The following is a 56572-nucleotide window of genomic DNA, read 5'->3' on the forward strand; positions in this document are numbered from 1 at the left end:
TCCGGTGTCGCTGGGGGCCGGGCTGCTGGCAACCGGCATTGTCTTTGCCATTGCCCTGCCCTGGGGACTGGCGGCGGGGCTTTCCGGCGGGCGGGTGGATGCGCTGATGATGCGCTTTGCCGATATCATCATGGCCTTTCCCACACTCATTTTGACCCTCGGCGTTATCGGTTTCATGGGCGCTTCGCTTGAGGCGGCCGTGGCCGGTGTTGCGGCGGCCTGGTGGCCAGCCAATGCCCGGCTAGTCCGGGCGCTGGTTCTGTCTGCCCGGGAAAAAGACTATGTGAAAGCAGCCCGGTTGTGCGGGGCCTCACGGGTGCAGGTGGTGCTGCGCCACATACTGCCGCAGATCCTGCCGCCGCTGGTTGTTGTGGTGTCGCTGGAAATGGCGTCGGTGCTGCTGGCCCTTTCAAGCCTGAGCTTTCTGGGTATCGGCGCCCAGCCCCCCATGGCCGAGTGGGGCGCGATGCTGGACGAGGCACGGCCGTTTTTTGCCAGTGCGCCGCATATGCTGCTGGTCCCGGGCGCGGCGGTCACGCTAGCGGTCCTGGCGTTCAACCTCATCGGCGAAGGGCTGCGCGATCTTCTGGATAAACGGGAGCCCTATCAATGGTAACCCCGGTTCTTGAGGTGAAGGATCTGACCGTCACGACATCGGCCGGACAGGCTCTGCTGGACCGGATCGGCTTTCAGTTGGCGCCGGGCGGACGCCTGGGCCTGATCGGGGCGAGCGGCAGCGGCAAATCCATGACGGCTGCGGCACTTTGCGGCGTGTTGCGGCCGCCACTTCAGGTCCAGTCAGGACAGGTTCTCCTGAACGGCCGTGATATTATGGCGCTTGACGCAAAAGCGTGGCGGGCGGTGCGGGGCCAGTCGGTGTTCCAGATTTTCCAGTCGCCGGGAACGGCTCTGTCGCCCGGGCTGCGCATTGCCCGCCAGCTGGAGGAGGCCGCCCGGCAGGCGGGCCGGGACAGTCTGGCGCCTGTGGGTCAGGCCCTGGAGGCGGTTCGGTTGCCGGAGGATGTGCTGCGCACCTATCCTTATCAGCTCAGCGGCGGCATGAAACAGCGGGTGCTGATCGCCATGGCGCTGATCCTGCGGCCCAAGGTTCTGATTGCCGATGAACCGACAACCGGGCTCGATGTCCTGACTGAGCGCGACGTGCTCAAGGCGCTGAAGGTCATGCTGGACGAAACCGGCGCGGCATTGCTTTATATCAGCCACGATCTGCGCGCAGTCCGCCAGGTAGCGGCAGACAGCCTGGTCCTGTCCAAAGGGCAGGTGGTGGAAACCCTGGCGCTGGATCAGATGGACCGGGCCGTCTCGCAGGAGGGGCAGGCGCTGGCCGCTGCGGCGCGCGAATTGGAATTTGGAAGCACGGTTTTGGACAGGCCTGGCAGGATGCGGGGGGCGCCATGCTGACGGTCACCGGGCTTTGCAAGGCGTTCCGGGGCAGCGTGGTCCTGAGGAATATTGATCTGGAGCTGCGCCAGGGCGACGTGATGGGGCTCATCGGCCGTTCGGGCAGCGGCAAATCGACCCTGGCCCGGTGTCTTGTCGGTCTGGAGCGGGCCGACAGCGGATCGGTGGCCCTTGGGGGGCGCAAGATCGCACCTGGACAGGGTGATGCCCGGCGGCGGATCCAGTATCTGTGGCAGGATCCGGTTCAGGCCCTCAGCCCGTTTTTGAGTGCCCGGGGCACGGTCCTGGAAACGCTGAACGGGTTCCGCATCGGGGCGGCACGCGGGCGCAAGCAGCGGGCGGAGCAGCTGTTGCAGGATCTTGGCATCGGGGGCGCGCTGCAGACCCAGCGTCCGCATATGCTGTCCGGCGGCCAGTGCCAGCGGGTTGCGCTGGCCCGCGCCCTTGCGGCAGAGCCGGATGCGCTCATTCTGGATGAACCGTTTTCGTCGCTTGATCTGGCAACCCAGGTCACCACCATGGAGCTTCTGGAAACACTCCTGCAGGACCGTGCCCTCGCCGTCTTGATCATCAGCCACGACCTTGCGCCTCTGCTACGGTTAAGCCACCGTATCGCAGTGCTGGAGGCGGGCAGTCTAGCGGAAGATCTGCCAACGGCCCGCTTCCTGGACAGGGCAAGCCACCCCCTGTCACGGGCCTATGCGGCACAAGCAGGGCGGGCGCTGGCGGCAGTGGCTGCCCCTGGTGTGGGCTGAGACGGACTGTCATCCGCCTCCAGCAGCTTTCAATCCGGGCTTCTGATCAGAGCTTCGGCCTCGATTTCAACCCGGTGATCCCCAATCAGGCCGGCCACAACAACCAGCGTGTTGGCGGGTTTGATATCCGCAAACACGCGGCCATGGGCGCGGGAGATCTCCAGGACATCGTCGTCATCGACAATATAGATGCGGGTGCGGATCACATCTTCCGCTGCGCCCCCGAGGGCGGCCACCGCAGCCAGGATCTTGTCGAGAATAAAGGTTGTCTGGGCGGCCGCATCGTCCGGTGCAACGGCCCGCGCCGCGCCGGCCACGGCGGTTGTTCCGGAAACGAGAATCCGGTTGCCGATCCGGTGCGCCCGGCAATAGCCCGCAATCTCTTCCCAATCCGATCCAGTGAGCACCTGCTGCGCGTCGGTGCGGTGCGGTGCCTGGGCCGCGCCATGCGCCCGGGGCATTTCGGCCAGGTGGTGGCTCAGATCGCCCGATGCGGTCAGGAAAGGCGGGCGCCGGTATTCATCGCCGCAATCGCCCGGCACCATCTGCGTTCTTGCAAAGGCGCGATCGAGACGGTTCAGGTCTTCATCGTCCAGCATGAAGGAAAACAGTTTGGTGTTGTCGGCAATATGCTCGCTCTCGCCCAGCCGCGCGCCCACGATCACCCCGGCAACGGCTGGCTGTTGCAGCACCCAGCGGGTGGCGACATTGGCCAGGGAGACACCATGCTTCTGGGCAATGGTACTTGCGGCTTGCAGGATTTCCTGGAAACCGTCCCAGCCGCCGGCCGCGTCTATGAAGCGCTTGTATTTCATTTTCGACCAGTCGGAAATCCCGCTGGGGTCCGGCGTACCTAGCCAGCGCTGGGACAGGAAGCCGCCGCACAATGTGCCATAGGCGAGCAGCTTCACATCTTGTTGCGTGCACAGCTCCGACAAGGGTCCAAGGGCGCGCCGGTCAACCATGGAAAAGGACACCTGGTTGGTGACCAGCGGGATGCCATCGGCAAGCGCCAGGCGCAAATGGGCGGCGTCGAAATTGGTGACCCCGAGGGCCTTGATCATGCCTTCATCCCTCAGTTTCCTGAGTTCGTGCAGTGCGTCCAGCCAGGCCGGATGCTCAAAGCTCCACCAGTGGAACTGAAGCAGGTCGATGCAGCTGGTGCCCAGCCGGTCGAGGCGCTCCTCGACACCGGCCCGGACCACTTCCGCCGTCATCGGGCCCGGTTCCGGGCACCATTTGGTGCAGATCTGCGGTTTTGCGGGATGCCCGTCCCGAGCCAGCAAACGGCCGCAGATGACTTCCGCGCTGCCATAGTGGTCGGCCATGTCGAAGGTGGAAAATCCGGCTTTCAGATATGGCTCCAGATGATCGGCGCCCCGGTCCGGGTCGATCGGTCCGCGATCCTTTTCAATGTCGGCGACTTGCCAGAGGCCGGTCAGAACGCGGCTGATCTCCAAACCGTCTGCGAGGCTGTGGCGCTGCGGGGCGGCGGTCATGCAAATGTCCTTCAGGTTTCAGGAAGCAGCAGCTTGAAGCTGCGTTCAATGTCGAGGGTGAGCGCCTCTTGGGCAGCAGCCCGGTCTTTGCCGCGCAGGGCGGCGATGATCTGCTCGTGGTGAATATGTTCTGGCATCCTGACGGCGGCCTGCTCCTTGACCACCAGATTCAGGAACGCGCCATATTGCAGCCAGAGCGCTTCCACCAGCGGCAGGATCACTTTGGAACGCGCTTGCCTGTAGAGGCTGAAATGAAAGGCGTAATTCAGGGTCAGGTCAGGTGTGCTGTCCTTCGCGCGCGGGGTGGCGATGATGGCCGCAAGCGCATCGATCCCGGCCGGATCGATATGGTCCATGGCCTCATCCAGCAACAGGCATTCCAGGGCCAGGCGAGCCCTCTTGAGTTCGCGCATCCGCTCCGCATCAAAGGCGGGCACGGCAAGCGTCCGGCTGGGCGTATCGATCAGCGCACCTTCCGCCACCAGGCGGCGCACGGCTTCGCGCACAGGGGTCATGGAGGTGCCGAGCTGGTCGGCCAGCGCGCGCAGGCTCACGGTTTCGCCCGGTGCAAAGGCGCCGCGTGTAAAGGCCTCCCTCAAGGCGTTGTAAACGCTCTCCCTCAGTTTGGACTGGTCTATCGGGGCGATTTTCGGCTCATTCATCGCTCTGCCCTCTGTTTGGCGTCCGCTTCTTGTCTTGACATTGAAATTTTGAGACATAGTATAAAATATCACAGATCACAATCAAGGCGCCAAGACAAAAAACCGGGGAGCGCAGTGGCTGACAACAGTGAGGAGAAATCCGGAACGCCTCCAGCGGGGGTGGATGACGGGTTCTGGCTATATGACCTGAAGGTCGAGACCGTGCTGGACGGCCGCACGCCGATCTGCCGCCATGTGGAAGGCGAAAGCTTTGCCGTGGAGGGCGAGGCGCTTGTGTTTTCCGCCGGGCAGCGCGTGTCCATGTATGCGCTTGCGGCGGTCCTGCCGCTTTTGCCCGCAAAGCAGCGGGACACACACCCGGCCGACTGGATGACCACCGACGCCGAGGTCGCCTGTCCCGATCCCCATTGCGGCGGCCGCTTCAAAATCACCCGGACGAAGAAGCGCTGGTTCTCTCACGCGGAAACCACCGGCCTGCCCGGGGCGCGCAGCACCCCTTACTGGCAGAAGGATGAGGCCGAATGAGCGCAGAAACCGCAGAGCTGCGGCCCGGCCATGCAATTTCCCGTGTCATCAAGGGTGGCTGGCAGCTGGCCGGAGACCATGGTCCGGTGGACCCTGCCTCGGCCATTGCCGACATGGAAGCCTTTGTGGATGCTGGGATCACAGCCTTTGATTGCGCCGACATTTATACGGGCGTGGAAGAGATGATCGGCACCTTTATTGCCGATCTGCGCCGCAGGCGCGGAGGAGAGATTGCCAGCCGGGTTCAGGTGCACACGAAGCTGGTGCCGGATCTGGAAAGGCTGGCGGATCTTCAGGATCATGAGGTGGAGGCGATTGTCGACCGGTCGTTGAAGCGGCTGCGCATCGACCGGCTTCATCTGGTGCAATTCTACTGGTGGGACACTGGGATCGGCGCGCCTGTCAAGGCCATGGAGGCTTTGAAGCGCTGCCAGGACACGGGCAAGATCGCCCATCTCGGGGTCACCAACTGGGATGTTGCCGACACAAGGCCGTTTCTGGACGCGGGCATCGATCTGGTGTCGACCCAGGTGCAATATTCCCTGCTCGACCGGCGCCCGGCGCACACCCTGGTGCCTTGGTGTGCGGAAAATGATCTGCAGCTTCTGTGTTACGGCACATTGGCCGGGGGGTTCCTGACAGAAACCTGGCTCGGCCAGCCGGACCCGGGCTTTGTCTTTGACAACCGGTCTTTGGTGAAATACCGGCTGATCATTGATGAATTCGGTCCCTGGTCCGCTTTTCAGGAGCTTCTTGAACTGTTGCAGGACATCGGCGCGCGCCACGGCGTGACGCTCAGTTCCGTTGCAACCCGCTGGGTGCTGCAGCAGCCCCGGGTCGCCGCTGCCATTGTAGGGGCGCGCTATGCCCGGCATCTGCCGAAGACCCTTGAGGTGTTCCGCTTCCAGCTCGATGACAGGGACCTGGGCCAGATTGCAGCTCTTCTGGCCCGGGCTCCCGGCCCCCAGGGGCCTGTCTTCGGGCTGGAAGGGGACCGGGCCGGGCGCCATGGCCGGATCATGAAATACAATCTCAACACCCGGCCGGATGACAAGGTACTGGGGGCCGCTGATGGCTGAACCGATCCTGCAGCTTGACGGCATCAGCCGGTCTTTCGGAGACTTCCAGGCGGTTGACGGGGTCACGCTCAGCATTCGGACAGGCTCGATCACCGGCCTGATCGGCCCGAACGGAGCCGGAAAATCAACGCTTTTCAATGTGCTGGCCGGGGATCTGGCGCCAACCGGCGGCCGGATCGCTTATTTCGGCACGGATATTTCGTCCTTGCCGCCGGACCGCCGATTCGCGCAAAGGCTGGGCCGCACGTTCCAGATCCCCCGGCCTTTCAAGCGCATGAGCGTTCTTGAAAATGTCATGCTGGCGCCCTTGAACCAGAGCGGGGAAACCCTGTGGGGGGCGGTGTTCGGACGGGGCCGGATGCGCATCCAGGAACAGGAGATCCGCCGCCGGGCGCTGGAGGTTCTGGATTTCGTGACCCTGCTACCCCTTGCGGATCAGCCCGCGGGCAAGATTTCCGGGGGCCAGATGAAACTTCTGGAACTGGCCCGGGTGCTGATGGGCGATCCCAAACTCGTCCTTCTGGATGAACCGGCGGCCGGCGTCAATCCGGCGCTGACCGAGATCCTGATCGGGAAGATCGAGGAATTGAACCGGACCGGCAAAACCTTCCTGATCATCGAGCACGACATGGATTTTGTTATGCGCCATTGCGATCCGGTGATTGCACTGGCGGAAGGCAAGGTGGTCTTTGAAGGCAGTGCCAAGGACGCCCAGTCCAATCCACTGCTGCTGGATGCCTATCTGGGGGCACCCGCCGATGTCTGACGCCGTGCTGACCATCGACCGGGTCACGGCAGGCTATGTGCCGGATCTTCCCATCTTGAGCGATGTGTCCCTGACCGCGCAAAGGGGCAAGATGACCGCCATCATCGGGCCGAACGGGGCGGGCAAATCCACATTGATCAAGACCGTTTTCGGCCTGCTGCCGGTCAGCAGCGGCGCGATCCGTATTGAGAGCCGCGACATCACGCAGGAGACGCCGGACCGGATGACCGGGGTTGGCGTTGCCTATGTACCCCAGACGGACAATGTGTTCCGGACCCTGACCATCCAGCAAAATCTGGATCTAGTCCTGAAAGGACAAGCTGACCCGCCCGCCAGATTGGCAGAGCTTTTCCAGCGCTTCCCGGTGCTGGCAGACAAGCGGGTGCAAAAGGCCGGCTCCCTTTCCGGAGGCCAGCGGCAGTTTCTGGCCGTCGCCATGGCTTTGGCGGCCGTGCCCCGAGTGATCCTGATGGACGAGCCTTCCGCAGGCCTGTCGCCCAAGGCGGCCGAAGAGGTGCTGGATCACGCCAAGGCGCTCACGGATCAGGGGGTAACGATCCTGCTGGTCGAACAGAATGTGAAACAGGCCCTGCGCCGCGCCGATCATTGTTATGTGCTGGCTGAAGGCCGCAACCAGCTTGACGGACCGTCCAGGAGCCTGTTGGAAGACCCGGCTCTGGGCCGCATTTATCTCGGCGGTGAAAGGCGGGGCGTGGCATGATACAGCATCTTGTTGACGGGGTCCTGGTCGGCTCCTACCTGTCCCTTGGCGCCATCGGCCTCACACTTGTGATGCATATCTTGCGTTTCGCCAATTTCTCCCATGCCGAACTGCTGTCCGTTGGGGCCTATTGCGCGCTTGTCTTTGACAGGTTGTTCGCCGCGCTCACTCCGGTCCTGTCTGAAAAACTCGGCGGCCTCTCGCTCACCGGTGCGCTGCTACTGGCCATGCTGGCCTCCATGGTCCTGACCGGGCTGACGGCGGTGTTGATTGACAAGTTCATATTCAAAAGGGTTCGGGAGAAGGGCGGGGAACTCTCCATGGTGTTTGCGTCGTTCGGCATGTCTCTTGTCATCCGCAATGTCATCGGCCTGATCTTTGGCCTGTCAGGGGAGCTTTATTCCCGCGACATTGCCTTTGCCATGGTCCTGTCCCGTGATCCGCTGCTGCTGGTCAAGCCCGACCAGCTGTTTGTGCTAGCGGCAGCGCTTGTTCTGATGCTGCTGCTTTATCTTGTGCTGTCGCGCACCACATTCGGCTTTGCCCTGCGCGCGGTTGCGGAAAATCCGGGGCTGGCCCAGGTGCACGGGGTCAGTCTGAAACGCATGGTGATGGTGGTCTGGCTCATTGGCGGCGGGCTCGGCGCGGTTGCCGGGGTGTTTTACGGCCTCAGCTATCAGATCACGCCGGTTATGGGCCGGGATCTGGTCCTGCCGATCTTTGCCGCCACCATTGTCGGCGGCATCGGCAGCATCTACGGGGCAGTTCTGGGCGGTTTTATTGTGGGCATTGCCTCAAACCTGGCCTTGCTCCTTTTGCCCTCCGGCTACAGCCCGTCGGTGCCGTTCCTGATGATCCTCGCTGTGCTGTTGATCCGCCCCAACGGGCTCTTCGGGGAGGCCCGGGCATGATCGGCATTGCTTCCTATCTGATTTTCTTTCTCACCGTTGCCGCCATTTTGGGGATCGCCGTTCTGGGTCTGAACCTCCAATGGGGCAATACCGGCCTGTTCAATGGCGGGGTCGTCGCCTCCTTCGGGGCCGGGGCCTATGGCACGCTGATCCTGGGCGGGGCCCCGCAGGCCGGCCAGCTGGGCGGGTTCGGCCTCTTTTATCCGCTCGCGCTTTTGGGCGGCATGGCCTTTGCCGGGGGGCTGGCCTGGATTGTGGGCAAGCTGACCTTGCGCCTGCGCCACGATTACTTGGCCATTGCCACTTTCGGTGTGGCGGTCGCCTTTGAAAATGTAGTGCGCAACGCCACTGCGCTCACCGGCGGGGCTCAGGGCATTCGGGGGTTCGAGCGCCCTTTCCAGGCGCTGCTCGGGGATGGGTTTAGCTACAATCTGGCCTTTCTGATCTGCGTTCTGGGAATTCTGGCACTGGTTTTCCAGTTTCTGGAGCGCTTGACCGTGTCTCCGTTCGGTCGGCTACTGCGCGCCATCCGCGAGGACGAGACCGCAGCACAGTCTCTGGGCAAGGCGCCGGACCGCATTCGCCTCCTGTCTTTCGTCACAGGCTCGGTCATCATTGGCCTTGCAGGCGGGCTGTACGGCACCTTCTATGCTTTTGTCAGTCCACAGGACGTTCTTCCCATCCTGACCTTCCAGATCTGGGCCATGCTGATTGTCGGCGGGGCCGGAAACACGAAGGGCGCCCTGGCCGGGACCTGCCTCATATGGGGCGCCTGGACCTTTTCGGGATGGGGGCTGTCACGCTTCGCGCCTGTCGAAGCCCAGCTCTACACCGGATCGATCCAGTTCATCCTGATCGGCCTGGTGATTGTCGGCATGCTGCTTTGGAGGCCGCAGGGCCTTTTTCCCGAGCAGCTGGTCGTTTCCCAACCCGGCCAGAACCGGGAGAAGTCAAAAGTAGAGGGGTTCACATGAAGAAGTCACTTATCTTTGCCGCTTTTTCGGCAGGGGTCTCCGCGTTGAGCACCGGTGCCCAGGCCCAGGACTGCACCACCAAAATAGGCGCCACCCTGCCGACCTCCGTCGATTGGGGCCGCCCGATTGCCGAAGTCGCCCAGTTTGCGGTCGATCAGGTCAACGAGGCCGGTGGCGCGGCCGGCTGCAAGATCGAGATGGTCCTGCGCGATACCCAGGTTGATCCCAAGGTCGGCGTGGATGCTGCCAAGGCACTGGTCGATCTGGAAGGGGTCAAGCTGCTGCTTGGGGCCGTTTCCTCCGGCGTGTCCATGCCGATCCTGACCTCGGTCACCGGTCCGTCAGGCGTCATGCAGATGTCCTGCTGCTCCTCTTCCACCGCCTTCACCAAGCTGGCCGAGGACGGCAAGACCAAGGGTCTTTGGTTCCGAACCTTTGCCACCACCGCCGTACAGGCGGCCATGGGGGCCAAGGTGGCGGCGGATAACGGCTATAAGAAGATCGCCATTTTGTACAAGAATGACGACTGGGGCCAGGATATGGCCCGGCTGATTGCCGCCGATTTCGCCGCCGACGGCATTGAGGTGACCGCGTCCGTGGCCATCAACGACGCTCAGCCCTCTTACCGGGCCGAGGTGACCAAGGCCCTCACCGGCCAGCCGGATGCGCTCTATCTGGCGCTTTATCCCAATGAGGGCACGTCGGCCGTGCGCGAATGGCTGTCCCTTGGCGGCACGCAGAACATGATCCTTGCCAACTCGCTGAAATCCGACGAGTTCCGGGACAATGTCGGCCTGCAATATCTGGGCAAGGCCCTGGGAACGGACACGGCCTCGCCGCGGGTTGCCAGCGCCGATGCGTTCAAGGCTGCCTATGAAAAGAAATTCGGCTCCGAGCCGAACGGACCGGGCCTTGCCAACAGCTTTGATGCGGCCATGATCTCGCTTCTGGCCATGGAAGCGGCCGGCAAAGAGGCGTCCGGCGCCGAGATCGCTGCCGCCGTTGCCAAGGTCACGGACCCGGACGGAACACCGGTGACGGCGGATGTAGCCGGGTTCAAGGCAGCCAAGGCGGCCCTCGCGGAAGGTGGCACGGTCAAATATCAGGGCGCGACAGGCGATGTGCGGTTTGACGCCAATGGCGATGTCTCGGCTCCGGCCGTTGTCTGGAAGTTCTCCGAAAGCGGCACGGAGGAGGTGGAATATCTCTCCCTGGCCGAGGTGGATGGCTATATCGCCACGCTGAAGAAGTAAGACCGCCGCCCTTGAAAAACCTTCAGAGCTGCCCGGCGCCGAGCGCCGGGCGGTTGTTCATAGGGTTTGACCGGCTTCTAGTCCACTTCCACCAGCTCGACCTTGTAGCCCCACAGCCGTTCCACATATTTCAGCGTTGCCGCCCGGCTGGAGGCTTCCAGAGGCACGGCGTTGCGCTGGACGGATTGAAGATGCAGACACCGGTCACCGAGAAGGTCGGCGTCGGCCACCTGAATGTCCGGCTCCATCGCCGCAAGGTCATGATCCTGGGCCAGCACATCGCGCAAATGCCGGTAGCCATGGGTGTTGTGAATGCCGGTGACCGTGCAGAAGCGCGAATGGGACTCATCGGAAATCGCAAACATGCGGAACCGGCGCATGACCGTGGGCGACAGGAATTGCTGGATGAAGCTCTCATCCCTGTAATTGGCCCAGGCATGTTTCAGCACCGTGCGCCAGTCTCCTGATCCGGCAATTTCGGGGAACCACTCCCGGTCCTCTTCTGTCGGGTCCGTGCAGACCCGTTTGATGTCCTCCATCATGGCAAAGCCGAGCGCATATGGGTTGATACCGGAAAACCGGGGATCATCGAAGCCGGGCTGGGTCAGAACATTGGTGTGACTGTGCAGGATTTCAAGCATGGCTCCATCGGAGAGGCGTCCATCGGCATGCAACTTGTTCAAGATGTAGTAATGAACAAAACAGGCGCAGCCCTCGTTCATCACCTTGGTCTGTTTCTGCGGGTAAAAATACTGGCTGATATTGCGCACGATCCTTAAGGCTTCGCGCTGCCAGGGGGCCAGTATGGGGCTGTAAAGCTCCAGGAAATACAAGAGGTTTTCTTCCGGCAGCTGCATATCCCGCTTGCGGCCCAAGAGGCCGGTGTCCTTCAGGCGCTTGGCGTCGCTCTGGTTGGGCAGTGTGTTCCAGAGATAATAGACATTCTGCTGGGCGGCGGCGATGCGCTGCTGACGCTGCTCTTCCGCTTCGCGCAGGGACAACTGGCGCGGGCGCCGGTGGCGGAACACTCCGTGGGGCATCAGGGCGTGAGCTGCGTCCAGGGTGGCCTCCACCTCGCTGCCCCCGTGTTTTTCCTCGCACTCGGCCAGAAAGCGGCGGGCGTATTCCAGATAGTCCAGAATCCCGTCCGCATCGGTCCATTGTTCAAACAGGTGGTTGGATTTGAAGAAGTGGTTGTGCCCGAAGGCCGCATGGGCCATCACCAGCGCCTGCAGCGGCATGGTGTTTTCTTCCAGGCAGTAGCTGATACAGGGATTGGAGTTGATCACGATCTCATAGGCAAGGCCCCGGGCGCCCTTCCGGTAGAGCCGCTCATGCCCGAGAAAATGCTTGCCGAAGGACCAGTGGTGATACATCAGCGGCATCCCCACGGACGAGTAGGCATCCAGCATCTGTTCTGAGGAGATGATCTCGATCTGGTTGGGATAAAAATCCAGCTCCAGATCGTCCCTCGCCACCTCTTCAATGGCATCAAGGGTGCGCCGGAGCGTGTCGAAGTCCCAGTCGGTCTGATCGAACAGGAGCTCCGGTTTGGAGCGGGCGGTTCGTCTAGCCATGGCTTTTTCCTGCGGGCTCACGGGCAAACAGCTCGCGGAAGACAGGATAGATATCCGCGATCCTGGAGACCCGCTTGCGGGCGAAATTGGGCCAGCGCTCGGCCACCGAGCCATAGGATTCCCAAAGCTCCATGCCCGTTGCTTCGCTGTTGATCAGCTGCGCCTCGTCCTCGCCTACAATCTCCACATAGGCGAAATACTGGCAGACCGGCATCAGTTCCTGGGTGAGCAGCGCCACACAGCGCTCTGAATCGCCGCTGAAATTCTCGCCGTCCGAGGCCTGGGCCGCATAGATGTTCCATTCGGAGGGCGGATAGCGCTCCCGGATCACCTCATTCATGACCACCAGGGCGGAGCTGACCATGGTGCCGCCGGTTTGCGGGGAATAGAAAAACGTGTCCTCATCAACTTCCGATGCGTCATGGGTATGGCGGATGAAGACGATTTCGGTTTTCTCGTAGCGCCGGTTCAAAAACAGGTGCAGCAGCATGAAAAAGCGCTTGGCAAGGTCCTTTTCCCGCTCGCCCATGGAGGCCGAGACATCCATGAGGCAGAACATCACCGCATTGGAGTTCGGTTCCGGCTGCTGGACAAAATAATTGTAGCGCACATCCAGCGGGTCGATATAGGCGATCACCTTGCGCCGCTTCTGCAGCTTTTCATATTCGGTGCGCAGGGCCTTCAGATCCGCGCGCTGTTTCGCCGTCGGCTTGGAAACGGCCTCCAGCGTCAAGATGCGCTTCAAAAGCTCCTGGGCGTCTTTGTCCCGGGGGCGCTTCAGCCCGATGCGCCGTCCTAGCGCATTGCGCATGGTGCGGGCGACATTGATATTGGCCGGGGCGCCCGAGGTGGAATAGCCCGCCCTGTGCGGATGGGTCTTTGTGATTTCCTTCAGGCTCTCCTTCACCAGATCCGGCAGCTCCAGATCGTCAAAGAAGAAATCGAGGAATTCTTCCCGCGACAGGGCGAACAGGAAATCATCCTGCCCCTCGCCATCAGGGGCTCCCTGCTTACCGGCGCCGCCGCCGCCGGTGCGGGGTGGTTTTTCAATCCGGTCGCCGGCCTGAAAGGTCTTGTTGCCGGTAAAGACACGCTCGCGGCGGCCGCCATCTGCGGCCTTGCGGAAGGTCGGCTCGGCGACGCCCTCTGTGGGGACCGACACGTTTTTCGCCCGGCCTACATCGGCAATGCTGCGCTCGCGCACGGCTTCTTCCACGGCTTTCTTGATCTGCGTGCGCACCCGTTTCAAGAACCTGCGCCGGTTGCTCAGGCTCTTGTCTTTCGGGTTCAGCCGCCGGTCGATGAAATGCGCCATTGTTCAATGCGCCCCCATCCGCCTACCCGGCCTTGTTCACGCGCATATACCACTCCACCAAGCGGCGGACCTGCCGTTTCGTGTAGCCGTGCCCGGTCATGCGCTCGACGAATTCATGGTGCTTTTCGTCGGTTTTCTTGTCCCGCTTGGCCCCGAAGCTGATGACGGGCAGCAGCTCCTCGACCTTGCCGAACATGCGCTTTTCAATGACCTGGCGCAGTTTTTCATAGCGGCGCCAATCCGGGTTCTGGCCCTGGTTTTCCGCGCGGGCACGCAGCACGAATTTCACGACCTCGTTGCGGAAGTCCTTCGGGTTGGCGACACCTGCGGGCTGCTCGATCTTCTCCAGTTCCTTTTCCAGAACCTCCCGGTCGAAGATCTGGCCCGTGTCCGGGTCCTTGTAGTCCTGTTCCTCGATCCAGGCATCCGCATAGGCGATGTAGCGGTCGAACAGGTTCTGACCGTAGTCGGTGTAGGATTCCAGATAGGCTTTCTGGATTTCGTTGCCGATGAATTCCGCGTAGTGCGGGGCCAGTTCCGTCTTCAGGAAGTCCAGATAGCGGCTTTCGGTTTCCGCATCGAACTGTTCCCGCCGCACGGCCTGTTCCAGTACATACATTAGGTGCACCGGATCGGCGGAGATTTCCTCCGTGTCATGATTGAAGGTTTCCGACAGAACCTTGAAGGCAAACCGGGTGGAAATGCCGTTCATGCCCTCGTCGACGCCGGCTGCGTCCCGGTATTCCTGCAAGGATTTCGCCTTGGGATCGGAATCCTTCAGCATGTCGCCGTCATAGACCCGGAGCTTGGAATAGAGCGTCGAATTTTCATGTTCATGCAGGCGGGTGAGCACGCTGAACCGGGCCAGAAGCGGCAGGGTCTCAGGAGCGCAGGGGGCATCTACCAGAGCGCTCTGGCTCAGCAGCTTTTCATAGATATCCGCCTCGGCAGAGGCCCTGAGGCAGTAGGGCACCTTGACCACGCTGATCCGATCCAGAAACGCTTCATTGTTCTTGTTGTTCTTGAACTGGCTCCATTCGGATTCGTTGGAATGGGCCAGGATCAGCCCCTGGAACGGCAAGGCGCCGATATTTTCGGTGCCCACATAGGACCCTTCCTGGGTCGCTGTCAGCAAGGGGTGCAGCACCTTGATCGGGGCCTTGAACATCTCCACGAATTCCATCAGGCCTTGAGTGGTCCGGTTCAAGGCGCCGGAATAGCTGTAGGCGTCCGGGTCATCCTGGCTGAATTCCTCCAGCTTGCGGATGTCCAGCTTGCCGACCAGGGCAGAGACATCCTGATTGTTCTCATCTCCCGGTTCGGTCTTGGTAACGCCAATCTGACGCAAGCGCGAGGGATAAAGCTTGACGATGGAAAATTTGGAAATGTCGCCTTCGAACTCGTCGAGACGCTTGGTGGCCCAGGGGGAGATCAGCCCGGTCAGCAGGCGCCGGGGAATATTGTATTTGTCTTCCAGGAGGTCGCCGACCCGGTTGGCGCTGAAAAGGCCAAGGGGGGATTCATAGACAGGGCTGATCTGATCGCCCGCCTTAAGCACATAGATTGGCTCCTGCTCCATGAGCTTTTTCAGGATTTCGGCCATGCTGGATTTGCCGCCGCCGACCGGTCCGAGCAGGTAAAGGATCTGCTTGCGCTCTTCCAGACCCTGGCTGGCATGGCGGAAGAAACCGACGATCCGCTCGATCGTGGCCTCCATGCCGAACAGGTTTTTGAAAGGGGCGTAGCGCTTGATCGTCCGGTTCATGAAAATCCGGCCCAGCCGCTGATCCTGGCTGGTGTCGATAATCTCCGGCTCGCCAATGGCGGCCATCATGCGCTCGGCCGCCGTCGCGCGCATCAAAGGGTCGTCCCTGCATCCCAGCAGGTAATCCTGGATGGAAAGTTCCTCCAGGTTCCTATTTCGGTAATCTTCCGCGAAACGCGTGTAAATCTCCATGTTCCAACTTCCAGCTAGGCGATCCCAAACAGCCTGCCCCCATATAAATTAGATGGGACAAACGCATGTTCTGGCAACTTAATCTTTGGGGTTTGTCATAAAATTTGATTGCGAAAATTATTCAATCCAGCAGCGTCAACTTTCTATCCGCATTGATAACGCTACGTTATGAATTGCCAGTCCGCAGACCCGACAGCCGGGTCAACAGAACGGCCACCGACTTGACCTTGAATTTCCTCAAGAGCCGGGCCCGCACATCTTCCACCGTGCGCGGCGAAAGACCCAGCAGACGGGCCATTTCCTTGCTGGTCAGCCCTTTTGAAAGCAGCAGCAAAACGTCCCGTTCACGTGGGGTGAGTTTCGGCCCGCTGCGGGTGTCGTCAATCAGCGCAAAGCTCAGAACCGTGCGGGCGAGCGGCTGATCCGGTGTCAAGGTTCTGGCCCGGAAGCGGCACCAGATCCGCGAGCCGTCGGCCCTGCGCATCAGCCGCTCATCCGTATAGGGCAGCGACTGGCTGAGCGGCTTCAGGCCGATGTCCCGAACTTGATGAAATTCCTCGTCCGAGCCGTAGAGCAACCGGAAACTGCGCCCCAGGAGCTGGTCTTTTTCATATCCGAACATATCGGCAAAAGTCTGGTTGCAGGTTCTGATGACACGATGCTCGGTCAGCGCCAGGCCCATGGGCGCATAGTCGAATGCAAGGCTGTTGATATCCTGCATGGCTCACCGTGATCCTACGGTATTGGCACCGTAGGTGGATGGTAGCATAGTTCCTGTAAATTTTGCCAGATCAGGACTGGGCCGCATGGATTTGACCGATCAACTGATTCGAGAAATCGAGGCAAGACGCGAGGATCTGATCGCGCTGACCCAGGATCTGTTGCAAATCCCGACCCTCAATCCGCCGGGCGAAAACTACCGGGAGATCTGCGACTATCTCGCCGGGCGCCTCAAGGCCTCCGGCTTTGACATCGAGTTGGTGCGCGCCCATGGCGCGCCTGGGGACAGCGAAAAATATCCGCGCTGGAATGTGGTTGCACGGCGCGAAGGCCCCCGGCCGGGAGAGTGTGTTCATTTCAACAGCCATATCGATGTGGTCGATGTCGGGCTCGGCTGGACGCGGGACCCATTTGGCGGGGAGCTTCACGACGGCAAGATCTACGGGCGCGGGGCCTGTGACATGAAGGGCGGTCTTGCGGCCAGCATCGTTGCGGCCGAGGCGTTTCTGGCGGTGTGCCCCGGCTTCTCCGGGGCGGTGGAGATCAGCGGCACGGCGGATGAGGAATCCGGCGGTTTTGGTGGGGTCGCCTATCTGGCTGGCAAAGGCTATTTCGCACCGGAGCGCGTGCAGCATGTCATTATTCCCGAACCTCTCAACAAGGACCGGATCTGCCTTGGCCATCGGGGGGTTTGGTGGGCGGAGGTGGAAACTTTCGGGGAAATCGCCCACGGCTCCATGCCGTTCCTTGGCGATTGTGCGGTCCGGCATATGGGCGCGGTTCTGGAAGAGATGGAAGACAGCCTCTTTCCCGCCCTTGCGGAAAAACGGACCGAAATGCCCGTGGTGCCGGAAGGGGCGCGTCAGTCGACCCTCAACATCAACTCGATCCATGGCGGCCAGTCGGAAGGCGATGCTGACTTTACCGGTCTGCCGAGCCCCTGTGTTCCCGACAGTTGCCGCATGATCATCGACCGCCGCTTTCTGCTTGAAGAGACCATTGAGGATGTGCAGGCTGAAATCACCGGGATCCTGGAAACGGTTGCGGACAAGAGGAACACTTTCAAATACGAGATGCGGGAATTGCACCGGGTCCTCCCGACCATGACGGACAAGGAGGCGCCGGTGGTGCAAACGGTGGCAAAAGCCATTCAGGAAACCATGGGCAAACAGGCCGAATATGTCGTCAGCCCGGGAACCTATGACCAGAAACATATCGACCGGATCGGAAAACTGAAAAACTGCATCGCCTACGGTCCCGGCATTCTGGATCTTGCACATAAACCGGACGAATATGTGGGTGTGGAGGATATGCTGGATTCAGCAAAGGTGATGGGCCGGGCGCTGATCGATCTGCTTGCGGGGCGGTGAAGACGCGGGACAAGAAACATAAGGGGACAGACATGGCTTTGAACTGGGGTGTGAACAGGATAAGAACGGGTCTGATCGGCGCATTGGCGCTGATGGCCAGCGTCGGCATGGCTGAGGCCAAGAGTGATATTGTGGTGGCCATGCAGCTTGAACCGCCTCATCTTGACCCGACCAGCGCGGCGGCCGGGGCCATCGATTCTGTGCTTTACGCCAATGTGTTTGAAGGGCTGACCCGCTTCGGGCCGGACGGGTCCGTCAATCCGGGCCTTGCCGAAAGCTGGACGGTGTCTGACGACGGCAAGACCTATGTGTTCAAGCTCCATGACGGGGTGACGTTCCACGACGGCACGAAGATGACGGCCGAGGATGTGAAATTCAGCCTGGACCGGGCCCGGGCTGATGACAGCGCGAATGCCCAAAAGGCGCTGTTTTCCGGAATCGATACGGTTGAGGTGGTGGATCCGCTGACGGTGAAGGTCACGCTGAAAGCGGCCAACAGCAATTTTCTGTTCAACATGGCCTGGGGCGATGCGGTGATCGTTGCGCCGGAAAGCATTGGCAGCATCAAGACCAGCCCCATTGGCACCGGCGCCTTCAAGTTCTCTGACTGGGTCCAGGGTGACAAGATTGATCTGGTCAAGAACCCGGACTATTGGGGCCCCCCGGCCAAGCTCGAAAAGGTCAGCTTCAAGTTCATTTCTGATCCGACTGCTGCTTTTGCCGCGATGATGGCCGAGGATGTCAATGTCTTCGTCAACTATCCCGCCCCGGAAAACCTGCCCCAATTCGAGGCCGATCCGCGGTTCCAGGTGATTGTCGGCACGACGGAAGGCGAAACAATCCTCGCCATGAACAACAAGCAGCCGCCGTTCGACAATCTCAAGGTGCGTGAAGCGGTGGCCCATGCCATTGACCGGCAGGCGGTCATTGACGGCGCCATGTTCGGCTATGGCACGCCAATCGGTACCCATTTCGCGCCCCACAATCCCGACTATGTCGATCTAACCGGTCTCAGCGCCTATGATCCGGCGCTGTCGAAAAAGCTTCTGGCGGAAGCCGGATATCCGGACGGGTTCACCACCAGCCTGAAACTGCCGCCGCCCTCCTATGCGCGCCGGGGCGGCGAAATCATCGCTTCCCAACTGCGGGCCGTCGGTATTCAGACCGAGATCACCAATCTGGAATGGGCCCAGTGGCTGGAACAGGTGTTTCGGGGCAAGGATTTCGGCCTGACCATTGTCAGCCACACGGAGCCGATGGATATCGGCATCTATGCGCGGCCGGACTATTATTTCCAGTATGACAGCCCGGCCTTCCAGAAACTCTATGCGCAAATCACGGCACAAACCGATCCGGAAAAGCGTTCTGCGCTGCTGAAAGACGCCGAAACAATGATCGCCAAGGACTATGTGAATGCCTATCTGTTCCAGCTGGCGTTCCCAACGGTGGCGGATGCGGGCGTTAGCGGGCTCTGGAAGAACCAGCCGACCCAGGCCACGGATCTGACGGCCGTCTATTGGGACAAATGACGCCCTTCGGGCGGGGGAACCTGCGTGACAGGCGCCCGCCCTTTCCGGTACGGCCAGACACTCAAAATACAGCCGGGACCAAACGGCTGGCAGGACCATGCTGACGTATTTTCTCAAACGCCTTGTCTCCCTTGTCCTCAGCCTCGCGGTGGCGTCGGGGGTGATTTTCCTGGCGCTGGAAGTCGTTCCTGGAGACCCGGCCAGCTACATGCTCGGGATCAATGCCCAGGAAGACACGCTCAACGCCCTGCGGGAGCAGCTGGGTCTCAACGGGACGGTGCTGCAGCGCTATCTCGCCTGGGCCGGGGGGCTCCTCACCGGGGATTTCGGCATCTCCTACACCTACCGCACGCCGGTGGCGGAGCTGATTTCCGACCGGCTTCAAGTGTCTTTGCCTCTGGCCCTTTATGCTCTTGTCCTCAGCACGCTGATCGCCTTTCCCGCCGGGATCTGGGCCGCGTCACGGCGCGGGTCCTATGGGGACGCAGGCGTGATGGGTGTGACCCAGCTCGGCCTTGCCATTCCGAATTTCTGGTTCGCCATGCTCATGGTGCTGGTGTTTGCCATCAATCTGCGCTGGTTTTCTGCCGGCGGGTTTCCCGGCTGGGAAGCGGGGCTGTGGGCGGGCCTGAAAGCGCTGACCCTGCCTGCCATCGCCCTGGCGCTGCCACAGGCCAGCATTCTCACGCGGGTGATGCGCTCCAGCCTCTTGGACACGCTGGGGGAAGATTTCATCCGGTCTGCGCGCGCCAAGGGGCTGACCCGGGGCCAGGCCCTGTGGCGCCATGCGCTGCGCAATGCCCTGATTCCGGTTCTGACGATCCTCGGGTTGCAGTTTTCCTTTCTGCTGGCTGGAGCGATCATCATCGAAAATGTGTTTTATCTGCCAGGCCTTGGCCGCCTGGTGTTTCAGGCGATCAGTGCCCGGGATCTGATCGTGGTTGAGAGCGTGGTGATGCTGCTGGTCTGCGCGGTCATTGTGATAAATTTCGCCGTCGACATGGCCTATGCCCTGGTTGACCCGCGCCTGAGGCGGCCGCGATGAGGGCGCTGGTGCAGAACAGGGCCCTGCTGCCCGGGCTTGTCCTGACATTGCTCTTTACCGGGGCCGCGCTGGTCAGTCTTGTCTGGGTGCCCTACGACACCACGGTTCTGGCGATTTCTGACCGGCTGAAGCCGCCGGGTCTGGCCCACCCCTTTGGCACGGACCAGTTCGGCCGGGATATCCTGAGCATGATCATGGTGGGCGCGCGCACCTCCATTGCCGTTGCGCTGGTGGCGGTCGGCATTGGTATGCTGGCCGGGGTGCCGCTCGGGCTGGCCGCTGCCGCGCGCAAGGGCAGCCTGCTGGATGAGGGGATCATGCGGCTGAACGATCTGGTCTTTGCTTTTCCGAGCCTGCTGATCGCGGTGATGATCACGGCGGTCTTCGGCGCCTCCGCGCTCAATGCAATCATTGCCATCGGCATCTTCAACATTCCGGTCTTTGCGCGGCTGACCCGGGGCGCTGCGCTCAGCCTGTGGAGCCGGGACTATATTCTGGCGGCCCGGGTCGCAGGCAAGGGCGCAGCGCGGATTTCCGTGGAACATGTGCTGCCCAATGTCACCAACCTCCTGATCGTTCAGGGTACGATCCAGTTTTCACTCGGCATTCTGGCCGAAGCCGGCCTCAGCTATGTGGGGCTGGGCGCGCAGCCGCCAACGGCCAGCTGGGGCCGGATGCTGGCCGACAGTCAGACGATGATTTCCCTTGCCCCTAATCTGGCTCTGTTTCCGGGGCTTGCCATCCTCTTGACGGTGCTGGGCCTGAACCTGCTGGGCGACGGCCTGCGCGATCTTCTGGATCCGAAACTGCGGAGGGCGCGCGGATGAGCCTGTTGCAGATTGAGGATCTCAGCCTGTCCATCCACGGCGCGCAGGTCCTGAACAAGGTGTCCATGCGGATCGTGCCGGGCCGCATTCTGGGGGTGATCGGCGAAAGCGGGTCGGGAAAATCCATGACCGCGCTCAGCGTTTTGCAGCTTTTGCCTCATGGCGCGGCATCTTCCGGGACCATCACCCTGGATGGCCAGAACATTCTCTTAGCCTCGGAAAAAGACCTGTGCAGCCTGCGCGGCCGGGTGGCCGGAATGGTGTTTCAGGAGCCAATGACGGCGCTCAATCCCCTGATGACCATCGGCGCCCAGGTGGCCGAAACGATCCGGGTGCACGAAAACGTGTCAAAGGGCGAGGCAATGGCGCGGGCCGCAGATACCTTGCGCCGGGTGGAGCTGCCCCAGGACCGGTTTCCGCTGACCCGCTACCCACATGAGCTGTCCGGTGGCCAGCGCCAGCGGGTGGTGATCGCCATGGCGATCGCCCTGAAGCCGAAGCTTTTAATCGCGGATGAGCCGACCACCGCCCTTGATGTCACCACCCAGGCGCAGATCCTGACGCTGTTGAAACGGTTAGTGGCCGAAGATGGCATGGGGCTGATGCTGATCAGCCACGATCTGGCCGTTGTCGCCGATCTGGCGGATGATCTGGTGATCATGCGCCAGGGAGAGGTGGTGGAAAGCGGTTCGGCGGACACCCTGTTCAGAACCATGCAACATCCATATTCCCGCGCGCTGCTGGCAGCGTCTGCCCATGTGCCCGAGCGGACGGCCGGGGCGGGAGAGGCGTCTCTTCTGTCAGTGCGCGCGGTGGTGCGGGACTATGCAGACCGGACGTCCGGCTTCTGGGGCTCAGCCAACAAGGTCCGTGCGGTGGATGCTGTCAGCTTTGAACTGCGCAAGGGGGAGAGCCTTGGTCTGGTGGGCGAATCCGGATGTGGCAAATCCACCCTGACCCGCGCGATCCTGGGGCTGGAAGAGGTGCAGGGTGGCACAATCCTGTTTGACGGGGAGCCTGTCTTTACCGGGCACAAGGCGAACCGGGCCGTGCGCCGGCGCATGCAGGTGGTGTTTCAGGACCCTTATGGCAGCTTCAATCCGCGCTGGCGGGTGGACAGGCTCGTGGCCGAACCTTTTCACCTGCTGGACGCCCCGCCCAGGGGTAAGGCCCGGCAGGAGGCGGTTGTCGAGGCTTTGGAAAGCGTCGGGCTGACGGCGGAAGACCGTCTCAAATACAGCCATGAATTCAGCGGCGGCCAGCGCCAGCGGATCGCCATTGCCAGGGCGCTGATCATCCGCCCGGACCTGATCATTCTGGACGAGGCGGTCTCGGCTCTGGACGTCTCCGTCCGGGCCCAGGTGCTGGATCTTCTGGCGGATCTCGGCAGCCGCTATGCGCTCAGCTATCTCTTCATTTCCCACGACCTTGGCGTCGTGCGGTCCATCACGGAGCGGGTGCTGGTCATGAAGGCTGGCCGGATCGTGGAAGAAGGGCCGACCGGCACCGTTTTCGACAGTCCGCGCGATGCCTATACACGCCAGCTTGTCGCCGCCGCGCCGGTTCTCCGGGCTGTCGCCCCTCAATCTGCCACCGCTTAAAGGAGCTCCCATGACTGACAGGCCTGATCTTTGGTTTGATCCGGCAAAATGCCTGATCGGCGGCCGGTGGGTGCCCCCGGTGGAGGGCCAGACCCTGCCATTGCAAAACCCGTCGACGGGTGCCGGAATCGGATCTATTGCCCGTGGCACGCGGCAGGATATCAATGCGGCTGTGACAGCGGCCCGGTCGGCCTGGCAGGGCGCATGGGGCGCCACGAGCGCGGTTGAGCGTGGCCGCGTTCTGACCCGGCTCGGCAGACTGGTGGGAGAGAAGGTGGACGCGCTTGCCCGGATCGAGGCGCTGGATGTGGGCAAGCCTTTGAAACAGGCCCGGGCCGATGCGCTGGCGCTGGCCCGCTATCTGGAATTTTACGGCGGCGCGGCGGACAAGCTCCACGGGGACACCATTCCCTATCTGGAAGGGTACACCGTCTATACCTTGCGCGAGCCGCATGGGGTCACCGGGCATATCGTGCCGTGGAACTATCCGATGCAGATCATCGGCCGGTCGGTGGGCGCGGCGCTTGCCACCGGCAATGCCTGTGTTTTGAAACCGGCTGAAGATGCCTGTCTCACCGCGCTGGCCTTCGCGGATCTCGCCTGTCAGGCGGGCCTGCCGGACGGGGCGCTCAACGTGGTGCCGGGGCTTGGTGCGGAGGCTGGTGCCGCGCTTGCCGGGCATGCGGGCATTCATCATATCAGTTTCACCGGATCGGTGACGACCGGCGCCGAGGTTCAACGGCTGGCGGCTGAAAACGTGGTGCCGGTGACCCTGGAACTTGGCGGCAAGTCGCCCCAGCTGGTTTTCGGGGATGCGGATCTGGAGGCCGCCCTGCCCTTTCTGGTGAATGCGGGCATCCAGAATGCGGGCCAGACCTGTTCCGCGTCCTCGCGCATATTGGTGCACCGGTCCGTAAAGGATCAACTGGTGGAGCAGATGGCGGCGCGCTACCGGGCACTGAAAGTGGGGCCAGCCCTGTCGGACCTTGATGTGGGACCGCTCATTTCGGCAAAACAGAAAGACATCGTCACCGGGTTTCTGGAACGGGGAACCGGCCTTGAGAAAGCTGCGGAAGGCGAGCTTTGCGACACGCCGGACGGGGGGCATTATGTTCAGCCGACCCTGTTTGCCGATGTTCCTGCTGCGAACAGCCTGGCCCGGGACGAGATTTTCGGGCCGGTGCAGGTCATCATTCCCTTTGACGATGAGGACGAGGCCGTGGCGGTTGCCAATGGCACGGATTACGGGCTGGTGGCCAGCGTCTGGTCCCGGGACGGCGCACGGCAGATGCGCTTGGCCCGCAAGCTCCGCTCCGGCCAGATCTTTCTCAACAATTATGGCGCGGGCGGCGGTGTTGAACTGCCCTTTGGCGGCATCGGCAAGTCCGGCCATGGCCGGGAAAAGGGATTTGAAGCGCTTTACGGCTTCACGGTGCTGAAGACAGTGGCCGCCTATCACGGCTGAGGCCGTGGCGTTGCGGGCGCAGGCACATGCGACAGGAAATGGAAAACGGGAGGAACGGATGAGACTTCAGGGAAAAACCGCCATCGTGACCGGCGGTGCCTCCGGGTTTGGCGCCGGGATTGTACGAAAATTCTGTGCGGAAGGCGCAAAGGTACTGATTGCCGATTTGAATGGCGGGCTCGCCGAGAAAACCGCAGCAGAAACCGGCGCGAAGGCGGCCGAGGTCGATGTGGCCAGCAACGCAAGCGTTGCGGCTTTGGCTGAAACAGCGGCCGCTTTGCTCGGCCCGGTCGACATTCTGGTCAACAATGCCGGGATCACCCATTTGCCCATGCCGCTGCAGGAGGTGAGCGAAGAGGAGTTTGACCGGGTGTTTGCGGTCAATTGCAAGTCCGTCTATCTGACCGCCCGCCATTTTGTGCCTGCCATGAGCGAAGCGGGGCGGGGGGCCATCCTGAATGTGGCCTCCACCGCCGGGCTCAGTCCCCGGCCCCGGCTCAACTGGTACAATGCATCCAAGGGCTGGATGGTGACGGCCACCAAGGCCATGGCCGTGGAACTGGCCCCGTCTGGTGTGCGCGTCAATGCGATCTGCCCGGTGGCGGGGGAAACCCCCTTGCTGAAGAGTTTCATGGGCGAGGACACGCCGGAAATCCGGCAGAAATTCCTTTCCACCATCCCGCTTGGCCGGTTTTCAACACCCGAAGATATGGGCAATGCGGCCGCCTTCCTGTGTTCCGACGAGGCGGCCATGATCACCGGGGCCGCCATGGAGGTCGATGGCGGACGTTGTATCTGAGCGTCCGCCAAACCGGGGCTCAGAATACCCCGGCAAAAGGATAGGGGCCGTCAAAGGCGCCAACAGGCAGGAGGTGGCTTAAGAACCGGCCGCCGCGCCATTCATGCAGCATCAGGCCGCCCGGCTCCACCGTCAGGCTGTTTTCGGCAGCGTGCCGCTGGTCCAGCGTGACGGCGTGGGAGGGACCCGGCGCGACCTGACACAGCCTGCCGCCAAAGAGCCCGGAGATCGTCCGGTGAAGGTGGCCGCAGACAAGCTGAACCTCGCCTTCATAGTCGCAGATTGCCTCGGCAAGCACATTGGCGTTGGTCAGGTTCTGACGGTCCATCGCCTCAATGCCAACTGTGAAGGGGGGATGGTGGAAGCCGATCAGCACGGGCTTTCCGCCAAGGGCGGCGAGCTGCCGTTTTAAAAATTCGGCGGTAGCCGGAGCAATCTCGCCATGGGCGCTCCCGCTCACAAGCGTATCGAGGCCAATTACGGCAAAGGCCTCCAGATCCCTGATCCAGTTGATGGGCCCCTCCGCTGGTATCCAGTCGTTCTGAGCAAAGGCCTTGCGGAAAGCGTCCCGGTTGTCGTGGTTGCCCGGCACGGCCAGCAGCGGCAGCTCCAGCCCGGCCAGAATGTGCTTGAAACGGGTATATTCGGCGTGCTGGCCATGTTCGGTCAGGTCCCCGGTCACGAGCACCAGATCGACAGGACCGATCTCGGGTAGGCGCTGGGTCAAGGTTGCGGCGGTTTCGGCCAGAGCCGCAGCGGTATCGACTTTGCCATAGCAAAGCCCGCCGTCCGGAACGATATGGGTGTCGGTTATCTGGATTATCTTGGTCATGGAGCCGGCTGGGTGTCAGAGAGAAGAAGGAGATCGTCCGGATCGATGGCAACGCGCATACGCGTGCCCTTTCCCGGGGCGGTTTTTCTGGTCAGGTGAAGGGGGAGGAGACCTGGCTCCGGGCAGATGCCGCTCAGGGTGAGCCGGTAGTGGCCTCCAGAAAAGACGGCATTCTCGACGGTGCCTTCCAGGGGGCCGTCCGGGTCCGGCCGGATCCTTTCCGCCCGCACGAAAATGCTCTTGCCTGCCGCGCCTGCCGGAAGTGCCAGAGTGCCGCCGGGCAGGATCAGTTTTCCGGCTTCGATCCGGCCTTCCAGCGCAATTGCATTGCCGATGAAGCGGGCGACAAAGGCAGAGGCCGGCGCGTGGTACAGCTCTTCCGGGCTGCCTGCCTGTTCCAGCCGGCCGTCGCGCAAGACCGCAATCCGGTCGGCAATGGCCATGGCCTCGGACTGGTCATGGGTGACGAAAACCGCCGAGATGTTGAACTGGCGCAGCATGGCGGCCAGTTCGTCCCGTAAGCTGTCGCGCAGTGCCGCATCCAGGGCCGACAGGGGTTCATCGAGAAGCAGGATGCGCGGTCTTGGGGCGACAGCGCGGGCCAGGGCCACCCGTTGCCGCTGGCCTCCGGAGAGGGCGGTCACGGGCCGGTGGGCATAGTTTTCCAGACGGCAGAGTGCGAGCAATTCCTCAACACGCCGGTCTCGCTCGGCTTTCTCGATCTTGCGGACCTTCAGGCCATAGCCGATATTGGCGCGCACTGACATGTTTGGAAACAGGGCATAGGACTGGAACACCATGCCCACATTGCGCTGTTCCACCGGTGTGTGCGTCGCGTCCGTGTCCTCGAACCAGAGTTCCGTGCCGCTGTCCGGGCTCTCCAGCCCGGCAATGATCCTCAGCAGCGTGGTCTTGCCACAGCCGGACGGGCCTAGAAGAGACAGGATCTCGCCGGGCGCAACGCTGAGGCTGGTGGACTTGAGCGCGCGGGTGCCGTCGCCAAAGGTCTTGCTGGCGTTCTTGATGGTAAGCGTCATTGGGCAATCCTCTGGGCCCTGACGGAGGCCCACTGCATGGCCATCAGCAAAGGCACGATCATGACAAAGAAAACGAGCGTATAGGCCGAGGCAACCTCCAGGCGCATGGAGGCGTAGCTGTCTGCAAGGCCGACAGGCAGGGTTTTCAGGTAAGGTGTGTGCAGCATCCAGGTAAGGTTGAACTCGCCGATGGAGAGTGTGACGACGGTGAGAGCTCCGGCCAGGATGCCGGGCATGGCATTGGGCACGATGATGGTGCAAAAGCGGGTCCAGGGGGAGGCTCCAAGGGTGGCCGCGCTCTCCTCAAGGGTCTTGAAATCCATGGCCATCAGCACCGCCAATACGGAGCGGACCATGAAGGGGAGCGTATAAAGGACATGGCCGACCAGAATGAAGGCCCAGGAGGTGCGGAACCCTTTCAAGATGCCATAGAGCTGAAGCAGGGCAAGAGCCAGGGCAAGGCCGGGAACCGCAAGAGGCAGGGAGATGAACTCTTCGAGAATGCGTGACAGCCGTCCAGGGGTGCGGGCCAGGCCATAGGCCGCTGGGACGCCGATGATCAGGGTGACAATGAGGCACATGAAGGCCAGCCAGAGGGACAGGAAAATACTGTCCGCATAAAGCTCCCAGACCCGGCCCAGCCATTTCAGGGTGAGGCCGGAAGACAGGCCGCGGAAATAATTCACGGTAAGTCCGGCCAGCACCGACTGGATGGCAGGCACAATCAGGAAAAGGGCCGTCAGGAGGGTGACGAGAAGCTGCAAGCTCCAGGAGAGGGAACGCGGCATCGTCAGCCCCCCGCCGCAACGGTGCTGCCCGCAAAACTGCGCGCCGTCAGCAGGATCAGCCAGGTCACCAGACCCAGCAGAACGGAGAGGGCGGAGGCCATGGCGATGTTCGCAGACAGGGTGAATTCCGTATAGATGACCATGGGCAGCACATCGATGTTGGTGGCCAGCGTGAAGGCGGTGCCAAAAGCGCCCATGGCGGTGGCAAAGGCGATGGCCCCGGCGGCGGCCAGAGATGGGGCAAGTCCGGGCAGAATGACATCAAGGACAATCCGCCAGGACGGCGCGCCCAGGGTGCGGGCAGCCTCTTCCAGCGCCGGGTCCAGCTTCTCGACAGCCGCCATCACCGTCAGAAGCACGCGGGGAATGGAGAAATAAAGATACCCGAGAAACAGACCGGTCAGGGAATAGGCAAAGACCACATGGCTCGGCAGCAGATGATTCACAAGACCCTGGCGGCCGCCCAGGAGAATGATCAGAAAGCCGATCACCACTCCGGGAAAGGCCAGCGGCAGCGTCAGGACTGAGAGCAGCAGGCCCCGGCCGAAAAAGCGGTTACGGGCCAGAAACAGCCCTGCGGTTGTGGCAATGGCCAGTGCGGCGAGGCTGACGGCAAGAGACACAAGCACTGTGTTCAGAAGGGTTTCCAGATAGCGCGGCGTCTGCAGGATCTGCAGGTATATCTGCCAGCCGGCTTGCGTTTCGACGGACCCCTGGACAAGCCGGACAAGCGGCAGGGCCAGAAAGGCCAGTGTGAAGACCGCCAGCGGCACCAGGCAGGCAGCCGTGAAGGTGCGGTGGGACATGGGTGTTCCTGAAAAAGGGCAGTCCGGGGCCTGAGGACTCCGGACCGCCGGTCTTTGATTATTTGACTTCGTTCAGGTAGCGCTCACCGAAACCGGCCTGAGCGCGTTCCATCTGGGCGTAATCCACTGCGCGGGCGCGCGCATAGTCGCTGGCGGGCAGGAATTTGGCAGCAACGTCCTGCGGCAGTTTCACCGGGCGGGCGGGCTGAAGATAGGCGTTGGTCCAGATCGCCTGGCCTTCATCGGACAGGATGAAATCCAGAACCTTCTTGCCTGCGGCCTCATGCGGGGCCCCGGTTACAAGGCTCATCACATAAGGAACGCGGATGGAGCCTTCGCAGGGCAGCACAAATTCGAAATTGCCGTCTTCTTCATATTTGCCGCGATACGCGTTGAAGTCGTAGTCGAACAGAATCGGGATTTCACCGGAGACAACCCGGGCAAAGGAGGTCTGTTTGGGAACAATCGGGTCGTTCTTGGCCAGATCCTTGAAGTATTTGACGGCAGGATCGAAATTCTCAAGATCGCCGCCAAAGGCAAAGTTGGCGGCAACGGCGCCTGCATAGCCGACAAAGGCGGAGGACGGGTCAAGATAGCCGACCATACCGCGATAGGCCGGTTTGGTCAGGTCCGCAAAGCACTGCGGCACCGGGGCGCCGCCCAGAGCATCGACATTCACGAAAAAGCCAAGCGTGCCGTAATGCACGGCAAACCATTTGCCTTCCGGATCTTTCAGACCGTCCGGGATCTCATCGAAGCCGGCCGGCTTATAGGCAGCGGCAACCCCGTCCTTGGCGGCCTTGATGCCCGTGGTCACGCCGTAATAAGTCACATCGGCGACCGGCGCGTCCTTCTCTGCCAGAAGCTGGCTGAGGGTCTGACCGGAATTCTTGTTGTCATGGGGCATCTTGATGCCGAGTTTGGTGTCGATGGCCTTCAGCATGGACGCCCAATCCGCCCATTGCGGCGGGCAATTGTAGCAAACAGCGTCGTCGGCCTTGGCCGGCAGCACGGCGGCCATTGTCACGGCCAATGCAATAAGTGTACGTTTCATGTCAGTGACTCCTGATGGAACTCAGCCGGTTCTGGGGGTTACGTCTTAGATGGCGGAGAAGTTGCAGCTTCTCTGCCATCGGTCTTTCCGGGAGGCGGCGGTCCAAGTGAGCCGCCGCTCCGGAAGTGGAAGGTCTGGTCCGCCGCCGGAGGGCGGGGCGCAGACGAAGCGTTCAGCCGGGCCAGCACGGTGCAGGCTGCACCTTCGCCCATGGCCTTGGGATTTGTGACCACGGTCGCCAGATTGGGCTCGACCATGAGGCCGGTGGCAATGCCGTCAAAACCGATGATCGACAGGTCCTGTGGCAGACTGCGCCCCAAACTCGTGGCGGCCTTCATCGCCGCCAGCGCCAGATAGTCGTTTGAAGCAAAAATGCCCGTCAAATCCTCGTGGGTGGTCAGAAGTTCTTCGAGCCGGTCCAGCATCGTGCCGTCCTGCTCCTCGATTTCCAGCAAGATTGGCTCCGCCATGCCAAGTTTGCGGCAGGTGGCGGTAAAGCCTTCATAGCGCTCCCGGGAGCGGTCGGAGCGCTTGAAGCGCAGCGCCAGGAACCCGGTCTGGACATGGCCGAATTGGTGAAAGGCTGCGGCCACCTCGCCTGCGGCCCGGCGGTTGTCGACCGCCCAGGAAGGCAAGCCCAGAACGGGGCGGTTATAGACCAGCGAGGCGGGCAATCCGCGCCGGTTGACCAATTCCAGCGCATCACTCCTGGCTGCATTGTTGACGGTCAGGATCAGACCGTCGACCTGCTTGGCCAAGAGGGTGCGCACCGCGCTCAGTTCCTGGTCTTCATCATATTCCGAACAGGCCAGAATGAGCTGGTAGCCCGCACGAAGGACTTCCCGCTGGGCGGCCTGCACCACATCAGCGAAAATCGGATTGGCAAGCGAGGGCACGACGCAGCCGATGGTTTTTGTGGACTGGCTTTGCAAGGACCGGCCAAGGGCATTGAATTCAAAGCCGAGGGCTTCGGCGGCAGTCAGCACCCTTGCCTTCGTATCCGCGCTTGCGGCCCCGCTGCCGTTCAGAACGCGGCTGACCGTGGCAATGCCGCAACCGGCCCGTTCGGCAACATCCTTGATGGTAGGCGCACGTGAAGACAAAGTCAGATCAATCCATCCTTGGAAACGTTTCCAATACTCTAGCCCGGCAGGCATGTCACTTTGATGAAAGCCTGAGTGAAAGCCGCAGTTTCTGAAGCGCAGCGTGTTTCTCAAGGAATGCTGGCCATGCGGACGATGGGCAAACAGTTCAGGGCGCAGGGTTATGTTTTTGCTGGATAAGGCACTTTGAGGGCGCGGCTGAACCGGGCACACTGTCCGGGCTTCGGTGCAGCAGGGTTTGCACCGCGCATTCAAGGGCCCGGAACGGGCCATCAGCCAAGGAAATGAAAAAGATGATCAAGGTTCACGGGCGGGTCACGTCCGGAAATGTGCAGCCTGTCCTGTGGTGTCTGGAGGAGCTCGGCCTTGCCTATGAGCGGCTGGATGTGGGCGGCCCGTTCGGCGGAACCGATACGCCTGACTTTCTGGCCCTCAATCCTCTGGGTCTGATCCCGGTTCTGGAAGAGGACGGTCAGGTTCTGTCAGAAGTGACCACGATCCTGCGTTATCTCATGCGGCGCCATGGCGGCCACCCTTCCGATCCGATGGCTGCAGCCCAGATCGAGCGCTGGGCCGACATGGCCCGCCAGCATGTCTATATGCCCCTGGTCCCGACCCTCTTCTGGCAACTCACCCGCACACCGGTTGACCAGCAGAACGGCCCGGCCATTGAGGCGGCGGTGGCAGCGCTCAAACAGTCCATGCCGATTGTTGCCAGCCGGATCAAGGGACCCTATTTCGGCGGAGATGCGCTCAACCTGTTGGATTTCCAGATCGGCAGCCTGCTCTATCGCTATTTCGAAATGGCGTTTGACAAGACGGATCTGCCGGATCTGCGCGCCTATTATGACCGCCTGTGCGAGCGTTCTGCCTACCGGTCCTGTGTGATGGTGGATTTCAAAGTATCATAGTGCCAGTAGGCGCGTCTGGCGCAGTGCCAGGCGCTGCCACAACCGGCCCGGTGCCCGAAAGACAGCCATGGAGGCGCAAACGTGATCGATCTCTACACCTGGACCACGCCGAATGGCCGCAAGGTGTCCATCATGCTGGAAGAACTGGGCCTGGCCTATGAGGTTCATGCGGTTGACATCACGGCCGGGGAACAGCATGACCCGGCCTTTTTGAAACTTTCACCCAACAACCGGATCCCGGCGATTTATGACCGAGAGACCGGGGTTTCGCTGATGGAAAGCGGGGCAATCCTGCTCTATCTGGCGGAAAAGCACACACGCTTCCTGCCCGAAGGCGCGGCGCGCTGGGAGACGCTGGAATGGCTGATGTGGCAGATGGGCGGGCTGGGGCCGATGCTGGGCCAGGTGCATCATTTCGTGAAATACAACAAGGGCGTCTCGGACTATGCCGAAAAACGCTATTCTGCAGAGGCGCAGCGGCTCTACAAGGTCCTGAACACTCGGCTTGATGGCCGTGAGTATCTGGCCGGAGACGGCCGCGGCAGCTATTCGATCGCCGATGTGGCCTGCTGGCCCTGGATCTCCCGGTTCGAGTGGCAAGAGATCAGCCTGAACGATTTTCCTTTTGTGCGCGACTGGTACCTGCGGATTGCAGAGCGGCCAGCCGTCCAGCGCGGCTATCATGTGCCCAAATTCGTCTCGGATATTCCGCTGCCCTGATGCGCGGGCGGGTTCAGAAGGCCGCGTTCACGGGCCAGGCTCACCAGTTCGCGAACCCTTGCGGCATTGTCCGGTGCAAGGCTGCCATCCGGGCTCCAGAGACTGTTTTCAAAGCCGATACGCACCTTGCCCCCGAGTTCCAGGGCCGTGAGAAGGCAGCCGGTCTCCTCCTTGCCAAATGCGCACAGCATCCAGTCGAAGCGGAGTTCCCCCGCCAGAGCCGTCATCGGGGCGATCAGGGGCGCAATATCTTTGGACCGGCTGACCTTGCTGCCGTCATAAGCGCCCAGAACCAGCTGAACCTGATGCTCCTGTCCAGGCACGGCCTTTGACCCGATCAGATCGATCAGGCGGTGCAGGTCTTCCGGTCCGTAGCAGATGTGCTGGATCTGCACACCATGGTCGTGGGCCCAGTGATAGCAGTCCCGGGCCGCTGGGAGGGCCGTAGGTTCGGGAAGGAATTCACGCAGGGCAACCGAGACGGATTTGGGCCGGAGGCTGCGGATCAGGGCCCGCTGGTCTTCAGCGGTGTAGCGCCCGGCGCTCTCGCTGGTAATCTGTACGAACCAGCCGGGCAAAACGTCTGCAAGCCGGGCCATCAGAAAGCGGTAGCGGTCGTGGTCAAGGCTGTGCAGACCGTCTGCGTCGCGGATATGGGCATGCACGCCGCCCGCACCTTCCCTGGCGCTGGTGACACACGCGGCGATCAACTCGTCCTCTGTCACCGGCAGCATTGGATGCGCGGATTTACCCCGCCGGGCCCCGTTGGGCGCAAGCAGGATTTTGGGCAGCGGGAGCAGAGAGGTCATGGTCAGGGTCGTCTGGTGCAGGTGTTAAAGCGTTTTGAGCTGGTCAAGCAGCGAAGTCTTTGCGCCCTTGATATGGTCAAGGGTGAGCCGGGCGGCTAGATCGGCATCCCCGGCCTCACAGGCCTTCAGGATGGCGATGTGTTCCCGGTCCGCCCGGTCCATGCCGTCGGACAGGATCAACTGGGCCCTAATCTGGCGCTCCACCCGGTCGATGGCATTGCGGGCCACTTCCTTAAAATAGGTCAGGTTGCTGGCGCTGTAGAGCGTTTCATGAAAGGCGCGGTTGAGATTGCCCCAGTCCATCGGCGCGCTGGAGGCGGAAAAGGCCGCGCATTTTTCCCGGGCCCGGGCCAGCACGTCTTTGGGCATGCGCGGCACCGCATTGCGGATGATTTCTGGTTCGATCAGGGCTCTGAGATCGAAAACCTGAGCGGTTTCCTCAGGCGATAGCCCAGCCACCACCGCGCCCTTGTAGCGCTGGGTCTTCACCAGCCCCTGTTCCTCAAGGCGAGACAGGGCCTCGCGGACCGGGATGCGGCTGGTGTTGAACTGACGGGCGATCTCGTCTTGCCGCAAGGGGGCTCCTTCCTCCAGTTGCCCCTGAATAATGGCGTCCCGCAAGGCATTGAAAATCAACGTGGCGGACGATGCGGTCGCTGAAATATCCACTGCTGCCAGTTTCATCTTGTCGTCTCCCGGACGCCGGGCCTCTCGCTTGCTGCGTCCCGTGCCCCTCAGGGCGGGCAGAGTCCGGACCCTGAGGGGTGGGCTTTCTCATTTTGATTATTTTATATTGAATATTGGATCCAATCCAGATTATCAATATTATCAGCAGGCCGACCCAATGTTTTTCTTATACTGAGACCGGGTAGGGCGGCCGTTTTCCCTAAAGGAGAAATCCATGACTGCTTCGATTTTTTCCGGCTGCATGCCCGCCTTGATGACGCCCTGCAAGGCCGACCGCACACCGGATTATGAGGCGCTTGTGCGCAAGGGACAGGAGCTGATTGCGGCGGGCATGTCGGCAGTTGTCTATTGCGGCTCCATGGGGGACTGGCCGCTGCTGACCGATGAACAGCGCATGACCGGCGTGGAGCATCTGGTAAATGCCGGCGTGCCGGTTGTTGTGGGCACCGGGGCCGTCAATACAACCCTCGCCGCCGCCCATGCCGCCCATGCGGCACGGGTTGGGGCCAAGGGGCTTATGGTAATCCCGCGAGTCTTGTCCCGGGGCAGTTCCGTGGCCGCCCAGAGAGATCATTTCAGCGCCATTCTGACGGCGGCGGACGGGCTTCCGGCGGTGATCTACAACAGCCCCTACTATGGTTTCGCCACCCGGGCGGATCTTTTCTGCGAATTGCGCCTCACTTTCCCGAACCTTGTGGGGTTCAAGGAGTTTGGCGGTCCGGACGATCTGCGCTACGCAGCGGAATATATCACGTCCCAGGATGACCAGATCACGCTGATGGTCGGCGTCGACACGGCCGTGTTCCATGGCTATGTCAATTGCGGTGCGGGCGGTGCGATCACCGGCATCGGCAATGCCTTGCCAAAGGAAATTCTGCATTTGGTCAGCCTGTGCGAACAGGCTGCCACCGGGGATGTGACCGCGCGCCGCCGGGCCAAGGAGTTGGAAGAGGCGCTGGCGGTTCTTTCCAGCTTTGATGAAGGCCCGGACCTTGTGCTGTTCTACAAACATTTGATGGTGCTGAACGGCGAAGACGCTTATCGTTTGCACTTCAACGAGTCCGACCGTCTGACCGATGCGCAGCGCACCTATGCCGAAGCGCAATTCCGCTTGTTCAAGAGCTGGTATGCGGACTGGTCCACGAAGCAGGGATGACGCTCAATGCGCGTGATTGACAGCCATACGGCCGGAGAGCCGACCCGCGTGGTGGTGGATGGTGGCCCGGATCTCGGCAGGGGACCGCTTGCAGAGCGCGCAGCCCGGCTGGAAGCAGATTATCTGGATGTTTGCGCATCGATCGTGATGGAGCCGCGCGGGCATGAGGCTATGGTCGGAGCACTGCTGGTGCCGCCGGAGCGGACGGACTGTGTGGCCGGGGTGATCTTTTTCAACACGTTGCAGAATCTCGGCATGTGTGGCCATGCGTCCATTGGCCTTGGCGTGACGCTTGCCTATCAGGGACGCATCAGACCCGGGCGCCACAAGCTGGAAACCCCGGTCGGTGTCGTGGAGATCGTGCTCCATGACGCCAATACGGTGACCGTGCGCAATGTGGAAAGCTACAGGCTGAACAAGGATGTCACCGTGGAGGTGCCCGGCCATGGGCTGGTGACCGGCGATGTCGCCTGGGGTGGCAACTGGTTCTTTCTGGTCAAGGACAGCCCGGTGGGGCTGGATCCGGCCAATATCAGGCCGCTCACCGATCTGGCGCTGAAGATCCGAAAGGCGCTGGAAGAGAGCGGGATCACCGGAGCAGACGGGGCCTGGATTGATCACATTGAGCTTTTCGGCCCGCCACAAAGTGCAGAAGCTCATAGCCGGAATTTTGTCCTGTGCCCTGGCGGTGCCTATGACCGCTCGCCCTGCGGCACCGGGTGTTCGGCGAAGCTGGCCTGTCTTGCGGCCGACGGACTGCTGGAGCCCGGCCAGGACTGGGTGCAGGAAAGCATTGTCGGCAGCCTCTACCGGGCCAGTTACGAGCCGGGGGTGGACGCAGGCGTGATCCCCGCAATCACCGGTCAGGCTTTTGTCACCGGGGAAACACGGCTGATCTTCAATCCGTCCGACCCGTACCGGCAAGGTCTCCGACTGTGAGCGGCCAGCCAGCGGAGGATATCATCCTCATTGGGGCTGGAATTACCGGAATAACCGCGGCTTTGGCGCTTCAGAGCCAGGGCCGGAAAGTTCTGGTGATCGACAGGGCCGATGGCGCAGTGAAGGCGTCAGAGCGCAATGCGGGTGCCTTTGCCTTTCCCGAAGTTGAGCCTCTGGCAACCCCGGGCATCATGGCAAAGGCGCCAAAATGGCTGCTCGATCCGCTCGGACCCTTGTCCGTGCCACCGGCCTATGCGTTAAAAATCACCCCCTGGCTGCTGCGCTTCTGGCGGGCCAGCCGTCCGGACCGCTATCATCAGGCGGTCAGCGCCCAGGTGGCGCTGATGACCCTGTCCAAAGACGCGCTGGAAACCCTGATCCGGGAGACCGATGCCAGCCCGCTGATCCACCGGGAGGGCCAGTTGCAGCTCTATGAGGGCGTGCGGGACTATTGGGCCAGTCTGGCAAGCTGGGATCTGCGCAAGGACCACGGCATTGCCTTTGAGCTGCTGGAAACTCCGGAAGCGATAGCTGAGATCCAGCCCGGTCTGGACCGGCGCTTCACCCATGCGGGTTTCACGCCGGATTGGATGAATACCAGCGACCCGGCCCGCTGGCTCACCCATCTGCGCGGGATTTTTCTGGCCCGGGGTGGGCGGATCGAGCCGGCAGAGGTGAGCGCGCTACGGCCGCAGGAGAGCGCCGTTCTTGTGCAGACCTCCTCGGAAAGCCATCTGGCAAAGCAGGTGGTGCTTTGCGCAGGGGCATGGTCCCACCGTCTGGCCGCAACTCTCGGCGACCGGATCCCGCTGGAGACCGAGCGGGGCTACAACACGTCTTTTGCCGAAGCGGGTTTCGATTTGAAGACCCACCTCACTTTCTCCAGGCACGGCTTTGTTGTCAGCCGCCTTAACCAGGGCGTCAAGGTTGGCGGGGCGGTTGAGCTGGGCGGGCTGAATCTGCCGCCCAATTTCAAACGGGCGGAAATCCTGGTGCGCAAGGCCAAGACCTTCCTGCCCGGCTTGAAAACACAAGACGGAGAGCAATGGATGGGCTTCCGCCCGTCGCTGCCCGACAGCCTGCCGGTGATCTCCAGGTCTCCGAACGAGCCAAGAGTTGTATATGCATTTGGCCATGGCCATCTGGGCCTGACCCAGTCAGCGGGCACGGCCCGGCTGGTCGCTTCTTTGGTTGGCGGAACACCTCCGGAGATCCCAATAGGTGCGTTCGCAGCGGACAGGTTTTAAGGCGGGCGGGGCCTTTAGGGAAAGGAAAGACGATGCGCAGCACAAAGACCCTTCACGTGATTTCCTGCCATGCGGAAGGCGAAGTTGGCGATGTCATTGTCGGCGGAGTCGCGCCTCCACCCGGCGACACCCTTTGGGAGCAGCGCCGCTTCATTGCCGAGGACGGGACCTTACGCAATTTTGTGCTGAACGAGCCGCGCGGTGGTGTCTTCCGCCATGTCAATCTGCTGGTGCCGCCCAAACACCCGGACGCGGATGCGGCCTTCATCATCATGGAACCGGAAGACACGCCACCCATGTCCGGCTCCAACTCCATTTGCGTGTCGACGGTTCTTCTGGACAGCGGCATTTTGCCTATGCAAGAGCCGGTGACCGAGCTGTTGCTGGAAGCGCCCGGCGGCCTGGTGCGGGTCAGGGCCGACTGCTGCAATGGCAAGGCGGAGCGCATCCATGTGCAGAATGTCGCCAGCTTTGCGAGTAGGCTGGATGCCAGTCTGGAAGTCGAGGGGCTTGGAACCTTGCGGGTGGACACCGCCTTTGGCGGCGACAGTTTCGTTATGGTCGACGCCAAGGCCCTGTCCTTTGAGCTTGAGGAAAGCGAAGCGGCCGACATAGCCCGGCTGGGGGCACAGATCACCCGGGCGGCCAATGAACAGCTTGGCTTTTCCCATCCGGACAATCCGGACTGGAGCCACATTTCTTTCTGCGCCTTTTGCGGACCACTTGAGGAAACGGCAACGGGCTTTGCCGGCCGCTCCGCCATTGCCATTCAGCCGGGCAAGGTTGACCGCTCGCCCTGCGGCACGGCGGTCTGCGCCCGCATGGCGGTCATGGCCGCGCGGGGCCAGATGCGCGGCGGGCAGACCTTCGAAGCCACCTCCATCATCGGCTCCACCTTTATCGGGACACTTCTGGGCGAAACCAGGGTGGGCGGCCAGCCGGCCATCGTGCCCCAGGTCAGCGGACGGGGCTGGATCACCGGCACCCATCAGCACATGCTGGACCCGGACGATCCCTGGCCTGCAGGCTACCGGTTGAGCGACACTTGGGGTGCTTAGAAACGTCCCTGAGATATCTCGGGTCCTAAGCCGAAAATTTCATTGTGGCGCTTATAAAGAAAGCTTACCTCTAGTGTGGTGGAATTGAAATGGGCCTCATTTGTGCAGCGCGCGCCGAAGCGTATTTCAATTCCGAAAACCACACTTGAAACATAGACTTGCTAGTCACCCCCCATGAATCTGAAGTTCGTTCTGAACTCGCTGGAAAATGAAACGAACTTCAGATCAGGGTGGCTAGGCTGAAACGAGAGGGACTTGGCTGTCCGTCTCCGCCTGTTCATCAAAAGGAATGAGTTTCATGTCCCTTCGCATCAACGATACGGTCCCCAATTTCACTGCCGAAACGGATCAGGGCCAGATCACCTTCCACGACTGGATCGGCGAGAGCTGGGCGATCCTGTTCAGCCATCCGAAAGATTTTACGCCGGTCTGCACCACCGAATTCGGGTCGGTTGCCCAGCTGGCCGATGAATGGGCCAAACGCGGCACGAAGGTGATTGGCGTGTCGGTCGATAGTGCTGAAGACCACCGTAAATGGAAAGGCGATATCGAGAAGGTCGGCGGAGCCACGGCGGCCTTCCCGATTATTGCCGATGAGAGCCTTGAGGTTTCCAAGGCGTTCGACATGCTGCCCGCAGAAGCCTATCTGCCGGACGGGCGGACCCCGGCGGACAGCGCAACGGTGCGCTCCGTCTTCATTATTGGACCGGACAAGCAGCTGAAGCTGTCCATGACTTACCCGATGACCGTCGGCCGGAATTTCGAGGAAGTCTTGCGTGCGCTTGATGCGTTGCAGACCTCCGCCAAGGGCGTGGCAACTCCGGCCAACTGGGTTGTGGGTCAGGACGTGATCGTACCGCCGAGCGTCAGCGATGAAGACGCCAAGGCTAAATTTGGCGAATTCGACGCGGTTCTGCCCTATCTGCGCAAGGTGAAAGCGCCAGAGTAAGTCTCCGGTCCCTGAACCTGTGACTGCACGGCCGGCGGCCGCGTCTGCGGCCGCCGGAACGTGATGCAAGCCCCGCCCAAGCCGCTGGGGTCAGCGCGCCCCTGAACAGATCTGCAGCAGCGCCGACAAGTGATCGGGGGCCGTAAGGCCAATGCAACAGGCATGGGCGGTCACCAGAAATGCAGTCAGGGCGCAGCCCGCTGCAAGGGCGATCAGCAAGGACGGGTCTTCGTGAATCTCACGAAGGAGTGCGGTGGCTCCATCCGAAATCCGGACTGTCAGCATTCTATCCTCCCTCTGGAAAGAAGCGCCCGGACAGTGTCCCTCCGGGCGGGAAAAAGATCAAGAAACCTGTTTTTCGTTCGGGTTGTCTGCTTCAAGTTCCCCTTCGGCCTTCCGGCCGCCAAAGAGACCGCCGAGCCAGCCTTTCTTCTCAGAGCCTGCCCCCTCTTTTTCCGCGTCAGATTGCTCCTCGGGCATATCGGTGGGGGCAATCTGTTCGGCAAAGGCAGCAAAGAACTCGCCCGCGAGTCGTTTGGATGTGGAATCGATCAGGCGGGCGCCGAGCTGGGCAAGTTTGCCACCGACTTTCGCATCCACCTCGTAGTGCAGAATGGTTGCTTCCGGCCCGTCTTCCTCTAGCCGGACCTTGGCGCCGCCTTTGGCAAATCCGGCAACCCCTCCTGAGCCTTCCCCTTCAATCGTATAGCCGTTTGGCGGATCCAGATCGTTTAAGGTGACCTTGCCGCCGAACGTGGCTTTGACCGGCCCAACTTTCAGTTTGACCTTCGCTTCCATCTCCGTATCAGACTGTTTGGTCAGTTCCTCGCAGCCCGGAATTGAGGCCTTCAAGACCTCCGGATCGTTCAACGCGGCCCAGACCGTTTCCCGGGGGGCGTTGATGCGCTGGCTGTCATTCATTTGCATGTGTTTGTCTCCAGATGGGATGAGGGGTCAATTGTTTGAGTGTGTGGTTTGCGGGTGGGGCTGTCGCTGGTTCTGGCGCCGGATCTGGGTAAGTTCAGCCAGAATGGACAGGGCGATCTCCTCCGGTGTGATGGCGCCGAGATCGAGCCCTGCCGGTCCCTTGATACGGTCCAGAGTCGTCTGAGCGAGGCCCTTGCCGCGCAGTTTGTCCTTCAAGGCCGCGATCTTGCGGCGGCTGCCGACAAAACCGACATGCCGGGCCGATACCGCCAGCGCAGCTTCAAGCGCGGCCTGATCTCCGCGCCCCTGCGTCGACACAAGAATGAAGGTTTCTCCATTGCCCGGCCGCAGTGTGTAGCCCTCATTGCGCCGCAGGGGCGGGGCAAAGGCCTCAAGATCCTCCGCAGGCGCATGGACAGTCACGTCGAAACCAAGGGCGGGTGCCTGCCGTGACAGCGCAACGGCCACCGGGCTTGCGCCGCAAATCATCAGGCTGGGCCGGGGCAGAACGGGTTCGATGAAGATGTCCATTGTGCCCTGGCTGGGGCACATGTTTCTGGCAAATTGCACCCCATCGCGCTCGTCTCCAGCCGTGAGGCCTTTTTCCGCCAGAAGATCTTCAGGCTGAATGGAAATGAGGCGGGCTTCACCATCTTCAAGGGCGGCCCGGGCCGCCTTGACTACGGCGGAGCGCGCGCAGCCTCCACCTATCCAGCCTCCGGCTATCGTTCCATCGTCCGCAATCACGGCTTTGGCTCCCGCCTTGGCGGCTGTCACTGAAATCGTGCGCACCACAGTGGCAAGGGCATAGGGAAGGCTGTCTTGCTGCAATCTCGCCATGAGCGGCTGAAGATCGCCGGTCAGGGCTGGAGGGGCGTCCGAAGGAGCCCCCTCAACGGATATGTGCTTCATCGGATCCTCTCCCATGGCGTCACAACCTGGCCAGATACGGTTCGAGCGCGGCAAGGCTGTCGAGATTGTGGGCGGGCGCAAACAGATCAATATGGGGCAGCGCCGCTGCCATTCCCCCAGCAGTGGGCTCGTAGCCCTGCCAGCCAAGCAAGGGATTGAGCCAGACAATGCGTTTGCAGCGCCGCCGAAGCCGGGCCATTTCCACACCGAGGGCGTCCGGTGCGCCGGTGTCATAGCCGTCCGACAGGATGAGAACACAGGTTCGAGAATGGATCACCCGCGCAGCATGCCATCGGTTGAAGTCGGTTAGGGCTTCCCCGATCCTTGTCCCGCCGCCAATGCCCTGAGCCATCAGGCCCATCCGGTCGAGGGCCCGGGCCGCATCCCGTTCCGAAAGGGCAGACGAAACGTGAACCAGCCGGGTGTGGAACAAAAACGCTTCGGCCTGACGGAAATTGTCCAGCAGGCCATGGATGAAACGGGTGAAGACAGCCGTATAATTGTTCATGGAGCCGGAGGCATCCAGAAGGATAACAAGTTTCAACTGCCGCTGACGGGGCCCTTTGCGGACAAGGTCAATCGGGGTGCCGCCATGCGCCACCGACTGGCGGATGGTCCGGCGCAAATCAAGCCGGGGGCCCTTGCGTGTCTGCCGGTCACGGCGTGTGAGGCGGATACGCATGGACTGTGCCAACCGTTCGGCGAGCGCATGCGCCTTTGCGACGGCTTCAGGATCATGCAGCTTTCGGAAATCCATCTGGCTGAGATGTTCCGCCAAGCTGGCTCCTTCCCGCCGCCCGGACGGGGCATCGCCCGTATCTTCCTCTTCCCCCGGCTGGCGCTCCACATCCCCGGCAATGGTGTCCTGCCGTGCCCCCTGGGTCTCCATGAGATCGCGGAGGGTCTTCAGGCCCTTTTTCGGGCTGGTGCCGGTGACTTTGACAGCGGATTTCAGCCCCTTCGCGAACCAATAGACATCAAATAGGGCGTCAAACCGGGTCCAGTCGGAGCGGCGGCCGCAGAAAAGACAGCGCAAGGCCCGTTTCAGAGTTTCGGGCTTGCAGGCCAGCGGGGAGCGCAGGAGAAGAAGCGCGTCTTCCGTTTCCCGCATGCCGACCCGAAAGCCGTTTTCCCGGAGCGATGCAACAAACCCGGCCAAGCGCAGGCGCAGGACACTGCCAACATCCTTGTCCGTTTCGAAGGCAACAGCGGCGGCCATATCAGGCGACCCTGCCCAACAGCCGGTCCGTGACCTCCTGAGTGACCCGGGCCCGGTCTTCCCGGGTCTTGAGCACGCAGGTCAGTGTCTCGAACACCAGCTCCCGGCTGTCCGCCAGGGACCTGGCCCCAAGGCCAAGCAGCGCGGCTGCCCAGTCGATGGTTTCGGCAACGCCGGGCACTTTCGTGAGGTCTTCCTTGCGCAAGTTGCCCATCAGCTCAGCGATCTGCAGAGCAAGACTGGCGTCCAGCCCCTCGACCCGTGATAGCAGGATGCGGGCCTCCCGGTCCGCGGAAGGATAATCCACATAGTGATAGAGGCAGCGGCGGCGCAGAGCGTCGGACAATTCCCGCGTGCCGTTCGACGTCAGCACCACACGGGGGATACTGATTGCCTTGACCGTGCCCAGTTCGGGAATGGACACCTGATAGTCGGAAAGAATTTCCAGAAGGAATGCTTCAAATTCCTCATCGGCCCGGTCCACTTCATCGATCAGAAGGACAGGGGGCGTTTCCTGCCGGATGGCGGCCAGCAGGGGGCGCTCCAGCAGATATTTTTCGGAAAAGACGGCTTCTTCGACCTTGTCAGCCTCTTCGCCCGAACCCTCCCGCGCCTTGATGGCGAGCAGCTGGCGCTGGTAGTTCCATTCATAGATCGCATCGGAGCGGTCGAGGCCTTCGTAACATTGCAGACGGATCAGCGGCGCGTTTTCCAGCCGTGCAAGCGCTTTGGCAACCTCGGTCTTGCCGACACCGGCCTCTCCTTCCAGCAGCAGAGGCCGGTTCAGCATCGCGGTCAAATGCAGGGCGGTTGCCAGACCGTCATCTGCGACATAGCCGGTCTCTGCAAGGGCTTCTGCCAATTGTTCCCTGGTTCTGGTCATCCGGTTCGTTTTCGTCTTCGTCAGCGGGTTGCGATTTGACTGCACTGTCCCATTTTCTCTCGCGTGGACCATGCCGGTCCCTCAAGGCTGTGCAATCGGCGAGAGGCCGGCATGGCTTCCATGGCGCGCCATAGAAGCGCGCTGGACGGGTCAGCGGCAGCCAGAGGCCGCCGCCAGTACATAGGGCCTGAGATCTCAGGTGTGGGCGCCCAGATCTTTGGCTGCCTGCCAGATGCGCCAGGCGTCATGGGGCATCTGGATATGGGTGGCCCCAAGGAACTGAAAGGCATCATTGACCGCGTTGGAAAAGGCTGGCACGCCGCCCACATTCGGGCTTTCACCGACACCCTTGGCACCGATCGGGTGATGAGGGCTGGGTGTCACGGTGTGGCCGGTTTCCCAATGGGGCGTTTCAACCGCTGTGGGGAGAAAGAAGTCCATGAAGGAGGCCCCGAGCACATTGCCGGTCTCGTCATAGCGGATCTCCTGCCCCATGGCGATGGCGAAGGCTTCCGTCAGACCCCCATGCACCTGTCCCTCGATGATCATCGGATTGATCCGAGTGCCGCAGTCGTCCAGAGCGTAGAAACGCCGTGTCTTGGCGACCCCTGTGTCCACGTCGATATCCATCACGCAGAAATAGGCCCCGAAAGGATAGGTCATATTGGGCGGGTCATAGTAGCTGACCGCTTCCAGGCCCGGCTCCATATTGGGCGGGGGCGCGTGATAGGCGGCCCAGGCGATCTCCTTCATGGACTTGCGCGCCTGGGGATTGCCCTTCACCTGAAAGCCGTCCACATCCCATTCCAGATCATATTCCGACACTTCCAGCATATGAGCGGCGATCATCTGGGCCTTGTTGCGGATCTTGCGGGCTGCAAGGGCAATGGCGGCTCCGGCTACCGGGGTGGAGCGGGAGCCATAGGTGCCCAGCCCATAAGGTGCCGTATCGGTATTGCCTTCCTCCACCATGATATCGGCGGCTGGAATGCCGATCTCCGTGGCAATGATTTGCGCCCAGGTGGTTTCGTGCCCCTGGCCCTGGGACTTGGTGCCCATGCGCGAGATCACGGACCCGGTTGGATGAACGCGGATCTCCGCGCTGTCAAACATGGCAACGCCCAGAATATCGCAATTCTTGGAAGGTCCGGCGCCGACAATCTCGGTGAAAAAACTGATGCCGATGCCCATAATGTCCCGGGTTTCGCCCCGTTTGAAAGCGTCCTGTTTGGCTTTCTGTTCGGCGCGCAGCTCCCGGTAACCGATCGTGTCCATCGCCTTCTGCATGGCGGTGTGATAGTCGCCGCTGTCATATTCCCAGCCGAGGGCGGATTGATAGGGAAACTGCTCCGGCCTGATGAAGTTCTTTATGCGCAGGTCCGCCGGGTCCATGTCCAGCTTCTGCGCCAGAATGTCCATCGCCCGCTCGATGCAGTAGGCCGCTTCCGTCACCCGGAACGAGCAGCGGTAGGCAACTCCGCCCGGAGCCTTGTTTGTATAAACACCGTCGACAGACAAATGGGCCGCTGGAAAGTCGTAGGATCCGGTCACGATATTGAAGAAACCGGCTGGCCATTTCGACGGGTCGGCGCAGGCGTCAAACCCGCCGTGATCGGCCAGCACATGCACTTTCAGGCCGGTCACCGTGCCATCGGATTTTGCCGCGATTTCCGTGGTCATATGATAGTCGCGGGCAAAGGACGTCGTGGACAGGTTCTCCATCCGGTCCTCCACCCATTTCACCGGAACCCCGGTCACGATGGAGGCCACAATGGCACAGATATAGCCCGGATAGACACCCACCTTGTTGCCGAAGCCACCTCCGATATCCGGCGCGACCACATGGATTTTGTGTTCGGGAATGGTGGAGAGCAGCGAGGCGACGGTGCGGACGACATGGGGGGCCTGGAATGTGCCCCAGACCGTCAGCTCGCCCTTCACCTTGTCCATGGACGCAACGCACTGGCAGGTTTCCAGGGGCGAGGGATGGGTCCGGTGATAGGAAATCATCTCCTTGATGGTGACGTCGGCCTCCGAAAAAGCCTGTGCCGTCTCGTCCTTGTCACCAACCTCCCAGTTGAAGATGTGGTTGTGATGCTTGCGCGGCCCGTGGGCGCCTTCCGTCTTGCCCTCAAGATCCGGCCGGAGCACCGGTGCATCTGCTGCCATGGACTGGAAGGGGTCGGTCAGAACGGGCAGTTCCTCATAATCCACATCCACCAGCTGGATGGCATCGTCGGCAATGTAGCGGTTCTCTGCCACCACAAAGGCAACTTCCTGATTCTGATAGAGCACCTTGCCATCGGCCAGCACCATCTGCACGTCCCCGGCCAGTGTCGGCATCCAGGCCAGGTTGACACCTTTCAGGTCCTCGGCGGTCAGGACGGCGATCACGCCGGGCAGTTTCAAGGCTTCCGTCGCGTCGATCCGGGTAATCTTCGCGTGGGCATAGGGGGAGCGGACAAAGTCGCCAAACACCATGTCCGGCAATTTCAAATCGTCCACATATTGGCCCTTGCCCTGGGTGAAGCGGACATCTTCCACGCGCTTGCGCTTGCAGCCCATGCCTTCCAGGGCGGCTTCACGTTGTTCCCGTGTCGGGGTCATGTCGTTCATTCTGCAGCCTCCTGAATGTCGGTGCCGTTCAGCTTGGCGGCGGCATATTGGATCGCCTTGACGATGTTCTGGTACCCGGTGCAGCGGCACAGATTGCCGGCAATGCCCATGCGGATTTCATCTTCTGTCGGGTTTGGATTTTCCTTCAAAAGCGTATGCGCGCGGGTGATCATGCCCGGCGTGCAAAAGCCGCATTGCAGGCCGTGCATCTGCCGGAAACCTTCCTGAAGGGCCGACAGGGTTCCGTCCGGATTGGCAATGCCCTCAATTGTGGTCAGCTCCGCGCCATTGGCCTGGACCGCAAACACGGTGCAGGACTTGACTGACATGCCGTTCATCTCAACGGTGCAGGCGCCGCAATGGGAGGTTTCACAGCCGATATGCGGCCCTGTGATGTCCAGTTCTTCGCGCAGGAAGTGGATCAGAAGTGTGCGCGGTTCGGCAAAACGCTGCACCTTCTTGCCGTTGACGGTCAGCGTGACCGGGATCTGTTCGATATCACTCATGTTAATTCTGCTCCCGTGGTCAGCCGTTGGCGCGGTCTGCGGCCCTGGCCAGGGCGCGCCGCATCATGATTCCAGCCATTTTCGTCCGGTATTCCGCCGGGCCGCGCCCGTCGGACGCCGGGTCTGTGATGGCTTCGGCCGCTGCGACTGCTTGTGAAACCACCGTTTCATCCAGGGTCGACCCGGTCAGGATGGTGCTGGCGTCTTCGGCATAGAGGGGTGTGTCGGCCACATTGGTGAGGGCAATGGCGCAGCTTGAAACAGTTCCGCCGGTCATGGTCAGCACAACCGCGGCAGCGGCGGTGGCATAGTCGCCAACTTTGCGCTTCAGTTTTTCATAGGCATAGCCGTGGCCCGCCGGGGGAACCGGGATCTTGACCGCTGTCAGGATTTCTTCCGGCTCTAGGGCGGTGAAATACGCGGCTTCATAGAACTCCCGTGCGGGAACGTCCCGGGCACCGCCCGGACCGGTCAGCACATAAGACGCATTCAGGCACTGCATCAGCGCAGGCATATCGTTGCCCGGATCGCCATTTGCCACATTGCCGCCCAGCGTGCCGAGATAGCGAATTTGAGGATCTGCGATCAGGAGGGAGGTTTCCCGGATAATCGGCAGCTTTTCGCCAAGCAGTTCCGAACCGATCAGCTCATGCTGTGTGGTCATGCATCCGATGGTGATCGTCCCGCCCGTGTCTTCAATGCCCTTGAGGTCTTCAATGCCTCCGAGATCAACAAGATGTTCGGGTGCGGCCATGCGCAGTTTCATCATGGGGATCAGGCTGTGCCCACCCGACAGCGGGCGGGCTTCGTCACCATGATTGGCCAGAATGGCAACGGCCTCGGCCACAGATGATGGACGGTGGTAAGTGAATTCACCGGGGATCACGTTTGTCTCCTCCCTCTCACGCCGGAACGGCCCGGCTTTCGGCGGGGCTCCCTGGGCGCGTCCGGCAAACAGGGAGACCGGCCAACGATGCAACGCTGCCATGCATGACAGATCGTCGCATGCATAGAGGGTGATGAATGTTGCGGCGCACCTGCAAGGGATCGCGCACCGGATGCGGGGCTGAATAAACGGGTGACGTTGCGGGCTGCACGAACTGCGTCAGCAACCCTTACGCAATTCATGAGATGCGTTTGCCTGTTTGTCCGGATGTCCTTCAATTCTATAAAGAAAGTGTGCTGGCGGTGAAGGCCGGCTTCTGCAGGTTACCATTGGGCCGTATTTGATGACGCAGACGCCTATTGGCCAATCTACGCCCTTAAAGCGGAAGACATGGCGGCATTATTGCGCTGCGGCGGGATGGCTGGAGGGGGGCTCTGCCGCATCTGCAAGCGCGGTCAAGCGGTCCCGGATCCGGCTCCATCTGGACCGGCTGACGGGAACGGTCTGCCCGTCTGCCCCTTCCAGAACCAGCACACCGCCATCTCCCGACCGTTTGAAACTGGCCACCCGGGACAGGTTGACGATATGGCTCCGGTGAACCCGTTTGAACAGTTTCGGGTCGAGTTGCTGTTCGGCTTCGCTGATGGACAGCGGGCAAAAGAACTCCCGTTCGCCGTCATAGAGTTTCGTGTAATGGGCATCCGCGTGGATTGCGGCAATCTCGGCCATGCCGATCTGGGCTTTGTGCCCGTCCCGCTCAATCGGCAGGGTGCGCCGGAGGATCGGCGAGGTGGGCCGGGCTTTGGCGCCTGCCGCCTGAAGTCCGGCAGCGCTTTTGGGGGCGGCTTCCTGGCTGGCGCCGGACTGAGGATCTTCTGCGCTTGCCGGAGGCGCCTGAGCGAGGTCTGGCGTTGTCCGGCCAGCCTTGGCGTTTTCTTTGTCCGGCGGCACCAGCGTCAGCAGAAACAGGCCCGAGACAAGAAAGGCAACGCAGGACACGAGGATGGCCAGGGTGCCCGGACCGAGCGAAGGCGCCGACACTGTTCCCGCTGCGGGCGCCAGCTCATAGCGCAAACCGGCCATGGCGGTATAGTGCATTGCGGAGATGGCAAGCGCCATTACGGCGGCAGAGACCACGAGCGGCGGGCGCTTGCCAAGGCCGAACAGAAGCCACAGCGACAGTCCGGCCGCATTGAATGCGATCAGGAAGCTGGCCAGCACATAGGCTGGATTATGGGTCATATGCAAGGAGATGTGCAGGGAGTACATGCCCAGATAGTGCATGGTGCAGATACCGGCCCCCATCACGAAAGCGGACAGCCCGAGACGCAAAGGCGTGAGGCGGCGGTTGCTGGCGGTGAACACGGCCATGCCAACAACCAGAACACAGATCAGAAACGAGAGCAGGGTCGGTAGGATGAGAAAGCCCACGCCTAGGGGGAACTTGATCGCAAGTATGCCGACAAAATGCATCGACCAGATCGCCAGAGCGAGGGTCAGGGCCGCTCCGGTCAATAGCAGACGGCGCCTCGGGTCAACCGCATGGCGGACCTGAAGCGCCAGGCTCAAACCAACAAAGCTTCCCTGAAAGGCCATCACCAGGGAAAGCGCAACGAGCCAAGGCTCGTGCGTTGCTGTCATGCCAAACCACTCCTCCCTCACGGCCTCCGCCGGGGCAGGCAGAGGCAGTCAAGGTGTAATGATAGGATAAAGCCGGAAGGGCAGCAATCAGGTCCTTTGAAGGGGGGGGCAAGATCCAAAGCGGCCGCGTTGTTCTCTTTGGCGCCGCAGCCAGCGTCGAATCCAGAACCGGCCCGCCCGCCGTTATCCCAGGAACCAGTCCCGGGCATTGCCGTGGCAAATGCGCCGGATCAAGCCGTCAGTCAGATCCGGGGCATCCGGCAGACTGCCCTCCTCGATCCAGCGGCCGGTGATCCGGCAGACAAGGCGCCGGTAATAGTCATGCCTTGGAAAGGAGAGGAAAGATCTGGAATCGGTCAGCATGCCAATGAAGCGGGAGAGCAGCCCCATCTGCGCCACCTGGGTGAGATGCCGTTCCATCCCGTCCAGCTGGTCGTTGAACCACCAGGCCGGACCGGACTGGATCTTGCCCGGCTCCGAACCGTCCTGAAAATTGCCCGCCGTTGTCACCAGCACCTCGTTCAGGGCGGGGTTCAGGCAGTAGATGATGGTGCGCGGAAGACCGCTGCGCCGGTCGATCTGGTCCAGAAGCGCGTTCAGCGGCCGGCCGATGGCCTCATCGGAAATGGAATCGCCGCCCGCATCCGGGCCAAGCCGGTCGAACAAGGCGTGCCGTTGATTGCGGAAAGCGCCGATATGCAGCTGCATCACGATCTTGCGCCTGGCGTAGGCCACGCCCAGTTCGATCAAGACCGCCGCCTTGAAATCCGCGTCGTCCTGCCGGGAGACCGTGCCGCCGTCTAGTCCCTTTTGCAGGATCGCATCCAGGTCCGGGCCTCTGCGCAGGGCGAAAGGGGCCAGCTCGTTGAGGCCATGGTCCGATGCCCGGCAGCCATGGGCGGCAAAGTGGTCAAGCCGGTTCAAAAGCGCGGCAATGAGATCGTCAAACCGCGCAATCTTCACTCCCGAGGCGCTTTCCAGCGCTACGCAATAGGCGGAGAAGCCCTCAGCCGAGGGGGTGAAGGTCTTGTCCGGACGGAAGCTCGGGGCCACCTGAAAGGGAACATCCGGGTCCGCCTGCGCCCTGGCATGAAACGCCAGAGGGTCGCACGGATCATCGGTCGTGCCGACATAGTGGACATTCATCTGCTTGAGCAAGCCTCGGGCGCTGTGGCTGGGGGCGGAGAGCTGCTCCTGAGCGGTGGACCAGACCTCATCAGCCGTTTCCGGGCCGAACACCCCGTGCCAGCCGAAATAGCGCTTCAGCTCAAGATGGGTCCAGTGATAGAGCGGATTGCCGGCGCAATGGGGGATGGTCCCGGCGAAGGCATTGAACTTTTCCCGGTAGCTTGCGCTGCCTGAAACCCGGTCTTCGTCAACACCGTTCCAGCGCATGGCGCGCCATTTGTAGTGATCTCCCTCCAGCCAGATTTCTCCCAGCGAAGACCAGGTCCGGTTGTCGGCAATAGCGGCCGGATCCAGATGGTTGTGAAAATCGATGATCGGCAAAGGCGCGGCAACTTCGTGATAGAGGCGGCGGCCGGCCGGAGTGTCGAGCAGAAAATCCGGTCCGAGAAAGGGCTGTGGCATGTCGGGAGATCCTGTCAGACAAGCGCATCAGAAAGGGTTTGCGAGACCCCGCCGGAGGACAGGCGCTCAAAAGCGGACTGGACCCCGCTGACAAAAGCGCTGGATCCGGGCAGATCGGCGCCGAAGACGTCTTGAAGGGCCAGCATCCGTTCCACATAGGCGGACCCGTCCGCCTCCTGTGCAAGTCCGGCGATCCGCTCCGCCAGCGGGTCATTCACCGGCAGAGGCGCACCGGTCTCCGACCTGGCTCTGCAATAGAGCATCCAGCCGGCCACTGCACAGGAGGACAAATCCCAGCTGCGCCCGGCGGCCATGTTCTGCCGGATCGGGGCGAGCAGCCTTTGCGGCAGTTTCTGGCTGCCATCGGAGGCGATCTGTGTGGTCTTGTGGCGCAGGGCGGAATTGGAAAACCGGCTGATCAGGGCATCCGCATAGGCGGTGACATCCACCCCTTCCGGCACGTCGAGCGTCGGGGCCTGTTCGGCCAGCATCAAGCTCCGTGCGGCGGCCAGAAACACCGGATCGGCCATGCAGTCAGCGATGGTTTCCTTGCCCGCCAGGGCGCCGAGATAGGCCAGGAAAGAGTGGGTGCCATTCAGGAGCCGAAGTTTCATCTCCTCAAACGGTGCCACATCCGCGACGAACTGGGCTCCTGCGAGATCCCAGGCTGGGCGCACACCGGCAAAACTGTCTTCAATCACCCATTGGCGGAAGGGTTCGCACAGAATCCCGGCCGGATCGAGCCGCCCAAGCGCGCTTTCCAGTTTGGCGCGGGAGGCGTCCGTCATGGCGGGGGTGATCCGGTCGACCATGGAACAGGGAAAGCGGCATTCGGTGGCGATCCAGGTTTCCAGCGCCGGATCCCGGTCCCGGGCAAAATCCAGAACGGCCTGACGGCACAATGTGCCATTGGCGGGCAGGTTGTCACAGGACAGGATGGTCAGGCCGCCAAGGCCGGCTGCCATGCGCTGTTCCAGCCCGAGCGTCAGAAACCCGATAGCGGTTGTGGGAGGGCCGTCAGAGGCCAGATCGGCGGCAATGGCCGGGTTGGTCCGGTCAAGCTGGCCTCCGGAGAGGCAATAGCCCTTTTCGGTAATGGTGAGTGTGATCAGCTTCAGATCCGGCCCGGCAATGTCCGCCAGCAGGGCTGCCGCCCCATCACGTTTGGGATGCCGGGTTGCGATGACAGCGCCGATGCTGCGCACCGAAAGGGTATCACCGGCCATCTCGCCAACCGTGAACAGCCCGTCTGCGGCGTCCAGCTGTGTCAATTCCTCCGCGCCGGAATTCAGCCGGCTGACGATCACCCCCCAGTCGGTTCCGGTCTTGCGGAGCATCTCGTCATGATAGACCAGCAAATGGGCCTTGGCGAAGGCACCGAAGCCAATATGCAGCAGCCGGGGGCGCAGGCCAGTCCGGTCGTAAGAAACGGTTTGGAGGGTCGAAGACGGTTGGGTCATGGGATCACGGGTGTTGAGAGAAGGAAAATGTATCACCTGAAGTGTGCTCGGCACCATTGACCTCAAGCGGGTCTGGGCTGGCACACCAAAGCGTGATGTTGGAATAGGCCGGGGACCAGGTGCCGGACCGCTCCCAGGACAGGGATACCCGGCCATCTGTGCGGGCAAGGTCAAACCGGGTCAGGCAATGACTGCCGTCCAGGGCCGTGGTTGAAGTGCCGTCATCGTCATAGCCGAGTGACCGGCGGGGCGCGGTCCCTTCCGGCTGCGGATAAAGGCGCCAGGTTCGTTCAGTGTCCGAGGCCGCATCGGAACGGGCGCTGGCGCCGCCAAAAGGCAGAACGGTGCCGCCGCGCACAAAAAGCGGGATCGTCTCAGGGCCAACCGGAACATCCAGCGTGGTCCCGCCTGCGGACCACAGGCTGCCGTCAAAGGCCCACCAGCCCTCCGAAGTTGCAGGCAGCGTGACCCGGCGCGATGTGGCTCCTTTTTCAACCACTGTAGCCACCAGCAGGTCCCGGCCGAGCAGGAAGTCGAATTCAGTCTCCCGGCAAGCCGGATCGTCCGGATGGTCCAGAAACAGGGGCCGCAGGATCGGTTCACCTTCGGTCACGGCCCGGTAGAGCTGGGTATAAAGATACGGGATCAGCCGGGCGCGCAGCTTTAATGCCGCGCGCACATGAGACGTGATTTCCGGATACATCCAGGGTTCATTGGCCGTGCCGTCGTCGTTCCAGGAATGGATCGTGAAGCGGGGATGGAAAATCCCGTTTTGCACCCAGCGCAGGAACAGTTCCGGCTCCGGCCGGGGACCGGCAAAGCCGCCGACATCATGACCAATATTGTAAAAACCCGACAGGCTGAGGCCGAGCCCCATGGGAATGTTCCAGCGCAGCGTCTCCCAGCTGGTGAAATTATCGCCGGTCCAGGTCTGGGCATAGCGCTGGGTGCCGGGCGCTGCACAGCGGGAAATCAGATAGGGCCGCTTGCCGGGCTGCGCTTTCCTCTGGGCCTCAAAAGACGCCCGTGTCATCAGCTGGCTGTGCAGTGGCCGGATCAGATTGACCGGCAGCGGCGCACCGAACCCGTCGCAGACCGCCTCATCATCCCAGACTTCATATTCATTGTTGTCGTTCCAGGTGCAGTGGATGCCCTTGTCGAACAGCTTGTCTTTCAGATTGGCCTGCCACCAGGAAATGGTTGCCGGATTGGTGAAATCGAGATGGGAACCGGTGCCGTCCCAAAAGGGGGAGTGTTCGGGAGCGCCGGTTTCGCTGTCGCGGATGAACAGGCCCTTTTGGGCAACGTCATCATAAAGCGGATGGTCCTGAAGCAAGACAGGTTTGATGTTGGCTACCAGATGAATGCCCGCATCTGCGTAGGCTTGAGTAAAGGCCTCTACATCCGGAAACCGCTGGGTGTTCCAGTGAAAGACATAGCGTTTGCCATCAATCGCGGTGTAGCCGGACGAAAGCTGAAAGCTGTCGCAGGGCATGTCTTCCTGTTTGAGCCGGGCCAGAAACCCCTGCAGCCGCTCCTGGGCATTGTCGGAATCCGTATAGGCCATTGTGGACCCGGAATAGCCAAACCCCCAGCGGGGCATGAACGCGGTGCCGCCGGTCAGCCAGTGGTGCCGTTTGACAACGGAAAGAGCCGTTGGGCCCCAGCTGAAATAATAGTTCAGATCCCCATCACTTGCCCGGAAGGCGCGGAAAGGCTGGTGGTAATTGTCCTTCTCGTTGCCAAGGTCAAACCAGCACGGGGCCAGCGTGTCATAAAACAGGCCATAGGCGCCGAACGGGCCCAGGTCGGTGAGCGTGAAAGGAATGTGCTTGTAGAGCGGATCGGTGCTTTGAGCGTCATAGCCGAGCGCATCCAGATTGCGCATTTCAAAGCGGCGGCCGGAACGCTCCAGCGGACCGGCTTTTTCGCCAAGGCCATAGATGTGCCCGCCGCTGGTCCGGCTCAAATAGTGTTGATTGCGATGGTCCCGGCGGCCGATCATATAGGCGTTCTGGGCCCGGTCGCGGGCGATTTCCTGCCAGTCATGATCCGGGCTTTCCCGGGCTTCCCATATAAGGGCGAGCGGCTTTTGGACTGTCAGGCGCAGTTTGCCCGTCTCAAGGGTAAGGCCCTCCGCCCGCTCTTCAAGGCGGAAGCCGGGACAGGAAAACCCGCTGGTGTCCTCCCGGAGACGGCCTTCAAACGGCACATCGCCGTCCGGCGCGATCGCCCAGGTCCGGTCCATCCTGCGGCCACCATCCTTCTGCAGACTGATGCGGATGAGGTCTGTCTCCAGCACATCAATGGAAAACCGGTGCCGTGTCTCGACTAGCAGGCTGAGGCCGGTGGCCGTTCTATCCTGAAGCGTCCAGTTGTGAAGGGCCTTCATCTCTTATCCTTGGTAACCAAGCAGCAGACGCGGCAGGAACAGGCTGATCGACGGAAAATACGTGACCACCAGCAGAAGGGCGACAAGAACTCCGTAAAAGCCGAACATTGGTCTGATGACGTCGCCGATTTTCACCCCGCCGACCGAACAGCCAACAAACAGCGCCGAGCCCACGGGCGGCGTGCAGATGCCAATGCACAGATTGAACGTCATGACCACACCAAAATGCACCGGGTCCATGCCCAGATCTTCCACCACGGGCAGGAAGATCGGGGTGAAGATCAGCAGCGCAGGGGTCATGTCCATAAAGGTGCCCACGATCAGAAGCGCGATGTTGATGATCAGCAAGAGCACAATCGGATTTTCGGACAAATCCAGAAGCGCATCCGAAATCGCATAGGGAATATCGGCAAAGGCCATGGCCTTTGACATGGCAATGGAACAGCCAATCATCAACAGCACGATGGAGGTTGTGACCGCGCTTTCCAGAACGATCCCGGGCAGATCCCGCCAGCCGATTTCCCGGTACCAGATCACCGCCAGAAACAGCGTGTAGACCACGGCAACAGCGGAGGCTTCTGTCGCGGTGAAGATGCCGCCAATGATCCCGCCCATCACGATGACAATCAGCCCGAGAGGCAGCATGGCATCGGCCGCTTTCCTGACGATCTCCGGTCCGCTCGGCCGCTCGGCGACAGGATATCCGCGCCGCTTGGCGATGAAACCTGCCACCACCATCAGGCTGAGCCCCATGAGAATGCCCGGCACATAGCCGGCCACAAACAGGGCTGCAACGGAGGTGCCGTTGGTGATCAGGGAATAGACGATAAAGGTGGAGCTTGGCGGGATCAGCAGCCCGGTCGGGCAGGACGCGATGTTGACGGCCGCGCTGTAGGACGGGTCATAACCCTCCTTTTTCTGCAGGGGTGCCATCACGCCGCCGACAGCGGCTGCGGACGCGACCGCAGAGCCGGAGATCGAACCGAACATCATGTTGGCGATGACGTTGCAATGGGCGAGCGCCCCGGGCAGGCGTCCGCCAAGCACCTTGGCAAACTCGATCAGCCGCATGGCAATGCCGCCCCGGTTCATGATGTTGCCGGCCAGAATGAAGAAGGGAATGGCCAGGAGCGTGAAGCTGTCCAGTCCGGAGGCCACTTGCTGCGCAACAATATAGACCGACTGGTCGAAGGACATGAACAAGAGAAATGTGGCAAAGGCCGACAGGCCAATGGAAAAGGCAATCGGCACGCCCAGGATCATGAGCAGGGCAAAGGTCCCGAACAGCACCAGGACTGACTGAATATCCATGAAGATCTCCCAAATGCGGACCGGTTAATCCAGCGGGCCACCGGGACGTGGCACGCCATCCTGATCATTCGGTCCACGGCCGTCCCGCAAGAGGTCGCCCAGAAAAGTCAGGCAGTAATAGAGAATGCAGATCCCGGAGAACGGGATCGCGATATAGACAAGGCCCATGGGCAGGCGTAGCGCCGGAGAGACCTGGCCGGTCTCCAGCGTCCGGTTCACCAGATCAAGGCCGCCATAGAGCATGACCAGAGCCGCGAATGTGCCGATGGCGGCAATGATGGCGCCGTTGATGGCCTTGCGGAGAGCGCCGCGCGTGATCTGCGGCAGAAGATCAATGGCCAGATGGCGGCGCTGGCCGAGCGTATAGGCCCCGCCCAGCAGGGCAACCCAGATGAACAGGAACCGGGCCATTTCGTCGGTCACGGTGCTCGGGCTTTCCAGCACATAGCGCGAGACGACCTGCCAGATGACGCAGGCCACCAGAACAGCAAATGCAAGGGTGATGACGAGGCGGAGCACAAGGTCCACCCCCCGGGTGATCATGGTCACGGTTTTCCTCCCAAACCGGTAGGCAACGCCGGGCGGCGCTGACGCTCGCAGGTCGCGGCTGCGATAGAAATGCGCCATGAAATCAAATTGGTCAACCAATTTGCCAAAAAAGGTTGACTGATTTTGGAAATTGGACGAACAATTCCAAATCCGCGGCGAGGAGTGCTGCGAGATCCGCACCCGGCAGCCAGCCTTTTGGGCGGCCTTTCTGGCCAGGATGCACCCGGTCACCCCATGGGCAGCCGCACCGGCTGTGTGTGGAAACGTTGACCACCTTGAACGTAGCCGAGCATCTGTGAGCGCTCAAAAGAACGCACACTGCTCTAGGGAGGATACAAGATGAAATTCGTGAAGCTCGCGGCCGTTATGGCTGCAGGCGTTGTTGCCATGGGGTCTGCGGCCCAGGCCAAGACCCTGCGTCTCAACCACAACAACCCGGAAGATCATCCGCTGCACAAATCCATGGAATACATGGCCGAGCGCGTGGAGGAAGCCACAAATGGCGATCTGAAGATCCGCATCTACGCCAACGCCCAGCTGGGCACCCAGCGGGAATCCATGGAGTTGATGCAGAACGGGTCGTTGGACATGGCGCGCTCCAATGCCTCGGAGCTGGAAGCGTTTGAGGAATCCTACGGGGCGTTGAACCTGCCGTATATCTTCGTCAATGCGGATCACTATTACGATGTGCTGAGTGGCGAAATCGGCGCGGACATCCTGAAAGCATCCGAGGACAAGGGCTTTATCGGGCTGGCCTTTTACATTGAAGGCGCACGGTCTTTTTACGCCAATAAGGAAATCCGCTCCCCGGC

The 56572-nt window shown here is 61.5% G+C and carries 53 protein-coding genes (2 of these 53 running past the window's edge); 25 read left to right on the top strand and 28 right to left on the bottom strand.

Features of this window, described 5'->3' with window-relative positions:
• The 3 genes in view from ACXAIC_RS15530 to ACXAIC_RS15540 are tightly spaced (each overlapping or abutting the next) and all read left to right on the top strand, a layout consistent with a single transcriptional unit that may run on beyond the window.
• Nucleotides 1-616, top strand: partial view of an ABC transporter permease gene (locus ACXAIC_RS15530; protein WP_475181347.1) — the 3' portion only. Its footprint begins 248 nt before the window's first position; only the last 616 of its 864 coding nucleotides appear in the window; its start codon lies off the left edge, out of view; it ends in the stop codon at nucleotides 614-616.
• Complete coding sequence (locus tag ACXAIC_RS15535) at nucleotides 610-1422, top strand: ATP-binding cassette domain-containing protein (protein ID WP_475181352.1); 813 nt, start codon at nucleotides 610-612, stop codon at nucleotides 1420-1422. Before ACXAIC_RS15530 ends, ACXAIC_RS15535 begins: the two co-directional genes overlap by 7 nt.
• A complete protein-coding gene (locus ACXAIC_RS15540; RefSeq protein ID WP_475181357.1) occupies nucleotides 1416-2177 on the top strand; it encodes an ABC transporter ATP-binding protein in 762 nt (253 codons plus the stop codon). Before ACXAIC_RS15535 ends, ACXAIC_RS15540 begins: the two co-directional genes overlap by 7 nt.
• Before the next feature lie 29 nt (nucleotides 2178-2206).
• Here the strand turns inward: ACXAIC_RS15540 and ACXAIC_RS15545 are convergent, their stop codons facing one another.
• Entirely contained in the window at nucleotides 2207-3676 is a 1470-nt protein-coding gene (locus ACXAIC_RS15545; protein WP_475181361.1) for an aldo/keto reductase, read from the bottom strand.
• Between the two features lie 11 nt (nucleotides 3677-3687).
• Nucleotides 3688-4338, bottom strand: a complete 651-nt coding sequence (locus ACXAIC_RS15550; protein WP_475181364.1) for a GntR family transcriptional regulator — start codon at nucleotides 4336-4338, stop codon at nucleotides 3688-3690.
• A 114-nt stretch (nucleotides 4339-4452) separates the two neighbouring features.
• Between ACXAIC_RS15550 and ACXAIC_RS15555 the strand changes: the two genes are divergently transcribed.
• Genes ACXAIC_RS15555 through ACXAIC_RS15585 form a run of 7 tightly spaced genes read left to right on the top strand, consistent with a single transcriptional unit; the run spans nucleotide 4453 to nucleotide 10567 of the window.
• The gene (locus ACXAIC_RS15555; protein ID WP_475181370.1) at nucleotides 4453-4863 is read left to right on the top strand and encodes a TIGR04076 family protein; all 411 of its coding nucleotides are present in this window, start codon (nucleotides 4453-4455) and stop codon (nucleotides 4861-4863) included.
• Nucleotides 4860-5942, top strand: a complete 1083-nt coding sequence (locus tag ACXAIC_RS15560; protein ID WP_475181374.1) for an aldo/keto reductase — start codon at nucleotides 4860-4862, stop codon at nucleotides 5940-5942. Before ACXAIC_RS15555 ends, ACXAIC_RS15560 begins: the two co-directional genes overlap by 4 nt.
• Complete coding sequence (locus ACXAIC_RS15565) at nucleotides 5935-6708, top strand: ABC transporter ATP-binding protein (RefSeq protein ID WP_475181378.1); 774 nt, start codon at nucleotides 5935-5937, stop codon at nucleotides 6706-6708. Before ACXAIC_RS15560 ends, ACXAIC_RS15565 begins: the two co-directional genes overlap by 8 nt.
• Nucleotides 6701-7429, top strand: coding sequence for an ABC transporter ATP-binding protein (locus ACXAIC_RS15570; protein ID WP_475181382.1), 729 nt, complete (start codon nucleotides 6701-6703; stop codon nucleotides 7427-7429). The genes ACXAIC_RS15565 and ACXAIC_RS15570 overlap by 8 nt, the downstream gene beginning before the upstream one ends.
• Nucleotides 7426-8340, top strand: coding sequence for a branched-chain amino acid ABC transporter permease (locus ACXAIC_RS15575; protein ID WP_475181385.1), 915 nt, complete (start codon nucleotides 7426-7428; stop codon nucleotides 8338-8340). Before ACXAIC_RS15570 ends, ACXAIC_RS15575 begins: the two co-directional genes overlap by 4 nt.
• Nucleotides 8337-9314: a branched-chain amino acid ABC transporter permease gene (locus ACXAIC_RS15580; RefSeq protein ID WP_475181388.1), complete on the top strand. Its 978-nt coding sequence runs from the start codon at nucleotides 8337-8339 to the stop codon at nucleotides 9312-9314. Before ACXAIC_RS15575 ends, ACXAIC_RS15580 begins: the two co-directional genes overlap by 4 nt.
• Complete coding sequence (locus ACXAIC_RS15585) at nucleotides 9311-10567, top strand: ABC transporter substrate-binding protein (protein ID WP_475181392.1); 1257 nt, start codon at nucleotides 9311-9313, stop codon at nucleotides 10565-10567. The genes ACXAIC_RS15580 and ACXAIC_RS15585 overlap by 4 nt, the downstream gene beginning before the upstream one ends.
• A 77-nt stretch (nucleotides 10568-10644) precedes the next feature.
• On the opposite strand, the gene ACXAIC_RS15590 is transcribed toward ACXAIC_RS15585, so the two are convergent.
• The 4 genes from ACXAIC_RS15590 to ACXAIC_RS15605 all read right to left on the bottom strand — a co-directional run bounded on the left by ACXAIC_RS15590 (nucleotide 10645) and on the right by ACXAIC_RS15605 (nucleotide 16137).
• The gene (locus ACXAIC_RS15590) at nucleotides 10645-12144 is read right to left on the bottom strand and encodes a SpoVR family protein (RefSeq protein ID WP_475181395.1); all 1500 of its coding nucleotides are present in this window, start codon (nucleotides 12142-12144) and stop codon (nucleotides 10645-10647) included.
• Nucleotides 12137-13459 (bottom strand): YeaH/YhbH family protein, encoded by a 1323-nt coding sequence (locus ACXAIC_RS15595; protein ID WP_475181400.1) that lies wholly within the window; start codon nucleotides 13457-13459, stop codon nucleotides 12137-12139. The genes ACXAIC_RS15590 and ACXAIC_RS15595 overlap by 8 nt, the downstream gene beginning before the upstream one ends.
• A 22-nt stretch (nucleotides 13460-13481) precedes the next feature.
• Entirely contained in the window at nucleotides 13482-15416 is a 1935-nt protein-coding gene (locus tag ACXAIC_RS15600; protein ID WP_475181403.1) for a PrkA family serine protein kinase, read from the bottom strand.
• Between the two features lie 166 nt (nucleotides 15417-15582).
• A complete protein-coding gene (locus tag ACXAIC_RS15605; RefSeq protein WP_475181406.1) occupies nucleotides 15583-16137 on the bottom strand; it encodes a PAS domain-containing protein in 555 nt (184 codons plus the stop codon).
• Nucleotides 16138-16222: 85 nt separating this feature from the next.
• On the opposite strand from ACXAIC_RS15605, the gene ACXAIC_RS15610 reads away from it, so the two are divergent.
• From ACXAIC_RS15610 to ACXAIC_RS15640, 7 genes are all read left to right on the top strand, one after another.
• Nucleotides 16223-17506 (top strand): acetylornithine deacetylase/succinyl-diaminopimelate desuccinylase family protein, encoded by a 1284-nt coding sequence (locus ACXAIC_RS15610; protein ID WP_475181410.1) that lies wholly within the window; start codon nucleotides 16223-16225, stop codon nucleotides 17504-17506.
• A 32-nt stretch (nucleotides 17507-17538) separates the two neighbouring features.
• The gene (locus tag ACXAIC_RS15615) at nucleotides 17539-19035 is read left to right on the top strand and encodes an ABC transporter substrate-binding protein (protein WP_475181413.1); all 1497 of its coding nucleotides are present in this window, start codon (nucleotides 17539-17541) and stop codon (nucleotides 19033-19035) included.
• A 97-nt stretch (nucleotides 19036-19132) separates the two neighbouring features.
• Nucleotides 19133-20080 (top strand): ABC transporter permease, encoded by a 948-nt coding sequence (locus tag ACXAIC_RS15620; RefSeq protein ID WP_475181417.1) that lies wholly within the window; start codon nucleotides 19133-19135, stop codon nucleotides 20078-20080.
• Complete coding sequence (locus ACXAIC_RS15625) at nucleotides 20077-20907, top strand: ABC transporter permease (RefSeq protein ID WP_475181422.1); 831 nt, start codon at nucleotides 20077-20079, stop codon at nucleotides 20905-20907. Before ACXAIC_RS15620 ends, ACXAIC_RS15625 begins: the two co-directional genes overlap by 4 nt.
• On the top strand, nucleotides 20904-22508 hold the full coding sequence (locus ACXAIC_RS15630; protein ID WP_475181428.1) for an ABC transporter ATP-binding protein: 1605 nt from the start codon (nucleotides 20904-20906) through the stop codon (nucleotides 22506-22508). The genes ACXAIC_RS15625 and ACXAIC_RS15630 overlap by 4 nt, the downstream gene beginning before the upstream one ends.
• A 10-nt stretch (nucleotides 22509-22518) precedes the next feature.
• On the top strand, nucleotides 22519-23973 hold the full coding sequence (locus tag ACXAIC_RS15635) for an aldehyde dehydrogenase family protein (RefSeq protein ID WP_475181431.1): 1455 nt from the start codon (nucleotides 22519-22521) through the stop codon (nucleotides 23971-23973).
• A gap of 58 nt (nucleotides 23974-24031) precedes the next feature.
• A complete protein-coding gene (locus tag ACXAIC_RS15640; protein ID WP_475181434.1) occupies nucleotides 24032-24772 on the top strand; it encodes an SDR family oxidoreductase in 741 nt (246 codons plus the stop codon).
• A 19-nt stretch (nucleotides 24773-24791) separates the two neighbouring features.
• Here the strand turns inward: ACXAIC_RS15640 and ACXAIC_RS15645 are convergent, their stop codons facing one another.
• From ACXAIC_RS15645 to ACXAIC_RS15670, 6 genes are read right to left on the bottom strand one after another with little or no spacing between them, the layout of a single operon-like run.
• Nucleotides 24792-25604 carry a phosphodiesterase gene (locus tag ACXAIC_RS15645; protein WP_475181438.1) on the bottom strand — a complete coding sequence of 271 codons (813 nt, stop codon included), beginning with the start codon at nucleotides 25602-25604 and terminating at the stop codon, nucleotides 24792-24794.
• On the bottom strand, nucleotides 25601-26641 hold the full coding sequence (locus tag ACXAIC_RS15650) for an ABC transporter ATP-binding protein (RefSeq protein WP_475181443.1): 1041 nt from the start codon (nucleotides 26639-26641) through the stop codon (nucleotides 25601-25603). The genes ACXAIC_RS15645 and ACXAIC_RS15650 overlap by 4 nt, the downstream gene beginning before the upstream one ends.
• Nucleotides 26638-27429 (bottom strand): ABC transporter permease, encoded by a 792-nt coding sequence (locus ACXAIC_RS15655; RefSeq protein WP_475181446.1) that lies wholly within the window; start codon nucleotides 27427-27429, stop codon nucleotides 26638-26640. The genes ACXAIC_RS15650 and ACXAIC_RS15655 overlap by 4 nt, the downstream gene beginning before the upstream one ends.
• 2 nt (nucleotides 27430-27431) lie before the next feature.
• Nucleotides 27432-28235 (bottom strand): ABC transporter permease, encoded by an 804-nt coding sequence (locus ACXAIC_RS15660; RefSeq protein WP_475181451.1) that lies wholly within the window; start codon nucleotides 28233-28235, stop codon nucleotides 27432-27434.
• Nucleotides 28236-28293: 58 nt separating this feature from the next.
• Complete coding sequence (locus ACXAIC_RS15665) at nucleotides 28294-29289, bottom strand: ABC transporter substrate-binding protein (RefSeq protein WP_475181453.1); 996 nt, start codon at nucleotides 29287-29289, stop codon at nucleotides 28294-28296.
• Nucleotides 29290-29327: 38 nt separating this feature from the next.
• Nucleotides 29328-30392, bottom strand: a complete 1065-nt coding sequence (locus ACXAIC_RS15670; RefSeq protein WP_475181458.1) for a LacI family DNA-binding transcriptional regulator — start codon at nucleotides 30390-30392, stop codon at nucleotides 29328-29330.
• A 293-nt stretch (nucleotides 30393-30685) separates the two neighbouring features.
• On the opposite strand from ACXAIC_RS15670, the gene ACXAIC_RS15675 reads away from it, so the two are divergent.
• Both ACXAIC_RS15675 and ACXAIC_RS15680 read left to right on the top strand, forming a co-directional pair.
• Nucleotides 30686-31303, top strand: a complete 618-nt coding sequence (locus tag ACXAIC_RS15675; protein ID WP_475181460.1) for a glutathione S-transferase family protein — start codon at nucleotides 30686-30688, stop codon at nucleotides 31301-31303.
• Between the two features lie 81 nt (nucleotides 31304-31384).
• On the top strand, nucleotides 31385-32023 hold the full coding sequence (locus ACXAIC_RS15680; RefSeq protein WP_475181465.1) for a glutathione S-transferase family protein: 639 nt from the start codon (nucleotides 31385-31387) through the stop codon (nucleotides 32021-32023).
• Here the strand turns inward: ACXAIC_RS15680 and ACXAIC_RS15685 are convergent.
• Nucleotides 31984-32832 carry a beta-keto acid cleavage family enzyme gene (locus ACXAIC_RS15685; protein ID WP_475181470.1) on the bottom strand — a complete coding sequence of 283 codons (849 nt, stop codon included), beginning with the start codon at nucleotides 32830-32832 and terminating at the stop codon, nucleotides 31984-31986. The genes ACXAIC_RS15680 and ACXAIC_RS15685 overlap by 40 nt on opposite strands.
• A 24-nt stretch (nucleotides 32833-32856) precedes the next feature.
• Complete coding sequence (locus tag ACXAIC_RS15690; protein ID WP_475181474.1) at nucleotides 32857-33516, bottom strand: GntR family transcriptional regulator; 660 nt, start codon at nucleotides 33514-33516, stop codon at nucleotides 32857-32859.
• A gap of 217 nt (nucleotides 33517-33733) precedes the next feature.
• On the opposite strand from ACXAIC_RS15690, the gene ACXAIC_RS15695 reads away from it, so the two are divergent.
• The 5 genes from ACXAIC_RS15695 (at nucleotide 33734) to ACXAIC_RS15715 (ending at nucleotide 38868) form a co-directional block, all read left to right on the top strand.
• Nucleotides 33734-34675 (top strand): dihydrodipicolinate synthase family protein, encoded by a 942-nt coding sequence (locus ACXAIC_RS15695; protein ID WP_475181478.1) that lies wholly within the window; start codon nucleotides 33734-33736, stop codon nucleotides 34673-34675.
• Between the two features lie 6 nt (nucleotides 34676-34681).
• A complete protein-coding gene (locus ACXAIC_RS15700; protein ID WP_475181481.1) occupies nucleotides 34682-35614 on the top strand; it encodes a 4-hydroxyproline epimerase in 933 nt (310 codons plus the stop codon).
• Nucleotides 35611-36861, top strand: a complete 1251-nt coding sequence (locus ACXAIC_RS15705) for an NAD(P)/FAD-dependent oxidoreductase (protein ID WP_475181486.1) — start codon at nucleotides 35611-35613, stop codon at nucleotides 36859-36861. Before ACXAIC_RS15700 ends, ACXAIC_RS15705 begins: the two co-directional genes overlap by 4 nt.
• 32 nt (nucleotides 36862-36893) lie before the next feature.
• On the top strand, nucleotides 36894-37919 hold the full coding sequence (locus ACXAIC_RS15710) for a trans-3-hydroxy-L-proline dehydratase (protein WP_475181490.1): 1026 nt from the start codon (nucleotides 36894-36896) through the stop codon (nucleotides 37917-37919).
• Between the two features lie 298 nt (nucleotides 37920-38217).
• Nucleotides 38218-38868, top strand: coding sequence for a peroxiredoxin (locus tag ACXAIC_RS15715; RefSeq protein ID WP_475181496.1), 651 nt, complete (start codon nucleotides 38218-38220; stop codon nucleotides 38866-38868).
• A 90-nt stretch (nucleotides 38869-38958) separates the two neighbouring features.
• Here the strand turns inward: ACXAIC_RS15715 and ACXAIC_RS15720 are convergent, their stop codons facing one another.
• The 14 genes from ACXAIC_RS15720 to ACXAIC_RS15785 form a co-directional block, all read right to left on the bottom strand.
• Nucleotides 38959-39153 (bottom strand): hypothetical protein, encoded by a 195-nt coding sequence (locus tag ACXAIC_RS15720; RefSeq protein ID WP_475181501.1) that lies wholly within the window; start codon nucleotides 39151-39153, stop codon nucleotides 38959-38961.
• 57 nt (nucleotides 39154-39210) lie between these two features.
• Complete coding sequence (locus tag ACXAIC_RS15725; protein ID WP_475181504.1) at nucleotides 39211-39795, bottom strand: SRPBCC family protein; 585 nt, start codon at nucleotides 39793-39795, stop codon at nucleotides 39211-39213.
• Between the two features lie 27 nt (nucleotides 39796-39822).
• Entirely contained in the window at nucleotides 39823-40707 is an 885-nt protein-coding gene (locus ACXAIC_RS15730; RefSeq protein ID WP_475181509.1) for an XdhC family protein, read from the bottom strand.
• Between the two features lie 19 nt (nucleotides 40708-40726).
• Nucleotides 40727-41926, bottom strand: a complete 1200-nt coding sequence (locus ACXAIC_RS15735; protein ID WP_475181515.1) for a vWA domain-containing protein — start codon at nucleotides 41924-41926, stop codon at nucleotides 40727-40729.
• A 1-nt stretch (nucleotide 41927) separates the two neighbouring features.
• Nucleotides 41928-42809, bottom strand: coding sequence for an AAA family ATPase (locus ACXAIC_RS15740; protein WP_475181519.1), 882 nt, complete (start codon nucleotides 42807-42809; stop codon nucleotides 41928-41930).
• Between the two features lie 195 nt (nucleotides 42810-43004).
• Nucleotides 43005-45425 (bottom strand): aerobic carbon-monoxide dehydrogenase large subunit, encoded by a 2421-nt coding sequence (locus ACXAIC_RS15745; protein ID WP_475181524.1) that lies wholly within the window; start codon nucleotides 45423-45425, stop codon nucleotides 43005-43007.
• Complete coding sequence (locus tag ACXAIC_RS15750) at nucleotides 45422-45931, bottom strand: (2Fe-2S)-binding protein (protein ID WP_475181526.1); 510 nt, start codon at nucleotides 45929-45931, stop codon at nucleotides 45422-45424. The genes ACXAIC_RS15745 and ACXAIC_RS15750 overlap by 4 nt, the downstream gene beginning before the upstream one ends.
• 19 nt (nucleotides 45932-45950) lie before the next feature.
• Entirely contained in the window at nucleotides 45951-46817 is an 867-nt protein-coding gene (locus ACXAIC_RS15755; RefSeq protein WP_475181530.1) for an FAD binding domain-containing protein, read from the bottom strand.
• 399 nt (nucleotides 46818-47216) lie between these two features.
• Nucleotides 47217-48458 carry an MHYT domain-containing protein gene (locus tag ACXAIC_RS15760; protein ID WP_475181535.1) on the bottom strand — a complete coding sequence of 414 codons (1242 nt, stop codon included), beginning with the start codon at nucleotides 48456-48458 and terminating at the stop codon, nucleotides 47217-47219.
• A 183-nt stretch (nucleotides 48459-48641) separates the two neighbouring features.
• Nucleotides 48642-50048, bottom strand: coding sequence for a glucuronate isomerase (gene uxaC, locus ACXAIC_RS15765; RefSeq protein WP_475181540.1), 1407 nt, complete (start codon nucleotides 50046-50048; stop codon nucleotides 48642-48644).
• 14 nt (nucleotides 50049-50062) lie between these two features.
• Nucleotides 50063-51508 carry a mannitol dehydrogenase family protein gene (locus tag ACXAIC_RS15770; protein ID WP_475181545.1) on the bottom strand — a complete coding sequence of 482 codons (1446 nt, stop codon included), beginning with the start codon at nucleotides 51506-51508 and terminating at the stop codon, nucleotides 50063-50065.
• 4 nt (nucleotides 51509-51512) lie between these two features.
• Nucleotides 51513-53900 carry a glycoside hydrolase family 31 protein gene (locus ACXAIC_RS15775; protein ID WP_475181550.1) on the bottom strand — a complete coding sequence of 796 codons (2388 nt, stop codon included), beginning with the start codon at nucleotides 53898-53900 and terminating at the stop codon, nucleotides 51513-51515.
• Nucleotides 53901-53903: 3 nt separating this feature from the next.
• Nucleotides 53904-55211 carry a TRAP transporter large permease gene (locus ACXAIC_RS15780; RefSeq protein ID WP_475181556.1) on the bottom strand — a complete coding sequence of 436 codons (1308 nt, stop codon included), beginning with the start codon at nucleotides 55209-55211 and terminating at the stop codon, nucleotides 53904-53906.
• Nucleotides 55212-55235: 24 nt separating this feature from the next.
• Nucleotides 55236-55754, bottom strand: a complete 519-nt coding sequence (locus ACXAIC_RS15785) for a TRAP transporter small permease (RefSeq protein ID WP_475181608.1) — start codon at nucleotides 55752-55754, stop codon at nucleotides 55236-55238.
• A gap of 345 nt (nucleotides 55755-56099) precedes the next feature.
• Between ACXAIC_RS15785 and ACXAIC_RS15790 the strand changes: the two genes are divergently transcribed.
• Nucleotides 56100-56572, top strand: partial view of a TRAP transporter substrate-binding protein gene (locus ACXAIC_RS15790; protein WP_475181562.1) — the 5' end (the start) only. 505 nt of this gene lie beyond the right edge of the window; only the first 473 of its 978 coding nucleotides appear in the window; its start codon is at nucleotides 56100-56102; the stop codon falls past the right edge of the window.

The sequence above is a fragment of the Roseibium sp. AWQ4_254 genome (genome assembly GCF_056161025.1).

Coding starts and splice junctions, on each gene's coding strand:
- ACXAIC_RS15535 (WP_475181352.1), top strand. CDS start 610: ATGGTAACCCCGGTTCTTGAGGTGAAGGATCTGACCGTCACGACATCG.
- ACXAIC_RS15540 (WP_475181357.1), top strand. CDS start 1,416: ATGCTGACGGTCACCGGGCTTTGCAAGGCGTTCCGGGGCAGCGTGGTC.
- ACXAIC_RS15545 (WP_475181361.1), bottom strand. CDS start 3,676: ATGACCGCCGCCCCGCAGCGCCACAGCCTCGCAGACGGTTTGGAGATC.
- ACXAIC_RS15550 (WP_475181364.1), bottom strand. CDS start 4,338: ATGAATGAGCCGAAAATCGCCCCGATAGACCAGTCCAAACTGAGGGAG.
- ACXAIC_RS15560 (WP_475181374.1), top strand. CDS start 4,860: ATGAGCGCAGAAACCGCAGAGCTGCGGCCCGGCCATGCAATTTCCCGT.
- ACXAIC_RS15565 (WP_475181378.1), top strand. CDS start 5,935: ATGGCTGAACCGATCCTGCAGCTTGACGGCATCAGCCGGTCTTTCGGA.
- ACXAIC_RS15570 (WP_475181382.1), top strand. CDS start 6,701: ATGTCTGACGCCGTGCTGACCATCGACCGGGTCACGGCAGGCTATGTG.
- ACXAIC_RS15575 (WP_475181385.1), top strand. CDS start 7,426: ATGATACAGCATCTTGTTGACGGGGTCCTGGTCGGCTCCTACCTGTCC.
- ACXAIC_RS15580 (WP_475181388.1), top strand. CDS start 8,337: ATGATCGGCATTGCTTCCTATCTGATTTTCTTTCTCACCGTTGCCGCC.
- ACXAIC_RS15585 (WP_475181392.1), top strand. CDS start 9,311: ATGAAGAAGTCACTTATCTTTGCCGCTTTTTCGGCAGGGGTCTCCGCG.
- ACXAIC_RS15590 (WP_475181395.1), bottom strand. CDS start 12,144: ATGGCTAGACGAACCGCCCGCTCCAAACCGGAGCTCCTGTTCGATCAG.
- ACXAIC_RS15595 (WP_475181400.1), bottom strand. CDS start 13,459: ATGGCGCATTTCATCGACCGGCGGCTGAACCCGAAAGACAAGAGCCTG.
- ACXAIC_RS15600 (WP_475181403.1), bottom strand. CDS start 15,416: ATGGAGATTTACACGCGTTTCGCGGAAGATTACCGAAATAGGAACCTG.
- ACXAIC_RS15605 (WP_475181406.1), bottom strand. CDS start 16,137: ATGCAGGATATCAACAGCCTTGCATTCGACTATGCGCCCATGGGCCTG.
- ACXAIC_RS15610 (WP_475181410.1), top strand. CDS start 16,223: ATGGATTTGACCGATCAACTGATTCGAGAAATCGAGGCAAGACGCGAG.
- ACXAIC_RS15615 (WP_475181413.1), top strand. CDS start 17,539: ATGGCTTTGAACTGGGGTGTGAACAGGATAAGAACGGGTCTGATCGGC.
- ACXAIC_RS15620 (WP_475181417.1), top strand. CDS start 19,133: ATGCTGACGTATTTTCTCAAACGCCTTGTCTCCCTTGTCCTCAGCCTC.
- ACXAIC_RS15625 (WP_475181422.1), top strand. CDS start 20,077: ATGAGGGCGCTGGTGCAGAACAGGGCCCTGCTGCCCGGGCTTGTCCTG.
- ACXAIC_RS15630 (WP_475181428.1), top strand. CDS start 20,904: ATGAGCCTGTTGCAGATTGAGGATCTCAGCCTGTCCATCCACGGCGCG.
- ACXAIC_RS15635 (WP_475181431.1), top strand. CDS start 22,519: ATGACTGACAGGCCTGATCTTTGGTTTGATCCGGCAAAATGCCTGATC.
- ACXAIC_RS15640 (WP_475181434.1), top strand. CDS start 24,032: ATGAGACTTCAGGGAAAAACCGCCATCGTGACCGGCGGTGCCTCCGGG.
- ACXAIC_RS15645 (WP_475181438.1), bottom strand. CDS start 25,604: ATGACCAAGATAATCCAGATAACCGACACCCATATCGTTCCGGACGGC.
- ACXAIC_RS15650 (WP_475181443.1), bottom strand. CDS start 26,641: ATGACGCTTACCATCAAGAACGCCAGCAAGACCTTTGGCGACGGCACC.
- ACXAIC_RS15655 (WP_475181446.1), bottom strand. CDS start 27,429: ATGCCGCGTTCCCTCTCCTGGAGCTTGCAGCTTCTCGTCACCCTCCTG.
- ACXAIC_RS15660 (WP_475181451.1), bottom strand. CDS start 28,235: ATGTCCCACCGCACCTTCACGGCTGCCTGCCTGGTGCCGCTGGCGGTC.
- ACXAIC_RS15665 (WP_475181453.1), bottom strand. CDS start 29,289: ATGAAACGTACACTTATTGCATTGGCCGTGACAATGGCCGCCGTGCTG.
- ACXAIC_RS15675 (WP_475181460.1), top strand. CDS start 30,686: ATGATCAAGGTTCACGGGCGGGTCACGTCCGGAAATGTGCAGCCTGTC.
- ACXAIC_RS15685 (WP_475181470.1), bottom strand. CDS start 32,832: ATGACCTCTCTGCTCCCGCTGCCCAAAATCCTGCTTGCGCCCAACGGG.
- ACXAIC_RS15690 (WP_475181474.1), bottom strand. CDS start 33,516: ATGAAACTGGCAGCAGTGGATATTTCAGCGACCGCATCGTCCGCCACG.
- ACXAIC_RS15695 (WP_475181478.1), top strand. CDS start 33,734: ATGACTGCTTCGATTTTTTCCGGCTGCATGCCCGCCTTGATGACGCCC.
- ACXAIC_RS15700 (WP_475181481.1), top strand. CDS start 34,682: ATGCGCGTGATTGACAGCCATACGGCCGGAGAGCCGACCCGCGTGGTG.
- ACXAIC_RS15710 (WP_475181490.1), top strand. CDS start 36,894: ATGCGCAGCACAAAGACCCTTCACGTGATTTCCTGCCATGCGGAAGGC.
- ACXAIC_RS15715 (WP_475181496.1), top strand. CDS start 38,218: ATGTCCCTTCGCATCAACGATACGGTCCCCAATTTCACTGCCGAAACG.
- ACXAIC_RS15720 (WP_475181501.1), bottom strand. CDS start 39,153: ATGCTGACAGTCCGGATTTCGGATGGAGCCACCGCACTCCTTCGTGAG.
- ACXAIC_RS15725 (WP_475181504.1), bottom strand. CDS start 39,795: ATGCAAATGAATGACAGCCAGCGCATCAACGCCCCCCGGGAAACGGTC.
- ACXAIC_RS15730 (WP_475181509.1), bottom strand. CDS start 40,707: ATGAAGCACATATCCGTTGAGGGGGCTCCTTCGGACGCCCCTCCAGCC.
- ACXAIC_RS15735 (WP_475181515.1), bottom strand. CDS start 41,926: ATGGCCGCCGCTGTTGCCTTCGAAACGGACAAGGATGTTGGCAGTGTC.
- ACXAIC_RS15740 (WP_475181519.1), bottom strand. CDS start 42,809: ATGACCAGAACCAGGGAACAATTGGCAGAAGCCCTTGCAGAGACCGGC.
- ACXAIC_RS15745 (WP_475181524.1), bottom strand. CDS start 45,425: ATGAACGACATGACCCCGACACGGGAACAACGTGAAGCCGCCCTGGAA.
- ACXAIC_RS15750 (WP_475181526.1), bottom strand. CDS start 45,931: ATGAGTGATATCGAACAGATCCCGGTCACGCTGACCGTCAACGGCAAG.
- ACXAIC_RS15760 (WP_475181535.1), bottom strand. CDS start 48,458: ATGACAGCAACGCACGAGCCTTGGCTCGTTGCGCTTTCCCTGGTGATG.
- uxaC (WP_475181540.1), bottom strand. CDS start 50,048: ATGCCACAGCCCTTTCTCGGACCGGATTTTCTGCTCGACACTCCGGCC.
- ACXAIC_RS15770 (WP_475181545.1), bottom strand. CDS start 51,508: ATGACCCAACCGTCTTCGACCCTCCAAACCGTTTCTTACGACCGGACT.
- ACXAIC_RS15775 (WP_475181550.1), bottom strand. CDS start 53,900: ATGAAGGCCCTTCACAACTGGACGCTTCAGGATAGAACGGCCACCGGC.
- ACXAIC_RS15780 (WP_475181556.1), bottom strand. CDS start 55,211: ATGGATATTCAGTCAGTCCTGGTGCTGTTCGGGACCTTTGCCCTGCTC.
- ACXAIC_RS15785 (WP_475181608.1), bottom strand. CDS start 55,754: ATGATCACCCGGGGGGTGGACCTTGTGCTCCGCCTCGTCATCACCCTT.